The 57,671-nt window shown below is 54.7% G+C and carries 42 protein-coding genes and 2 pseudogenes (1 of these 44 running past the window's edge); 16 read left to right on the plus strand and 28 right to left on the minus strand.

The window, feature by feature from the left end:
• Positions 1 to 122: 122 nt before the first annotated feature.
• From Pla100_RS24755 to Pla100_RS32500, 7 genes are all read right to left on the minus strand, one after another.
• Positions 123 to 569: a transposase gene (locus Pla100_RS24755; protein ID WP_146581196.1), complete on the minus strand. Its 447-nt coding sequence runs from the start codon at positions 567 to 569 to the stop codon at positions 123 to 125.
• 441 nt (positions 570 to 1,010) lie between these two features.
• On the minus strand, positions 1,011 to 2,213 hold the full coding sequence (locus Pla100_RS24765; protein ID WP_146581376.1) for a DUF1559 domain-containing protein: 1,203 nt from the start codon (positions 2,211 to 2,213) through the stop codon (positions 1,011 to 1,013).
• 137 nt (positions 2,214 to 2,350) lie between these two features.
• Positions 2,351 to 2,518, minus strand: coding sequence for a hypothetical protein (locus Pla100_RS31155; RefSeq protein ID WP_197168206.1), 168 nt, complete (start codon positions 2,516 to 2,518; stop codon positions 2,351 to 2,353).
• 97 nt (positions 2,519 to 2,615) lie between these two features.
• Positions 2,616 to 3,830, minus strand: a complete 1,215-nt coding sequence (locus Pla100_RS24770; protein WP_146581201.1) for a DUF1559 domain-containing protein — start codon at positions 3,828 to 3,830, stop codon at positions 2,616 to 2,618.
• Between the two features lie 850 nt (positions 3,831 to 4,680).
• Complete coding sequence (locus Pla100_RS31160; protein WP_231603549.1) at positions 4,681 to 5,205, minus strand: integrase core domain-containing protein; 525 nt, start codon at positions 5,203 to 5,205, stop codon at positions 4,681 to 4,683.
• Positions 5,206 to 5,709: a hypothetical protein gene (locus tag Pla100_RS31165; RefSeq protein ID WP_231603551.1), complete on the minus strand. Its 504-nt coding sequence runs from the start codon at positions 5,707 to 5,709 to the stop codon at positions 5,206 to 5,208.
• Complete coding sequence (locus tag Pla100_RS32500) at positions 5,618 to 5,968, minus strand: transposase (RefSeq protein ID WP_146581203.1); 351 nt, start codon at positions 5,966 to 5,968, stop codon at positions 5,618 to 5,620. The genes Pla100_RS31165 and Pla100_RS32500 overlap by 92 nt, the downstream gene beginning before the upstream one ends.
• A 391-nt stretch (positions 5,969 to 6,359) precedes the next feature.
• Here Pla100_RS32500 and Pla100_RS24785 point away from each other — a divergent pair, with 391 nt between their 5' ends.
• Entirely contained in the window at positions 6,360 to 7,679 is a 1,320-nt protein-coding gene (locus tag Pla100_RS24785; protein ID WP_146581205.1) for a hypothetical protein, read from the plus strand.
• A 289-nt stretch (positions 7,680 to 7,968) separates the two neighbouring features.
• Here the strand turns inward: Pla100_RS24785 and Pla100_RS24790 are convergent, their stop codons facing one another.
• Both Pla100_RS24790 and Pla100_RS24795 read right to left on the minus strand, forming a co-directional pair.
• Entirely contained in the window at positions 7,969 to 9,264 is a 1,296-nt protein-coding gene (locus Pla100_RS24790; RefSeq protein WP_146581207.1) for a serine hydrolase domain-containing protein, read from the minus strand.
• 512 nt (positions 9,265 to 9,776) lie between these two features.
• A complete protein-coding gene (locus Pla100_RS24795) occupies positions 9,777 to 10,235 on the minus strand; it encodes an AAA family ATPase (protein ID WP_146581209.1) in 459 nt (152 codons plus the stop codon).
• 2,444 nt (positions 10,236 to 12,679) lie between these two features.
• Between Pla100_RS24795 and Pla100_RS24805 the strand changes: the two genes are divergently transcribed.
• The 5 genes from Pla100_RS24805 to Pla100_RS24825 all read left to right on the plus strand — a co-directional run bounded on the left by Pla100_RS24805 (position 12,680) and on the right by Pla100_RS24825 (position 15,710).
• Entirely contained in the window at positions 12,680 to 13,108 is a 429-nt protein-coding gene (locus Pla100_RS24805; protein ID WP_146581212.1) for an SMI1/KNR4 family protein, read from the plus strand.
• Positions 13,084 to 14,061: a hypothetical protein gene (locus Pla100_RS24810; RefSeq protein WP_146581214.1), complete on the plus strand. Its 978-nt coding sequence runs from the start codon at positions 13,084 to 13,086 to the stop codon at positions 14,059 to 14,061. Before Pla100_RS24805 ends, Pla100_RS24810 begins: the two co-directional genes overlap by 25 nt.
• A complete protein-coding gene (locus Pla100_RS32505) occupies positions 14,062 to 14,208 on the plus strand; it encodes a hypothetical protein (RefSeq protein ID WP_146581378.1) in 147 nt (48 codons plus the stop codon).
• On the plus strand, positions 14,205 to 14,741 hold the full coding sequence (locus tag Pla100_RS24820; protein ID WP_146581215.1) for a hypothetical protein: 537 nt from the start codon (positions 14,205 to 14,207) through the stop codon (positions 14,739 to 14,741). Before Pla100_RS32505 ends, Pla100_RS24820 begins: the two co-directional genes overlap by 4 nt.
• A 627-nt stretch (positions 14,742 to 15,368) precedes the next feature.
• Positions 15,369 to 15,710, plus strand: a complete 342-nt coding sequence (locus tag Pla100_RS24825; protein WP_146581217.1) for a hypothetical protein — start codon at positions 15,369 to 15,371, stop codon at positions 15,708 to 15,710.
• Positions 15,711 to 15,887: 177 nt separating this feature from the next.
• Here Pla100_RS24825 and Pla100_RS24830 read toward each other — a convergent pair whose 3' ends face one another.
• On the minus strand, positions 15,888 to 16,436 hold the full coding sequence (locus Pla100_RS24830) for a hypothetical protein (protein ID WP_146581224.1): 549 nt from the start codon (positions 16,434 to 16,436) through the stop codon (positions 15,888 to 15,890).
• A 1,084-nt stretch (positions 16,437 to 17,520) separates the two neighbouring features.
• Positions 17,521 to 18,768: a YkgJ family cysteine cluster protein gene (locus tag Pla100_RS24835; protein WP_146581225.1), complete on the minus strand. Its 1,248-nt coding sequence runs from the start codon at positions 18,766 to 18,768 to the stop codon at positions 17,521 to 17,523.
• 539 nt (positions 18,769 to 19,307) lie between these two features.
• Between Pla100_RS24835 and Pla100_RS24840 the strand changes: the two genes are divergently transcribed.
• The 3 genes from Pla100_RS24840 to Pla100_RS24845 all read left to right on the plus strand — a co-directional run bounded on the left by Pla100_RS24840 (position 19,308) and on the right by Pla100_RS24845 (position 23,239).
• On the plus strand, positions 19,308 to 21,701 hold the full coding sequence (locus tag Pla100_RS24840) for a serine/threonine-protein kinase (protein WP_231603554.1): 2,394 nt from the start codon (positions 19,308 to 19,310) through the stop codon (positions 21,699 to 21,701).
• Positions 21,702 to 21,793: 92 nt separating this feature from the next.
• Positions 21,794 to 21,937, plus strand: coding sequence for a hypothetical protein (locus tag Pla100_RS31175; RefSeq protein ID WP_197168212.1), 144 nt, complete (start codon positions 21,794 to 21,796; stop codon positions 21,935 to 21,937).
• A 162-nt stretch (positions 21,938 to 22,099) separates the two neighbouring features.
• Positions 22,100 to 23,239, plus strand: coding sequence for a DUF4339 domain-containing protein (locus tag Pla100_RS24845; RefSeq protein ID WP_146581229.1), 1,140 nt, complete (start codon positions 22,100 to 22,102; stop codon positions 23,237 to 23,239).
• A 247-nt stretch (positions 23,240 to 23,486) separates the two neighbouring features.
• Here Pla100_RS24845 and Pla100_RS24850 read toward each other — a convergent pair whose 3' ends face one another.
• Positions 23,487 to 26,567: an efflux RND transporter permease subunit gene (locus Pla100_RS24850; RefSeq protein ID WP_231603556.1), complete on the minus strand. Its 3,081-nt coding sequence runs from the start codon at positions 26,565 to 26,567 to the stop codon at positions 23,487 to 23,489.
• A complete protein-coding gene (locus Pla100_RS24855; protein WP_197168213.1) occupies positions 26,564 to 27,853 on the minus strand; it encodes an efflux RND transporter periplasmic adaptor subunit in 1,290 nt (429 codons plus the stop codon). The genes Pla100_RS24850 and Pla100_RS24855 overlap by 4 nt, the downstream gene beginning before the upstream one ends.
• Positions 27,854 to 27,920: 67 nt before the next feature.
• Between Pla100_RS24855 and Pla100_RS31920 the strand changes: the two genes are divergently transcribed.
• Positions 27,921 to 28,061 carry a hypothetical protein gene (locus tag Pla100_RS31920; RefSeq protein WP_231603558.1) on the plus strand — a complete coding sequence of 47 codons (141 nt, stop codon included), beginning with the start codon at positions 27,921 to 27,923 and terminating at the stop codon, positions 28,059 to 28,061.
• Position 28,062: 1 nt separating this feature from the next.
• Here the strand turns inward: Pla100_RS31920 and Pla100_RS24860 are convergent, their stop codons facing one another.
• From Pla100_RS24860 to Pla100_RS24895, 8 genes and pseudogenes are all read right to left on the minus strand, one after another.
• Positions 28,063 to 28,881 carry a TetR/AcrR family transcriptional regulator gene (locus tag Pla100_RS24860; RefSeq protein ID WP_231603560.1) on the minus strand — a complete coding sequence of 273 codons (819 nt, stop codon included), beginning with the start codon at positions 28,879 to 28,881 and terminating at the stop codon, positions 28,063 to 28,065.
• A gap of 296 nt (positions 28,882 to 29,177) precedes the next feature.
• Positions 29,178 to 29,987 carry a hypothetical protein gene (locus Pla100_RS24865; RefSeq protein ID WP_146581235.1) on the minus strand — a complete coding sequence of 270 codons (810 nt, stop codon included), beginning with the start codon at positions 29,985 to 29,987 and terminating at the stop codon, positions 29,178 to 29,180.
• Positions 29,980 to 30,522 carry a hypothetical protein gene (locus tag Pla100_RS24870; RefSeq protein ID WP_231603562.1) on the minus strand — a complete coding sequence of 181 codons (543 nt, stop codon included), beginning with the start codon at positions 30,520 to 30,522 and terminating at the stop codon, positions 29,980 to 29,982. Before Pla100_RS24870 ends, Pla100_RS24865 begins: the two co-directional genes overlap by 8 nt.
• 39 nt (positions 30,523 to 30,561) lie before the next feature.
• On the minus strand, positions 30,562 to 30,810 hold the full coding sequence (locus Pla100_RS24875; protein ID WP_146581236.1) for a hypothetical protein: 249 nt from the start codon (positions 30,808 to 30,810) through the stop codon (positions 30,562 to 30,564).
• A gap of 50 nt (positions 30,811 to 30,860) precedes the next feature.
• Entirely contained in the window at positions 30,861 to 31,088 is a 228-nt protein-coding gene (locus Pla100_RS24880; RefSeq protein WP_231603563.1) for a hypothetical protein, read from the minus strand.
• A gap of 273 nt (positions 31,089 to 31,361) precedes the next feature.
• Entirely contained in the window at positions 31,362 to 32,864 is a 1,503-nt protein-coding gene (locus Pla100_RS24885; RefSeq protein WP_146581240.1) for a sulfatase, read from the minus strand.
• 7 nt (positions 32,865 to 32,871) lie between these two features.
• The gene (locus tag Pla100_RS24890; protein WP_146581242.1) at positions 32,872 to 36,072 is read right to left on the minus strand and encodes an efflux RND transporter permease subunit; all 3,201 of its coding nucleotides are present in this window, start codon (positions 36,070 to 36,072) and stop codon (positions 32,872 to 32,874) included.
• Positions 36,069 to 37,037: pseudogene (locus Pla100_RS24895) on the minus strand (efflux RND transporter periplasmic adaptor subunit); the annotation flags it as partial. The pseudogene Pla100_RS24895 and the gene Pla100_RS24890, both read right to left, overlap by 4 nt.
• A gap of 18 nt (positions 37,038 to 37,055) precedes the next feature.
• Between Pla100_RS24895 and Pla100_RS24900 the strand changes: the two are divergent.
• Positions 37,056 to 37,508: pseudogene (locus tag Pla100_RS24900) on the plus strand (transposase); the annotation flags it as partial.
• Between the two features lie 28 nt (positions 37,509 to 37,536).
• Here Pla100_RS24900 and Pla100_RS24905 read toward each other — a convergent pair.
• Positions 37,537 to 39,015, minus strand: a complete 1,479-nt coding sequence (locus Pla100_RS24905) for a hypothetical protein (RefSeq protein ID WP_146581243.1) — start codon at positions 39,013 to 39,015, stop codon at positions 37,537 to 37,539.
• Positions 39,016 to 39,157: 142 nt separating this feature from the next.
• A complete protein-coding gene (locus tag Pla100_RS24910) occupies positions 39,158 to 40,576 on the minus strand; it encodes an outer membrane protein assembly factor BamB family protein (RefSeq protein ID WP_231603565.1) in 1,419 nt (472 codons plus the stop codon).
• Between the two features lie 180 nt (positions 40,577 to 40,756).
• Between Pla100_RS24910 and Pla100_RS24915 the strand changes: the two genes are divergently transcribed.
• A complete protein-coding gene (locus tag Pla100_RS24915) occupies positions 40,757 to 42,061 on the plus strand; it encodes a GNAT family N-acetyltransferase (RefSeq protein ID WP_146581245.1) in 1,305 nt (434 codons plus the stop codon).
• 141 nt (positions 42,062 to 42,202) lie between these two features.
• Here Pla100_RS24915 and Pla100_RS24920 read toward each other — a convergent pair whose 3' ends face one another.
• The 4 genes from Pla100_RS24920 to Pla100_RS24935 form a co-directional block, all read right to left on the minus strand.
• Positions 42,203 to 43,627 (minus strand): Gfo/Idh/MocA family protein, encoded by a 1,425-nt coding sequence (locus tag Pla100_RS24920; RefSeq protein WP_146581247.1) that lies wholly within the window; start codon positions 43,625 to 43,627, stop codon positions 42,203 to 42,205.
• Between the two features lie 49 nt (positions 43,628 to 43,676).
• Complete coding sequence (locus tag Pla100_RS24925; RefSeq protein ID WP_146581249.1) at positions 43,677 to 45,077, minus strand: glycerate kinase type-2 family protein; 1,401 nt, start codon at positions 45,075 to 45,077, stop codon at positions 43,677 to 43,679.
• The gene (locus Pla100_RS24930) at positions 45,074 to 47,116 is read right to left on the minus strand and encodes an arylsulfatase (RefSeq protein ID WP_261344825.1); all 2,043 of its coding nucleotides are present in this window, start codon (positions 47,114 to 47,116) and stop codon (positions 45,074 to 45,076) included. The genes Pla100_RS24925 and Pla100_RS24930 overlap by 4 nt, the downstream gene beginning before the upstream one ends.
• A 389-nt stretch (positions 47,117 to 47,505) precedes the next feature.
• Entirely contained in the window at positions 47,506 to 48,495 is a 990-nt protein-coding gene (locus Pla100_RS24935; protein ID WP_146581252.1) for an adenosine kinase, read from the minus strand.
• 236 nt (positions 48,496 to 48,731) lie between these two features.
• Between Pla100_RS24935 and hisS the strand changes: the two genes are divergently transcribed.
• Positions 48,732 to 50,066 (plus strand): histidine--tRNA ligase, encoded by a 1,335-nt coding sequence (gene hisS / locus Pla100_RS24940; RefSeq protein ID WP_146581388.1) that lies wholly within the window; start codon positions 48,732 to 48,734, stop codon positions 50,064 to 50,066.
• Between the two features lie 437 nt (positions 50,067 to 50,503).
• Complete coding sequence (locus Pla100_RS24945) at positions 50,504 to 50,947, plus strand: hypothetical protein (protein WP_146581254.1); 444 nt, start codon at positions 50,504 to 50,506, stop codon at positions 50,945 to 50,947.
• A gap of 191 nt (positions 50,948 to 51,138) precedes the next feature.
• On the opposite strand, the gene Pla100_RS24950 is transcribed toward Pla100_RS24945, so the two are convergent.
• Positions 51,139 to 52,827 carry an ATP-dependent DNA ligase gene (locus Pla100_RS24950; RefSeq protein ID WP_146581256.1) on the minus strand — a complete coding sequence of 563 codons (1,689 nt, stop codon included), beginning with the start codon at positions 52,825 to 52,827 and terminating at the stop codon, positions 51,139 to 51,141.
• Positions 52,828 to 53,638: 811 nt separating this feature from the next.
• Here Pla100_RS24950 and Pla100_RS24955 point away from each other — a divergent pair.
• Positions 53,639 to 56,707, plus strand: coding sequence for a type II secretion system protein GspD (locus tag Pla100_RS24955; protein ID WP_231603579.1), 3,069 nt, complete (start codon positions 53,639 to 53,641; stop codon positions 56,705 to 56,707).
• A 404-nt stretch (positions 56,708 to 57,111) separates the two neighbouring features.
• On the plus strand, positions 57,112 to 57,671 hold the 5' portion of the coding sequence (locus tag Pla100_RS24960; RefSeq protein ID WP_146581260.1) for a DNA alkylation repair protein. Its footprint extends 145 nt past the window's final position; 560 of the gene's 705 nt are visible here — the first part of the coding sequence; its start codon is at positions 57,112 to 57,114; its stop codon lies beyond the right edge, outside the window.

The following is a 57,671-nucleotide window of genomic DNA, read 5'->3' on the forward strand; positions in this document are numbered from 1 at the left end:
CAGCTTGCCACGTTTACCGGTGGCTACCTTGGCAAAGGTTTCGCGTTCTTCGTCTGTCAGCTTGATACGATAGAGCTTGCGGTTTGACATTCGACCGTCCGTGGTCTCGGGGGAAGAGGGGCTTAAAGACCTTTTTCTACCCGAAAACCAAGCTGCGACGGAATACTAGGGGTGAACTTGAATCGAGCCAGTCGGACTGCCGACTCACCGTCGTTCACGCCGACAGTTCCCGCGTGGCCGAAGCCAAGCGACTCGCAAAAACCAAACGCCCCCAGCCCGGTTGCTATACCTCCAACCATAAAGTGCTCTGTCCCTGAGATTGCTCCTGAGACCCAGCCCAGCAGTTTTCCCATCCGACCGTCCTCGCGAGGCCGAACGACTAAATGCCAATGTGTTGGCATCAGACAATAGGCAAGCAAATCGACCGGATACTTCTCAAGCCCTTGCTGTAAGGTTCGTAGAAACGCGAGATAGTCCTCTGGTTTATGGAAGAGTTCTCGGCGGTCATTTCCTCGGTTCAACGCATGATAAATCTTGCCCGCTTCATCCGCGCGTTTAGTGCGTGGCATGTTGAGATTCGATGAGTGTATTGAATTGGTTTGTTCAGACGTCCCGCAATAGAGTAGCAGGAAACTCAGTCAAAAACACCCCCTTCCCCTTTTCTGGCCCCGCGTTCTCCTGGATATTCGAAAGTCGCGTTGCCTATGCTGACGTCCAGTGTCGAACAAAGATGCCCGCCCACTCAACTACTCGGGAGGATCTCCAGCGAACTCGCTCGCCGATGCTTCGTTAATCCTCTTTTCGTTGGCTTGGTATTCCTCGATCGCTGATGGGGAAAGACCATCGGTGACTTTTCCAGCCTGCGGTCCACCGCATCCAGTTAGCGAAAAGATGCAAACCAGAAACAAGTTTAGTAAAATTAGATTTTTCAATGGAAGTCCCTTCAGGATCTATCAGGAGAAAAACGCCACTGGAACATGCGCTCCAGTGGCGAGCATGGAATATCAATCTTAGATCTCTTCGTCGATGACTTCTTCGCTAGAACGAGTGCCCAGAGCACCCCAAAGTCCGTAAGGACTGGGTGAGCCAGCGGACTGAGTGCCGGATCCACCTGAATGAACCATCCCGCCCGTTGAGCTCCCTGCTTCAATGGAGTCGGTGATGAATTTCACGGCACCGTCACCCATCAGCACGTGCGTGCCACCTTGGTGCTGACTCGATGTCGCGATGATCGCATTCAAGTCATCTCCATTGGCTCGAGTGCAAACCTCACTATTAGGCGGCAAAATCGTAGCCATGCCAGAGAAAATAGTTTTCGCATCCGCCCAGCGATATCCTCGCGCGCGTGTCTCTCGGGTTGGCGAGATCGTCACCCAAAAACGAGGACGATCGGCGGCAATTCCCGGTGCACAAAGCTTAGGATTGTCGCGAATGGCAGCCATGGTCGCATTGTTGTTCCCTGCGGTGAAGTTAGGAATGGCCCCACGAATATCTTGATCTTCGAGATAGGTTATGATCTCGCCCATCGCGATGGTGTTCGCCAATCCATCTTTACAATCTGCAAAGTTCCCCTCGTCAAACGGCTTAAAGAATCCTCGGTGCGCCCTCAAGGCTGTCGTTCCCCTGGTTCTCCCCATACCGATTATTCGGTTGTTAGGCCAAGGACCATAAGCGGTCTCATCAACTGAATCACCAATACATGCCGCGTAATTAGTTCGCCCCAACGACGGAAGACCATTGCCCGGATCACTAGGACAGCGATACGAGGGAATATTCGAGGTCCAGGGACCGTAGAGAATCTTGTCCGGGGTCGGTCCCATGGCAGGCCACGGTGGTACCGCAGGAGTATCGTCCGAATTCAGACTATTCGGATTCGAAATCTGTTCCCAAAGCGCTTGCTGCTCAATGAACGGCAAAATGCCAACTAGCATACTCAGACGAAAGTTGTTGACGGTGTCTGAGTCAGTCCACCACGCTAGATTTGTTGGCGAAAGAGTTCCTCCGCCATGCTGAGGCGTTTTATTGTATGCCGAATGGTAGTTGTGGATCCCCAAGCCAATCTGCTTAAAGTTGTTGCTGCAGCTCATTCGACGGGCTGCTTCGCGAGCCGCCTGAACGGCTGGTAGGAGCAAGCCCACCAACACGCCAATGATCGCAATCACGACGAGAAGCTCCACCAAGGTGAAGCCTCCCCTTTTCCCTGAAGTTTTCATCATAAAACCTATTCGTTTAAAAAAGTAAACCAAATTTTGATTGGAGCATAAAGCTGCGCCCCAACTACGTCATTCAGTGGCCAGCTACAAGCATTGGGCACCACGACCACATTCGCTACCCAGTATCCTCACTGCGATCAGGAAGCGTCCATCGTTTCCTGTTCCATTCTTTCATTCTCTTCTTCCAAAGCTTGAAACTCCGCCTCTGTCATGCCTTCGGTTACGACGCTCGGCTCACCCGAACCGCAGCCAATCAACAATGGGCATGCAGACAACATCACTAACGTTATCAGTAAAGTTCTCATCAGTATCCTCTAAAAGAGCGGTATGAAAGTATCTTGAACCAAAGCAACAAACGATGCAGGGCGTTCAACGCCCTGCGATGCCAATCGTTTGACAAACCTATATTTCTTCTTCGATCGTTTCCTTGGATGCGCTCGTCCCAAGAGCACCCCACAGCCCATAAGGGCTGCGACTACCCGGCGAGCGAATGCCCGTACCATCTCGATAAACATTTCCGGTCGTGGAGTCGCCTGCCTCAATCGAATCAGTCACAAACTTGACAGCACCATCACCCATCAAGACGTGGCAGCCACCTTGATGAAAACTGGACATCGTTGCCTGGGTTACCAAGTCATCAAAATTTGACCGTCCGCAGAGCTCTTCGTTTGGTGGCAGGATTGTGTGGCAAGCACTAAACATGGTCGAGGCGTCTGCCCAACGGTAACCTCGGGAACGGGTATCGCGGTCCGGAGTGGCAGACCAAAACCGGGGTCGAGCGGGATCGATATTCCCCCGACAACCCTGAGGGTTATCACGGAGATTTGTCAAAGAGACATCGTTGTTCCCGGCGTTACCCCGAACGCTTCCTCGAATGTCCTTGTTCTGCGCGTACGTGATGAATTCACCCATCGCGATCGTGTTTGACAATCCATCCAAGCAATCACGGAACGCAATGTCCGGATTAAACATTTTGAAGAAACCACGATGAGACGCGCGGTTGTGCTGAGCCACACTGCTCAACGTAGCAACGGGAGTGCCGGCGCCTGTATCAAATTCGGTAGCGTGTGCGTACATCGAACAGCCCCAAGTTGCGTCACCCAAACACGCGCCATAATTAGTTCGACCGAGTGAAGGATTCCCTTTGCCCGTATCGCTAGGGCAACGTATTGTGGGAATGTTTGTTGCCCACGGTTCGTAGTTACCACGATCGGGAGTTGGTCCCATCGCATTCCAAGTTCCACCGACCGTGCTGGGGTTGGAGATCGTTTCCCAGATGGCCTGCTGCTCAATAAAGGGCGTCAGCGGGACCAGCATACTAAGTTCGTAATTATTGTGCCCGTTCACGCTTTGCCAGCGATTGACCGCGTTACGCGGAGTTGTCGAGGTATCTCCAGCCGTGCCAGTACCATGTGTCGGTAACTGCTTGAATGCCGAATGGTAGTTGTGGATACCCAAACCGATCTGCTTGAAGTTGTTACTGCAGCTCATCCGCCGGGCTGCTTCGCGTGCTGCTTGAACAGCTGGAAGTAGCAGTCCCACCAAAACACCAATGATGGCGATCACTACAAGCAGCTCCACCAGCGTGAAGCCGCGGCTTACTTTCGAAATTTTCATTAAAAACACCTTGAGAAGAGGAGAAAACGACAAAAATCCGAACGCTCAAACACGAACGAAATATGGAGTTGGAGCAGATAACCGAAGTCCGTTTAAGCCCCGTTTGGAACATCGATTTAACTTGTTAACCATCATCGAACCTACAGTTCGCACCAGCAGACTAAGGATTGGAGTGAAATAAAACCTACAAAAGAAGGCGATCGCCCCAGTTATTCGTGAACACGTTGCCTATTGCAAGCTCGAGACCGCCACTGAAGAGCCTCGCGGAGAGAGGACTGAATTGAGTGATGAACGGGCAATTCAGGTTCGGATCAACCTAATAATATGGTATGGCATCACGGGTTCAATGGCATTTTGCGACAGAAAGGTATCGATTTGCGACACTTAGTTCTGTTAACAACACCATAAGACTGCATTGGGAGCCGTACTCCACCCCTGACCACCAAGACAATGCCTGGTCCGACTATTTCCTTGACAACTAAAACTGGAGTTCAGTCCTCTATTCTTCTACACAGCGATAAATCCACTAATCTCGCGTTATACCGGCCGTACTGTATTGGTTCAGCGTGAACTGGAGTGGACGGTGATCGAAGTTATTCAAGGTAGGTAAATTCTGGAGCGGAACATCCGATCCAGGGTGGCCGGCGTCGTGCCGGTGAAGATCCGGCATCCTGCCGGAAGGTTTTGCGCTTTCGAGTGCATCCCGAAGGGAAAGGCGGCGGTCATTGACTAACAACGACCACCGGCCCTTCGGTCTACACACCTGGCTCGGCGCTCGGGTTGCTCCTCAGCAGGGCCCTGTCCTCCCGGCAGCTTCGCTTAGTTTAATTGTCTGCTGGAACATGTTCAATCAAGCAGCTTGTTGCTGACGCCGCAAGCGACGCGATTCGCGAGCTGCTTCGAGTTTCTGATCTCGAGCGGCGAAGACATCGCGCTCCTTGCCCATTAACTTGGCTTGTGGCGTCACGTAGCCAATGGCGCTGTGAAGCCGAACTTCGTTGTAATAGTTGACGTAATCGCCCACGATGCGGCGAGCATCTTCGACTGTTTCAATGTGTTTCTCACGAATGCAATCACCCTTGATCGTGCGGTGATAACGCTCGATCTTGCCGTTGCTTTGCGGGTAGTAAGGCGATGTTTTGACATGCGTCATGCCGGCGATCCGAATGAACTCTTTGAAGTCACGCGAAATGAACTGCGGCCCATTGTCGGTGATGATCCGAGGCTTTGCGTTGGGAAACTTTTCCCGCGCCCGCTGAAGGATTACTTCGATATCGACCTCTTCCATCTTCTCGCGAATTTCCCAGTGAATGATGCTGCGAGAGCATCCATCGAGTACGCTGCACATGAAGTAAACTGTGCCGCCAATGTTCAATTAACTGACGTCCATGTGCCAGTGATCGTGGGGCTTGGAGGGCTGGCCGAAGCCGGTGCCCTTCTTTGATTTCTTGCCGCTGAATCGATCCATCACGCCGGCTTCTCGCAGAACACGATAGACGCTCAACGGACTGACGGCCACGACATCCGCATCGAGCATCATGAATGTCAGCCGCCTGTAGCCTTCCAAGGGATTGGCGTGGTGGAAGTCAAGAATCGCTTGCTTCTCCCAGTCTTCCATCCAGAAGTCACGAGGGATCGAGCCATTGTGTTCGTTGACTTTTCCGTAACGTTTTTTCCAGTCAAAATACTTGCTCTGAGAAATCCCGATCCACTTCACAATCTGCTTGGCAGGCGTCTCAGCCCGTTCGGACCAGTAGTTGGTGTAATCGACGATGGAGTCTCGCGTGTCATGGGCCAGTAACCATTGGAATTGGCATGCTCCAGTTAGGGCTCCCCAAGTTCTTTTTTTGCTGAACGTGCTCCTGGAGAAGTTCGGCAACGACTTCGTTTTTGAGCTGGATCTTGGCTTGGAGTGCCTCGATCTTCTTGTTTTTTGCATTATCAGGTTTGGATTTTCGCCCGGGCCGAGCGAACGCAGCATCCGCGTTTTCAAAGAGTTGCTTTTGCCACTGGTAAACCTGTGTCGGCTGCAGCCCCAGTTCGTCACAAAGGTCAGAGACGGGAACCTTGTCGACCAAATACCGCTTCACAACAGCGGCTTTTTCTTGAGCAGTGAATGTTCGTCGAGATCGTGTCATCGAAATGTCCTCCTTCGAAAAGCAGAATAACTCGATCAAATACAATCTCCAGATTCAGCTGAGGCAAAACAGTTCAACCAGCGAAGCGGAGCGTTCCATCGTGAGTATCCAAAGCGAGCCGATTCGCCTGGCAGCTGCAAATCAACCATCCAATCACGAACCTTTGCTCAGCTCCGCAGATTGCCCAGTGTGGCGTAATCGCCCTGGCGTCGCACCGCCCCCTGATTCGCCCGGCCGTCTTTTCGTACACTACGAACCGCCGCTATTACCGCGGACGAATCGATTCTTCTTCAGTCTCGATGCGTTTTAGCAAATGAAGTTCCCCACCCACGCTCCAAAAATAGTTTTTGGAACCGACACGCTTCTTCAGATTCATTGAGGTTCATTACCTATGGTGTCAATTCTCGCGGAAAAACTGCATGAGTACCCCCAACAAGATGTGATCGACGGAACCGGCGGAGGCGCGGATTCGATTCTCGATGAATGCCTAAACGCGAACGACGGAGTGTTGCAGCTACAGCACCGCTACGCCGGCCGGACGTTTTGTTCGCCGGGTAAACGCCTTCGTCTTGATGCCAAGTCGTACTACCCGGACTACATGAACGGGACAGGCCTCGATGAACTTTGGATGGGCTGCACAGTGCCCATTGTGACGGGGGTCATCGATACACGCACGAATAAGGCTCCGTTTCGTGAAGGTGAATCTCACGTCCTCACTCCGAGCGGGCAATTCATCTCGTTGCAGGATTTGATCGCTGCCAATCCAGAAGCCGTCATGGGTGAGAAGGTAACGGCGTTTGCGAAATCACTTTTTGGAACGCCGACTTGGCCCATCGTTTCCAAGAAGTTTGACAATCTAAACCCAATCCCGCATCACCTTCACTGGTCAAAGTGGGAAGTGTACGACATCAATTCTTACGACAATCCGGGAGTCAGTCCATCGCATTACCATACCACGGCAATGGGACTATACCCGTTTGTGACCAAGGATGAGTTTCTTGCTTGCATGAAGCGATGGGGAGAGGGCGAGTACAACGGTGTTCGACATTTGTCGCCGCATGTGATGATGCAAATTGATAATGGCTTCGTAATGCCAAACGGCGTGCTGCATTCGCCAACGGACCTTTGCACGCACGAACTGCATGTCACGATGGATGAGCACTTCCTGGCCGAAGATCTCACGCTGGACGGACGTATCGGAGCCGCGGATGCGTTTTACGCATGCAGGGAAGAGGACTATCCGAAGGATCGTCACGAAGACTGGGAGTACCTGGTCGCGAAGTTCGACTTCGAAGCCAACCGGGATCCCGATTTTGTCCAGAAGAATCGGCGTCCGGCAATCACTGCCGAAGAATTTGCAGGTGACGGTGTCGATGCCAAGTGGATTGTTTACGATGATTTTCTCGGCGATCAGAAAGCCTCGATACTACGGCTTACAGTGGAGCCTGGTGGCAAGACTCATTTGTGTCCGGAGAGTCCCACGCTGTTTCATACCAATGGCGGAAGCGGACGCGTTGGAAAACTCAAAGTGCGATATCACCAAAACATGATTCTCGGCGAGATCTATCCCGAGATCGGGTTCATCACGCAGGCCGCGCTTGCCAACGGTGGCGTTGAAATCGAGAACACAGGGTTGGAACCACTTGTGTTGACCTTCGATTTCCCGCAGAACGCACATTCCAAGACGCCCGGTGCTGGGGTCTCGAACTAGTCGCGCGATCTCGGTAACTGGAGAACGGCCTACTGCACTTCGTTGTTTTACAACAAGCATGTCGGACCAGTACGAGAAGCATACGGCGGGGGAAGCTCAAGACTTTGCTCATTCGCATTTGGATGGTTGGCTGCTCGACCGTGCGTCGTACGGTATCTTCCGTTGCCAACGAGCCCACCGCGCCGAAAATAGCAAAACCACTGGGGAAACCGCTGGTTTTCCCAGTGTTTTGCGAGGTTATGCGTCTCCTGCCGAGGGAGCGACGCCGACGAAACGTCGCTTCAATCAATCACTCCCGACGAATCGATTCGTAGACCAATGGTTTGATTTTAAACTCGGTGTGCCATTGATAAGGCATGACCTGTTCCAACGTGACGACGATCAAGTTGTCGTCGGGTGACACCCAGTAGTGAGTGCTCGCGGCGCCTCCCCAACCATACTCATTGGGAACGCCTGAGGGATTCCAATCACCGATAGAGGGCCTCACGTTAAACCCGAATCCATAACCTACGCCCATCCGTACTTCATCACCAAAGGTAACCCACCCAGACTCGGGTGCCATCTGGTTGGTCGTCATCAGTGATACCGTTTCGGGCCGCAGCAATTGGACGTCGCCCAGTTGCCCGCCGCCGATAATCATCAACAAAAATCTCATGTAGTCGCTTGACGTCGAGACGAGTCCACCTCCGCCGCTGAGCATCCGTGGCGGTTCCAGATAGTTGCGTTGTTTCGGATCGTCGTTCACCTTCAGGCTTCCATCTTTTTGTCGCTTGTAGGTTTGCGCAAAACGATCAGCTTTACTCGCTGGCACGAAGAACCCGGTATCGACCATGCCGAGCGGAACGAATATTCGTTGAGCGAAAAACTGATCCAAGGTCATTCCCGAGACGATCTCGACTACACGGCCGAGAACATCGGTTGAAATTCCGTAATGCCAGTCAATGCCCGGTTCAAACAGCAATGGAACACTGCCTAGCTTGGATTGCATTTGGGCCAACGTCTGATCATGACTCATTAAGTCCGCCTTCTCGAAAGCTTGGTCATGCAACTCATTGCCGGAACGTCCGTAGCTCAATCCTGATGTGTGCCGCAACAAATCCGCGATCAAGATCGGTTTGCTCGCGGGTCGTAACTTGTCGCCGTTGACAACCATCGGAGATTCAAGTTCCGGAATAAACTTCGAGACCGGATCACTTGGTGACAATTTACCCTCGTCGCATAGCATCATCGCGGCCGCGCTAGTGATGGCTTTGGTCATCGAAAAGATTCGCACAATCGTATCGGTCTTCATCTCGACGGAATTCTCCCGATCCGCGTGTCCGTACGCCTCGTGCAAAACGATCTTGGCGTCTCGAGCGATCATCACGATGCCGCCGACAATCGCGTTTTCCTCAATGGATTCTCGCATCGCTTTATGAATCAACGCCAGTTTCCCGTTCGACATGCCAACTTGCTCCGGGTCTGATTTGGAAAGTCTGAAGGCGGCGTTCGGTTGGTCAGCCCACAATCGCGGGGCCACCGCAATATTCAAAACGATGACGGATAGAACTGTCAGAGCAATGTTGGATCGCAAGAGTAGATTCATCCATTCAAAGTGTTTTTGAGGCTTCTGAAAATTTAATGCCAATCAGCGACGCATCATGGTCGATGAGCAAGCACAACAAACCTAGGATTTTCGCATTTATGGGCTCGCGTGGGAGATCTCGGGATCGCCATCCCAATTCGATTGTCATCTCGTGATGAATCAAACGAATTGATCGCTGCGACGACATCGGATTGATGGTCTTGAATCTCAAGCAGTTTTCCGCACGGCTTGTCTGCGGCAAGGTGTTTTAGCACTGGATAGCCGCCGAGAATAGCCAAGTCATGATGGTCAGTCACAATGCTGCGCCGGTTGACGCATTGAAGGCCGACGAATTCGGTGTTTCTATTCCTTTGGAGAAAAGTTCAGGGCAGACAGTTTTGCAATGTGCTGATTTAGTCAGCCAGTACGGTTGGAAGTGGCCGAATCGTTGCGTGCCTTCCCTGCTCAACGTCTCTGTCAAAAAGAAGGACGTGGTTGCGAATTGCGTTCAGATTCTGCGATTGCCTCCGTCTTCATTGCCCGCGCAAGGTCGATGCTTGCGATGTCATCGTGCTCGCGAATGAATCCGAACTGTCTTGCATCCATTTTATTATGCTGCTGATGACAAGCTTTTTCAGACAGGCGAACGAGAAACCCTCGCAAGCGATCGGTGCTGCCTCCTTGCCAGTCCAGTTGGTTTCGCTCGCCAGTTGTTGCTGCCAGTTCTTGAGGTAGACCATTCGCTCGTGGAGATCCGGCAAGTGGGAGTGATACTCGCGATCGAAACGGCTGGGGCGATCAACGATAGCCGCGTCGATGCGATCGGGGTGGTTTGTTGTGGCTAGAACAATCAATCCGTGGTTTTGTTCAAAACCATCAAGCTGATTCAAAAAGAATGACCGGCTCTCGTCGATGACGAGCGAGTCCAAGTCTTCCAAGACGAGCACGCAAGGTCGAAGCCCTCGGGCTCGTTCGAAAACCTGCTGCCACACTTGTTCGGGCGTGGCATGCTGATTGCTAAGACTCTACACATACAAGCTCGACACCAAAAGTTCCTTCACCAACGCACGAACAAATTTTTTCTTTCCGTTTCTGGGTGGGCCGATCAGCAAAGCACCGCGCCGCCAAGAGATCCCAAGACGCTTGTACCGATCCTCGGATTGCAAGAAAGACTTGAAGTCATCTCGTATGGTCGTTTTCAAACTGTCTGCAAGAACCACGTCGTCAACGACGCGGATTGGGTGTCAGTGTAAAGCGGCTCGCTTCGTTTCCATCGTCCACCTGAGAACACGAGGCTCGAGGCGAAAGAGCCGAAGCATTTTCAGCCAAGGTGTCGATAAACAGATCTTTATGCCTATTTCAGAGCCACTGGGGTACAGGGGGCAACGGGAATCGCTCGCAGGTGTAACACGCGGGAAAGACACTTGTTGAGTATGACCGGTTCGCGTTGAAAACCGCCGTGTGCCGTAGGGAATTGGAGCACATTGCTGATCCGTGTTGTTGGGTTGTCATCGGATCGCCCAAAACTCGGTTGTCCAAGAAGGCGGTTGCCTGGCTGGCCGATTTTGTGTGGATTGTCGTGGGCAGTGTGAGTACGGCAGTCAGCGTTCAACGCCGGTTGGCATGGGCGGTATCATCGCAATCCGATGACTGCTGCTGAGATCGTGCAAGGCATGGCGGTTGGTTGTACTTGGGCAACATCAGCCTGATCGTCTTTTCGTTGGCTGGTGCGTTGCCGAATGATTGTCGGGCTGGAACAATGCACCATTTCAGCATGTCCATCAATTGAGCCGCCGATGCGAATTGTTTCTCTTTTGCCCAGTGCCACCGAAATTGTTTGCTCGCTAGGGCTGCGTGAGCAGTTAGTTGGTGTGACCCATGAATGCGATTTTCCAGCTGGGGTGGAATCGCTGCCGAAGGTCACGCGGACCCTAATTCCACACGATGCGAGCAGCGCCGAAATCGACTCGTTGGTGCGGGAACGACTGAAGACGGAAAGGGCGTTGTATTCCCTCGACCTCAAAATGTTGCGTAAGCTTGAACCAGACCTAATTGTGACTCATGCCTTGTGCGACGTTTGCGCTGTTGCCGAGCGAGAGGTGAACGAGGCGGCGTGCTCGCTTCCGGGATCGCCACGTGTAATCAACCTAGACCTGAATCAAGCGAGCGCTTGATTGGTTTTCCGAAAAATCTGCCGTTTCCTGACCGCGCGAACGTCACCCTTTCAGCGTAGGCTGGCGATGAATTTTCGTTATGTTGGTGGGCATGGTGCTGAGAAGCAACCAAATGGGTCAGGCCTCTTTAATTGATTTACTGCAATAAAGAGGCCTGACCCATTTGGTTCTTGTCAATAAAGAGGCCTGACCCATTTGGTTCTTGTTTGACCCATTTGGTTCTTGTTGGCACCGGTTCCGAAGCATTCCCTGCCGGTACTATTATTCCTCCGACTCCGGTACGCGTTGTGCGACCGGCACATTTGGACCGCCTTTTAGGTATGAGAGCATCGTGATAAACGTCAAAGAAGTACGCAAACAATTTAAGGATTTAGTACTACTCGGGCTGAAACACGAAGGATATCGATACGAAGCAAAACGTGAAGCCATTAAACGAACTGCAACGAAGTCTACCTCCAAAACAGAATGGCGTTGTCACTTTCGTACGTTGACGGGTTCGCCGATTCGTATCGAACCGTCGTTTTCGATTCGACTACCGTCAGTTGAGGCAGTTTTCCATGAAGGGATGAATACACCTCCCGCTTACAGGGACATGACAAGCATCCTGTGGGCAAACGTATCAGAATTCCTTCCTAAAGAGAATCAGAAGATCATATTTTCTGTCGAGACAACGTCCCAGGTTGAGGAGTGCGTTCGCAGCTATCTAGACTGGTATCGGCAATTTGTTAGTCCGTATTTCGAAACGCACTCAAATACCATTGCGATAGATTCGGTTCTCAACTCCGATCCTCGGAATCCATGCAGGTTCCAGCCTTCGGTAATACATCGATGCGGATTCGGTGCAATTACTGCGTTCGCTTGTCGTGCGTACGATGATGCTGAGGCGATCGCGGCAGTCTACAGCGATACAATGAAATTGGTTGACAGAGGCTTTCATGTTGACTTCTTCGCGAAAGTGGTATCGTTGGCTCGAAAGAAACGGGATGAAGGAGCATTCGAAGAAGGCAAATAGATTTTAAATACTACAATCATCATGAAGAATGAACGTCAGCTCTTGGATGCTGTGACGAGCACGTTAACCCCATTGGGATTTCGACATGCTGAGCGGGACTTTGTCGGGACGCGCGAAAGAGGGAAGTCCGTTTTCCATCTGTCGGCCATAGGGATAGATTTATTTCCCAGGAGATGGCTCTGGAGACGGAAACGGGACGGGGATTGGTCATAACCTGAACCTGTGGATATCGTAGGATAAGCTTTACATTATGGAATTTCTACGTGCTGAAAGAGGCGTAACGGAATCAGAAATCGATGAAATTGAGATGGAGTTGGCTTTGTCTTTCCCAGAGTCTCTCCGTGAGTTGTATAAAAACCATAACGGTTCTGAGCCGGAGCCGTATGTTTACGAGAATCCTGAACTCCAGATAAGCACGGTAGTTTCGCGCATTCTGCCATTGATTTCGGAGAAAGGTGCTGGTACCGCGATAACTAGCTACAACATCTTGATTCGAGATCGGAGACTAGCTCCTCAGCATTTTTTTCCCTTCGCGGTTGACAGTGGCGGCGATTACTTCTTGATGAATACCCAAACGGGAAACGTTTTCTTTCTTCGATCGGATAATTTTCCGGAAGTTGAAGTTGTATCGCTCGGTTTGACGCTTGATTCTTTTTGGCAGGCACTAACAGACGAGTAGGCGTTCCGGGTAGAGTTCGAGCCTGCGGAACAACCCTGCCCGACTGGTGGCGAACGGGAGGCACTCCACCGGCATACGCCCCATCATCCGACGGCGAATGGCTCGATCGCCTCGTCGAAACACCACCAACAACCACGACGATCCCGATCGAGCAGATCCGATTGGGTCAGCGAGTCATCGGTGAAAACCCTGAATCCTTTGACGTCGATCCCGACTTCACCGATCCCGTCCAAGAATTTACCCGACGCATCGTAGCCACCGTCCTCAAAGAAGACGGCACTGCGGTCGACGTCGAAATGCTGCAACCGGTCAGCTTCGTCGATGCCCTCGGTTTGGTTCGCGGTTCCGAACTGCCGCTTCACCTAGCTGAACTGGACGTCAAAGGCATCGCGACGGTGACGGAAGTCACCGATTGCCCGACGATCCAGCAGGGCGAAGGCCAAGTCGTCACGGCCCGGTTCATCACCCGCCACGCCGAGAACCGCGTCCGAGTCACGCTGTCAAACGGCACCGAATTCATCGCCACCGACGTCCACCCCGTCTGGACACCCGAGAATCGTCAATGGACGCCAGCAGGTGAACAGACCGAAGGCACGTTAGTCGACACACTCGAAGAAGAAGTCACGGTTCAGAGCGTCAAGCCGCTAAGCGATGCCGCCGCCGTTTACAACATCGAAGTCAACGGCCATCATGTGTATCGGGTGGCGGATGTCAGGGTGTTCCTGCATAACACGTGTTCGCCTGTCCCAGAGTCCTGCTTCAATTTGGACGATTCGGTAAACACGGAGAAGTTCCGTGGCCAACCGGGATCAAGTCTAAATACCTATGGCGAAGTTTGCCACAAACAGGCATTTTCGGAAGAGCTGCTGGGACGTAATCCTGAGATGTTTAGCACGCGGTACCGATATCGAATTGAAGAAATGGGGCTTTCGCCAGAGGTCGATCCTAAGTGAATTGCTCATAATCCCTCACATCGAAGCTTTAGCTGGAATACCCTTGACCATCATCACTTGAACCATGGCCCAATTGCCGTGCCATTACCGCAAACCGTCCACCAGAAATGGACATCTGCCTTGCATATAGGAGAAACTGCTTTATGAAATCGAAGGAGTTTGTAGAGTCTTTGAAACGTCTGATGCCTACAGTTTATGAACTTAAGAACTATGGACTTATGGCAGATGACATTAACGATATTCAGCGTTGCTTTGTTGCCGAACCGGTTCAAGTTGCAGATTCTCTAGAATTCAAATCACCGATTCATGAATTGTTAGCTTGTTATTCGTGTAGTAGTTTAGAGATCGCTGGAGTATCTTGGAAACGAAAAATCATTGCAATGGCGAACGGAGATTGCTTTGCGTCCATGGAATTAGATCCGATTGTAGTCGAGCACCAATCAGGAAGGATACTTTTACTCAATCATGCTACAATGGAATTTGATGCGGGAACTATGGTTTGCGCAAGCGGCTCGGAAGAATTTCTTGATGCAATGATTGAAGTTGCGACAATATATCGTCAAAAGGATAGGTGGCGTGGACGTATTGATGAAGCAACGGTTCGCTGCGTGGGGAAGGCATGTGCTTCAGCGAGCGAGCAATTCTTTTCGTCGCTCCTTTTTACGGCTTGCCGAATTTAGTCAATTAGGGAAAACACTCGTATGGAATGCCTAGCAACGTATCCGTAAGCGATTGATGTTTATTGCGTGGTTCGAAGGCGCATCCCACCCCGTTCGTGCGGTCTCTTCAGGTGAAAAGTTCAAAATGAGTGACTGGACATCACCAGGGCCACCGCTTCTCCGATTGCGAAACGTTGGAGGGTTGACGATGCGATCCTCATCTCACTCAAACGTCTTCCCGTTCGCGTGAATTCGGGTCATTAGCGGGCCAAACCACCCACCCCCCGACCGCAAACCGTCGGATCAACGCTCGGCGTTTTTGGACGACGCTACGACGATCCCGATCGAGCAGTTCCGATTGGCCCAGCAATTCAAGTGGATCCAATAGATCATCGGCGAACCGCAAGTTACGGCGGAAGAATTGGCAGCCCCCAGCAAGCTTACAGAGACGGGCAAAAAGCATTGATTGACGCGGGTAAGTTTGAGGAGGCGTTTGAAATGGATATTGCGGACACACAAAGCAAGTTGGGAAGCTAATACGATCAGGCTAAATTGTCGGCCATTGATGCGCTACCGAATCAGAATGACAGGCAATATATGACGTGGGATATAAAAAAGCGAAAAAGTATTGGTCCATTAGAACTGGGAATGAACCGCCGACAGGTGGTTGATGTTCTGGGTGGCAAGTTCGATACGTTTAAACGAGTTCCCGGTTCCACCGAGACGATCTACGCATACGACGATGAATTTGTGCACCTTACATTCGGTGAGGATGGACTACTGAAGATCATCTCTATATTTCGCCCTCGATGTGTGTCGTATTGCGGGACTCAATTACTGGGACGAGCGATTCTGGATGTTTTGAGCGACCTGACTGAGAACGCGATTGAGACGCAGAAGGAAGACGGAGGATACTGGATCGAACAGGCTGGGATTTTGCTTGTCGAGATCAAGGGACTAGTAGACGGAATCGAGCTTTACGCTGAATAGAAGCTAACACTGCTCGGTTCGCCAATGGCCAGCGATAGTCGTTCTCTTGATCAATACGGATTCGGAAAAGGAATTCCGAATCCCTTTCTGAAGAGCCACGTGGAGTACTTGCGGCCGGACCCATTTTTTGGGGGAGGCACTCACTTTCAGGAGGTGGGAGCGGCTCGCGCCTGTTCCTTAGGGAGATCCCCCTTTCAACGAGGGCTCAGCCTGGTCCTCCAGGATCAACGCTATTGCATGAACGGTTCGTTCCGCTCCGCCAATCGGAGAATGCAATCGGTGGAGTGGTTTTGTTCCTTCAGGTCTCCGCAAAAGGCGTATTACGTCAGCGGTTGAGGCCGATGTGATTTTATATCGGCGACCGTACGCAATCATTGTGACCGAGTTCTCTTCTTTGACCAACTTGCCGGTAAAGGGTTTGACCGGCCGACGATCCTGGTTCCAAATTGAATCTCGCTCGTTTGTCTCAAGAAAGATCGCGGGTTGGTCAAGAATGTACGAGAACGCGGCCTGAGATTCGCCCACATGTTTTCTAAAGTCCGGCAGATTCGCGGTCGCTTCAAGCTGCTCCAACGGAACGCACGTGATGACCAGAAGTGGATCATACATGGTTGCGGTCTTGAGATCCAAATCATTCAGCCAATAAGCAGTCAGTGGCTCGCGTTGCGACTGCCCAAGGGCGAACGCGGGAAACATCAACATCGTAAGAATAGTTTTGAGTCTCACCTTGTGATTTCCTTGAATGGGCGAACGGTGCCGATTGCCCGGTCGACGCGACAACTCTTTCATTGTCATAACGCTGGTCCCGGCGAAGCGTATGCATCGGTTAGTCATCTTTAGTTGTGCTACCTGAGTGTGACAAGTTGCGGTACCGAACGAACGAGGAAACCGTCAATCTCCATCTCGAACCACAAAACAGCAGTCTCAGTACGACGGTCTCCTTTTTGCGATTCAAAAGGTGAATAATCCGGCCTGGGATGAGCCCGCCATCCCCAACCCCATGGGCGTTCTGCGAAATTCTCGACTCGATCCGTGTGACGGCCCGGCGGTTGGCGTGACGGAGCGTCCTTACATCCAGGCGAAATCAATGTGTCTTTCGCGCTCACACGCAATAGTTCATAAGTTTTCCCGGGAGCGATCGTGACTGTTTTTTGTATACGGGGCTCGATTGTTCCAGCGCCCATCATTCCATCATTCTCCATGTGACGGAATAGATGAAGAGGGATTCGGGTCCCCATTGAACCGGAAGCACATAATCGAATGCGAGTGAAGTTCGGATAGGTCTCGGGAACCACGATAGCCGCCGACGTTCCGTTCACAATCGTGATTGAAAGATCAAGGTTTTCTAAGCGATCCCTATCGTCTTCAGGATGCTGAACACCTTTTTGACGGACAAGTTCGATTCGAACGTCCAAACCGTCAGCACCGCCCGGGGCGAACAGTTGGGCTAGGGCAGTACCGGAGGCCAGACAGGCACTCGCACAAATCAGGATCAGGAGTCGAAAAAGCATAAGGATCTCACATGGGATCTTGGATTCGTTTAAGAGCCTATCCGAAAAGGGGGCTGACCTTTGGAGGCGAGTCAATTTTCGTTGCTTTTCTGGTTTCGCCGGAGAGGGTCAGACTCCTTTTCGGATAGGCTCTAAGCGTGGAGTCCCGGTCAAGCTTGAGGTTATAGAACGGGGGGATCGTTACGTCAATTTCTGCGTGGATCACTAACCGATCGGGTGTCATCGATTTGGTTAATGTCTTGAGACGTAAGCCAATTCCGTGCACCGAGGACCGCCGCCGCTGCGTGGCATCCCATTGGTTATCTCGCGTACCACACGACCAGTCGCTCTAGCTCGCCGTTGAGACTGAGCATTGACAATCTCCAACGCTGCAGGGGGCCGCTGAGCGGTTGATATCCTTGACTGCGATCCAGCGCGACGACGATGTTCAACATGTCATCGACGGTCGGCTCGCGACCGCATGATGACCAGCGGAGCATCCACATGCCGATAGGAAACAATAACGCCAACCCGCGGATACTATCGCTGACCGACCATCCAGCTCGATTGGCGATCGCATAGAGAAACGATTCTGAAGAAGTTTCAATCAAACGATTGAGCGGGATATAAATTTCAGGCCGCTTTAAACCGATCGGGTTCTCGAGTTCTTCGAACCTAGCGGCGGGGAATACGTTGTCAAATCTGGGCAGTTGCCCCGTCCCTCGACAACATCTCCATGAAGTTTGAACCAATTCGGCGCGAGCGCTCCAGGTCGCCGTTTGCCGATAAAGCGGATGCAACCGAGCACACGAGAGAGCCGCGAGCCGAAACATTACTTTTGAAATCGTAGTGGGTGACTTGCGTTCCTCGAAAAACGGTCGCGATTCTTCTGGCATCCATTCGGCAAGGGTGTGGGCGAGTTCGACAACCTTATCGTTTGAAAGCGAGCGTGTTTTCGCAGCTTCCATGTTGTGGGAAAATTGCAGGGCATGAACCAGTCGCCGGACCGGCGGATATCGCTCGTCTCGAAGCACTTCACCCACGATCTCAAGAACGGCGCGAATCGTTTTCCAGTCGCGTGACTCGCCGGACTTAAGCGCGGGCGGGTTGATCGGCTCGGCCTTTAGCCAGCCATCTTTCACCAACCGCTTGATCAGAGGCAAGTTCTGTTTCGCGTCTGTGCCGCGATCCGCAGCAGCGGACGGACAAGCACGACGATAAGTAAGCACCGCGTGTTTCTCGTGCGGGATCAGTTGCATCGGGAACACTCGGCATGTCGTTGGTTTGGCTTCGAGGCCGAACTTCGCATGGATGCGGCATCGTCCGTCCTCGTTCAAAAAGACGCATGTGCCGTCATCACGATGTGCCAAACGGAACGAACTTGCTGCGCGGCGATGCGGAACCATGAACCGCAACTTTTGGTAATCAGGTTCGTCCTGCCAATTCTGGCTCCGCAGCCGTTCCTCGTCTTCCTTGCTCAGCGGGACAATGCTCCCGCGACAACAGAATCCGCACTGGTGGCAGTCCCATTGTTCGTCGTTCTTTAGCGTGACAATCGGTAGCGACATATTTATCCGTAGCGCTGAGAAATATGGAGCTTCGCCGAAATTTCACAAAAAACGGTCGTCGAAACCGGTCACAATATAGGGTTTTGCATCCAGCCGTCAGGAGGTCTGACCGGTGGATTGTCACCAATTTCAATTAGTCGCCGTCGGTGCAAGTCAAATGCCCATCCTGCGAAACGGTTTGCAAACCCAAAATCCGTAAACCGGGTGGGTTTCGCCTCCGTTGTCCCCAATGTCAGGAGCTAATTCGTCTTGAAATCTCCGTGAGCGTGGCTGTCGTGTCGCGTGATGGAGTTCGTTTGTCGAAGACCACCGATCGTGGCAAAGTCGCTTGGAAGTCCAAGTCGCCAGCCCGACCAGTTTCCAGTCGCCTGCCGGTCAATCAAGCTGCGCTATCGGTCGTTCAACCCAATCCGGCTATGAACGGAAAGGAGTCTGGAGTTTGTGAAACAATGGACTCTCGTGAAGTTGACCATCGCTCAAATGACTCGGGCCAGCCAGGTATCAACAGTATGCCGATACCGCCCGCCGAGCGAGGAAGCGTGAATGAAACCCTCGACGGTTTCTCGGGTGAGGAGGTGGGTGAATGGGATTCACTGAATGATTCGATCGACGAGAGTAACGGAAGGAACCCCGATCAACCGCCCAAAGATATCATGCTAGGCGGATACCGGATGATTCGCGAATTAGGTCGCGGTGCCATGGGACGCGTTTTTGTCGCGGAACAGATTTCGTTGCAGCGACAGGTTGCGGTCAAGACGATTCAATCGAGCATGATGCACAACCCGCGTTCCATGGCGAGATTCACCCGCGAAGCGTACGCCGCGGCGCAACTGAATCATCCCAACGTGGTCCAGATTTTTGACATGGGATGCGAAAAGTCACTTCATTTCTTCAGCATGGAGATGGTAGACGGTGGCACCTTAAGCGCTGAGATCAAACGAGATGGCAAAATCGCGCCGGACGTCGCCTTGCGATACATCTTGCAAGCGGCGCGCGGCCTCCGGCACGCGCATGACGCCGGCATGGTGCATCGTGATATCAAACCGGACAACCTGCTCTTGAGCAAACAAGGGCTCGTTAAAGTGGCCGACTTAGGACTGGTTAAGGTCACTGATGGCGATTCCGAAGACGAGAACGCGGGTGGTGACAACCACCATCGCGCCGATGATGTCCATTTGACATCGGCCGGCGCGGCGATGGGAACCCCGATGTACATGGCTCCTGAACAGGCGGATTCGGCGTCCGAGGTGGATCATCGTGCTGATATCTACTCACTCGGATGCACGCTGTACGCGATGGTCACGGGCAATCCACCGTTCACGGGTAGTACCGTTGAGGAAGTGATCACGAAACACAAGTGCGAGGCAATCAAACGCCCAGAATTGATCTTCCGGCATATCCCCGCCGAATTAGGCGAACTCACCGAACGGATGACGGCCAAGCGTGTTGAAGATCGATTTCAATCAATGCCTGAACTAATTCAAGCGATTGAAAACTTTCTCGGAATCGGAGATCAAGAGGGTTTTTCCCCAACGGACGAGCAGATCCAGGTGATCTACAGTTCAGCCGAATCGCTCAAGCAACTACCCTTGCGACGATGGCGTGGAGTGCTCGTTCGATTGTTTTTGTTGTCATGGGCAGTCCTACCGAGCGGGGCCATCTTACTGACGTTCATGGCACCGCAAGCGGGCATCGTACTGTTCGCCTTGTCGATCGCTTGGCTTGCTTCCACCTTTGCAACGAGTTTGCTGATTGGAACGGTGCGCGGAGACTCTGTGGTTTCAAGCAAGTTACGACAACTCGCCTGGGGAAGCCGGTGGCTTGATCGAATCACGTGGCTATTGAGCGCATTGATGCTCGTTGGGATTGTGATCATTTCGGGACAGGTCTTGGTTATGACGGTGGCCGGGATCTGCGGCGTTCTGGTTGCCGGGGTCACTTACGTTCGCGTCACCCGCCCATGGATAGGTCATCGCCATCGTATCCGAGACAAAGTGGAACCCACGATCGCTCGATTGCGACTGATGGGATACGACGAACCTGTCATCCGAGATTTTGTGGCCAAGTTCTCGGGCGACCAGTGGGAGGACCTCTATGAATTGCTGTTTGGGTATAACGCCAAGATTCAACAGCGTGAGCAACTTCACCGACAAGACCGTTTCAAGAAGATGCCCAAGTTCGAAGCCTGGCGGGACGTCATTGTTCGTTGGGTCGATGCGAGATTGGATAAGATTCAGCGGCAACGCAGTCAAAAACACTTGCGAGTCGTCGAAGAAGCTTCATTGGTCGCCGAAGGCGCAAGCGCGACTCAAGCCAGGGCGATGGCGACCGCCGTATCGGAGGCCATCGTCGCCACCGCAAGACCTAGTCAACGATCGCGAGAAGAAGATCCGCTCGCGGCAAGATTGCGTCGAAAGGCGATGTACGCTCGTGCTTGCAGTGATGCCAAGAAAATGACAGCGAGCGAACGCATCGAACGCTTGGTTCGTCGCGTCGTCGATCCGATTATTGGGGCTCGCACACGCTTTCTGGTTGCGGTGGCACTATGGGGTGCGATTGTCTTGCGTCTGCACCAAAACGGTTTTGGTTTGGAAGATGGCTTTTCCAATCTTGCCAACCTATCGCTTCAATATTCACTCGAGCCACTTCGCCTTCCGTTGTTGTCCGCAGAAATCGCACAGAAACTGGGTGCTTGGACCACGGGACTAGCCGGTGTGTGGCTTCTGCTGAGCTGTTTTTTCATTTCGCGTCGCAAGTCCGCCATCGTGACGCTGATCGGTGCAGGCATCTGCGTCCTTGGCCTTCCGATCGGCATCCCTGTTCTTTCGAGCATGGTAAGCACAGAGAGCGTTGGCGTGATTGTCGGCTTAGGCGGCAGCCTCATCGCATGTTACCTGTTGCGATGGATCCCTGTTCCGTTTCTGAAAGACTAGCTCGATGGAGGAGGAATCATCAGCAGGAAGTTATGGGTTATGCATCGAACGGGCCGCTCTGGGTTTGGTCACCGAGCAAGGAAATCTACGCAGTGGACACAGCGACTCAGCAGCCCATCACGCTACGGGTCGTGAAACGGACCGGCTTGGAACACCACGAAGACGACATCCGCATGTCACCGAACGGCAAAACGCTCACGACATGGCACGGCGGCATCGGGTCTACCGGTTTCTAAAGTGACAAGTGTCTGTTTCGTACCGAACAGTAATGGACTGGAATCCTTTGATATGTTTGAGAGGTTGGCAGAAAGCAATCGCAGACTTTTTTCGTGGTTTCGAGTAAACTGTTGCGGCAATTTCCATCCCCTTAAGCACTTTACTCAACCAAGACGACGCGAGTGAATTGGTACCTTCGAGATCCGACCCGCGAGGAAGGCCCTTTTTCCGAACCGGAAATCCGCGCTAGGTTACTCTCAGGGGCTTTTTCGTCATCGGCAACCGTCAGGCAAGGGAACAGCGCGTGGCGTCCGGCCGCTGAAGTGAAAGAACTATTTGCAAAAGTCTATCAGCACGGATACTACGTCCGAATAGGTGACAAGACAGTCGGTCCGTTCGTCCGTGAGAAGATTCTGCGTTTGCATGAACAGGGCAATTTGCCAGCCAAAGCGATGCTGCGTCTGGCTTCGTCGCCTGATTGGCGTTCCGCCTCGGACACTATCGAGATTCTAACCAAACAAGAAAAGCTCCGTAGTGAGCTATCGAAGCTGAGGCTATCCGCGAAACCAGTTGAACGTTCGACTGCAAGCGTAACGAGACCAAACGGCAATCAGGCGGCTCAACCGGACCGTCGTTCGACTGCGAGGCAGTCCGAGCGGGACGGTTCATCAGCACGCGTTAATCCAATCAATCAGCGTTCACCTCCAGCGAATCGTCCGACTGCTGAGGCGGCGACGAAACCAGCTCCTATCCTGCGACCGCCCCCGACTATTGACCCTCCCGCAAGGCCCTTCACGCCTTCGGTTCTCACACCTATCTGGACCGCTTCGTCGTTTCCTGCCAATCCGCAACCGTCGCCGTACAATCCGTACCAACGTTCTACCTATCAGAACGGGTTGACCAACCCGTCGGAACGTGGCAAGTCACGCCGCAGTGACAGCGGCACATGGACACTCTTCGCCGTCGTCATTGTCGCTACGCTGCTCTATCGCCTCGGAACGCTTTTTGCCATCGGGTTGGTTCCACCCGACCTGTTGATTTGGAGCCTATGGGTGCCGGTGGTTTGTTGGTGGTTACTCTCGTTCGGCGTCTTCATCTGGGGAGTATCGATTGCATTTGGAGAATCGGCGAGTTCAGGATTGATGTATTTGTTCGTTCCTGGTTTCGCGGTCTACTATCAATTCTCACGCTGGGAATCTTGCCGACAACAATCTCTTATTTCCGCAGCGAGTTGCCTTTCTTTTTTTATATTGATCCCATGTTTGGGAATCTTTGTCCTGCCCCTTGCGATTGTTTACATCGTTCTGTTCTGTACTCGCTAGAGCGTCCGCCGACGATGCGTTGTCCTCGCTATTGTTGATTGGCGAATGGTGGCATCCGGCGTTCTGGTATTTGGTCGTTATCGCGTATCGGCTGATTGAGTGAACCTGAAAACTAAATGGGAACGATGCACTACTCGTCTGTCACAGCTAAAAGTTAGGGTAGTGGATCTTGTTAAAGATCCTGTAGCGGTCGGATCTTTAACAAGATCCACTACAGCGAACCCTAGTGTTTAGCTGTGACAGACCACTAGCTTGAACGATGGATCATCAGAAGGGTGTGCAGTGAGGGCACCAGGATCAGCGCGAGCAATGTGGCTCCGGCGACTCCGCCGGCGATCGAGACGGCCATCGGCGGCCAGAATCCGCCGCCGTCTAGTATCAGAGGCGTGAAGCCCGCCATCGTCGTCAACGTCGTTGCGACGACGTGCCGTGAGGTGTGCATGACTTCACCGACGACGGCCTCGGTGTCTCCGGCAACGGCGGACGGGTTGGCGCGAATGCCCGCTAAGACAACGATCGAATCGTTGATCGCCACCCCGATCAAACCCATCGTGCCGATGATGGCCATAAACCCGAACGGATACCCGCTCGCCGTCAACGCCGCCATGCCTAAACCGACCGACAACGCGGCCACCAACGTGATAATGCCTGCCATGCGGAACGAACTGAACGACAACACTAACGTCGCTAACATCAACACCGCCAGCACCCCGACGGTGCTGAATAGATTCCCTACAGCGTCGTCCCGCTTGGAGGCTTCCCCGCCGTAGGACATTGTATAACCGGTCGGCAGATTCTGTTGCCAATCGGAAAGCTCGGCCTCCAATCGAGACTGCACGATGCTCGGTAAGACCCCGGCCTGGAGATAAGCGGCAACTTCGTTCATTCGCATTCGATTCAGACGTGGCAATGCCGCTGCTTCGGGCGTCAAAACGGTTTGAGCGATTGCCGACAACGGCGTTAAGCGGATGCCCTCGGCGGTCGTCAATTGAATGTCAGAACTTTGAATCTTCGCGAGCTCACCACGGTCGACACCGCCCACTCGTACGATGATTGGAAGCTCTTCGTTATCTTGCAAGATGTTGCCACCTAGGCGACCTTCCAACGAGAACGCCAATTGACCAGCGATCTGGGTCGGCGAGACGCCCGCCTGCACGACACTGGCTTCATCAACGTCGAAACTAATTTGGGGTAGCACCTCCGTCATGTCCGTCCTCACCGACGTGACCTCTGGCATTCGGCTCAGTCGCAAACGAACTTCGTCACCGAGCTGTTGCAAGACATCCAGGTCGGGACCAAACAGACGGACTTCAACCGGGGCGGAAAAGGGCGGCCCTTGCTCGAGTTGCTTGACGAGCACGCGGGAAGAACGGATCTCGCGATCCAAGCGATCTTGTAGCCGATGGATCACCGGTTGCGGATCCGTCCCCGCCGGCAACTTGACGAGCCCTTGGGCGAAATTCGGAGTGCCTTTGCGAAGAGCGATGACGTTGTAATAAAACTGAGGTGCGCTTTCGCCATAAAACCAATCAATCCGCTCGGCCCCTGTTTCTCGCGTGATTCGATCGACGATCTGAGCCGCTCGGCGAGTGTGATCGAGCGAATCGGTCGGAGCCCCTTCGATCGTGATGTGAAATTGATCTCGCCCACTGGCGGGGAAGAACTGTTCATCCAGTAGCGGGAAAACGGCAAAGCCGATCAAAGGAAGTACCAGCGAGATCGCGACGCCACGCCACGGATGCAAGACACAGTGTCGGACGAGACCTTCAAACGCGAAGGCGAATCGCCGCAATCGAATCCCCGAAAATGTCGTCTTCTCTTCACGTGACGGTTTTGCCAGAACCTTGGCGGCGATCGTCGGAATGACCGTCATGGCGAGGAACAAGGATGAGAAAATGGCGAAGATCACGCTGATCGCGATCGCGCCCACGAATTCGCCAGCCGGTCCGGGCATTAGCGCGATCGGCGCGAACGCCAGCGCCGTCGTCAGCGTCGAACCCAACAACGGGATCGCCAAGTGCGAAACACTCCCGGACATGGCATTAGCCGGCGTCGCTCCGTTTCGTAAACGCCCTTTGACTTCGTCGACGGTGACGATCGCATTATCGATCAATAATCCGAGTGCAATGATCAATCCGGTGATGGACATTTGATGGATCGGAATACCGACGACTCGTAGTGCGAACAAAACCATCAGGCTTGCAAGCGGCAACGTCAAGGTCACGATCAAGGCGGATCGAAAACCCATCAAGAGCCAAATGACACCGGCGACGGCGAGGGCACCGAGGAACAAATTAGACAACAACGATTTCAAACGCGCTTGGACATATTCGCTTTGTTTGAGAACGAAATCGATTTCGATTCCGACGGGAAGCGTTGATTCGAATTCTGCGATCAAGGCTTCGGCTGCCTGCGTCCAACGGTCGATCCGATAAGCCGGACGCACCATCGCCCCCAGTACGACGGCCTCATCACCGTTGAGGTTGGCCGCTGTCGCTGGGGGATTCGGAACGCCGATCGTGATCTCCGCAATCTCACCAAGCCGAACGTCCCGTCCTTCGAAACTGGAGACCGGCACCGATTCGATTTGATCGATGGCATCGAGTTGATTGCCTACTTTAAGTAACGTTTGGCTGATCCCGTCTCGCATGACGCCCGCGGTGGCTTTGGCATCGTAGGACGCCAAGCGTTCGGCGATGTCGCCGGGGGTGATTCCCATCGCGGCAGACCTTGCCGGATCGACTTGCACCTCGATCTCTTCACCGGGATCACCGAATCGATCGATCGAATCGGTTCCCGGTAGGTTTTGCAATTCGTCCTGCAAGACGATCGCCAAGCGTCTCAAGACTCGAATGTCGGGATCATCTTGTCCGCCCCATCCCGTCCATTTCAAACCTACGATCATCGCATAGGCGCGTACTTCCAGTTCTTCAAATTCGGGGCGTATCGCGTCGGGCGGCAAGTCGGCCAGCGCATCATCTAAACGGCTGCGCACACGTGACCAAACTGTGTCGGTTTGGGTCACGTCGTCGCGAAGTTCGACCGACACGCTACTGATGCCGATGCGGCTGACCGAACGGAGTTCTTTGATCTCTTCGATATCACGTAGGCGGTTCTCGATCTTTTCGGTCACCAACGTTTCGACGCGTTTGGCATCCGCGCCCGGCATTCGCGTGTTGATCAGCGCGACCCGTCGGGCCAAGACCGGGTCTTCCATCCGCGGCAGCACCGCGAGCGAACTCAAGCCCGCCACCAGGATCAACAGGATGATCAGACTCAACAGACGCGAATCATGAAAGAACTTCTCCGCCACGCGTCCGAGGTTCACTGTAAACTCTCCGGCGCACAGACGTGTTGCGATGCGAGCGGTTGTTCGACGATTCGATCGACGGGATCAACATGCACGCGAACCGCAACGCCGGGGCCGATGCGGTGTGCGCCGTCGGTGACGACCAACTCACCCGACCGAAGCATGCCTTGGACTAACGTCAATTGGCCGGTCGTTCGTACGATTCGGACTTCACGCCGTTCAATTTCGGCTAAATCGATGCCGCGATCGGATTGCCGCACCGCCACGTAAATCGACCACAATCCACGGGAGCTTTTGACCAACGATTCCGTCGGTAACCAAAAGGGTATGTTGCCCGCACCTTCGGTGTCGGAGAAGTGGGCGGTGGTGGAGTTTGTCGCGGGGATTTGAAGTGATGCGGTTTGGCCGACCAGTACGCCGCCGATCGCCGGTGATTGATTCGTTGACGGGTCGAGTTGCACGTCGATCGCGCGTGTGCGAGTGATTTCGTCAACCTGCGGCTGCATTCGAACGATGCGAGCGGTCGCCTGGTTTTCGCCAATGACGACGGTGAGTGAATCACCGATCGACATGGTGTCGGCAACGCCGGCGGGCACGCCAAAGCGAGCCTCGATCGGATCGGTTTCAAGAATCCGCAAGACGGGTTGGCCGGGAGACAACATAGCACCTTCATCGAAATATCGATTCGCGATCACACCGTCGTACGGTGCCAGGATCTGGCTATCTCGACGGTCCACGTCCACCTGTTGGCGGGCCGCGATGGCAACCCGGCGTTGTGCTTTGGCAGCGTCGATTTGCTCAACGCGGGTACCTTCATTGAGTTCGTCAAGTTCCGCGACCGCCGCCTCGAGACGGGCCTGTAGTTCTTCGGACGCGAACCGTGCGTCATCGAGTTCTTGGGCGGTGCCCGAGTTACGAACATCGAGTTTCTGTTGACGTTCCCATCGGCTTTGCGCGGCACTGAGTTGGGCTTTGAGTTGCCGGACGCGTGCGGCCGAGGCTCGCAGGGTTTGGTAACGTGGTCCCCTTACCGCTTCGGTCACTGCTGCTTCCGCCGCGTCCACTTCGGCATCGGCGAGTTGCTCACGGACGTCGAGGTCCGAGGTATCAAGCCTAGCCAGAACGTCGCCCAAACGAACTCGGTCGCCTTCATGCACCATGATCTCGGCCAGTATTCCAGCGCGGCGAATGGCTAAGGAACTTTCTCGGCGCGGACGGATCTCGCCACGAAACGATTGGAAGAGCTGCGGAGCGGAAAGCGTACCCGCTGGCGTCACGCTCACGTCGGTGTGTGGTCTTGACACGTTTGCATCAGAATGTTCATCAGCGTTGGCCGTGGTAAGGCTGGCCGATCGCGCACGGAACTCTCGTATGCCCATGGCCGCCACAGAGATTCCCAGGACGGACAAAGCGATCATCCACAACCAACTCCGGTTCACCCTGCTGGTCTTTCTTGCGTTGTTGACACCGCTTGTGTCGCTGGTCACCGTTGTCGGACTCGTTCCTGACTGACTCATTCCGCCGACTCCTGGTCGAAGGTGGATAGCCCGGTGGTTTCACGCACCACGGCGGCATGACGAATGACTTCGGGTTGAATTCGACGGACGAAGGCGGCGTATTGTTTCGGATCATAAAGCGGACGCCAATTCGCGTCGTCGAGCAAAGCGTTGCAGTTACGACGAATCGCTTGACGTGGTTGGTGGATTCCCCCCGTTTCCTCCGAATCGGGTTGTCCGATCAAACGACCGGTTTGCTCAAGAACCAAACCACCGTAAACAAGCGACCACAAACCGAAGACCAATCGCTCAACCAAGTCGCGCCGATAGGCCGCTCGCTTGGCTTTGGGCTGATCCGGAAGTACCAGATCGCCCTCGTCGATGGCCGCTTCGATTACTCCGCCGACGCTCGCGATGCATGCGTGTTCGGATTGCTGCAACACCTCCCGACGTTTTGGCGACGTTTTTTGCCACAGTGGATCGTGGCGGGTGATTTGTTCGACTGAAAAATCATCGGGCATGGTGTCGACATAAACTTCCGCCGCGATTCCGATCGCCGCACAACGCTCACGCGAATTACGGCCCAAGCCCGCCGCGAAATGAAACAGTTGCATTCGCCGCTGAACCGAACGCGTCGCCATCGCCAATAGAACGTCTTCTTTGTTGGGGAAATGATTGTAAATCGTTCCCCGAGTGCATTTCATCGCCCGTGCGATGGCGTCCATACTGACCGCGTTGAGCCCGCCTTCGCGAACCATCGGATAGGCGCAATCGAGAATCCTTGAACCGCGAAGGCGAATCTCTCGCTGTTTAGGTGTCAGCGTCGTTTGGGGCATGTTTGAGTGCATACCCTTACTATGGCTCGCAGATAAAACTTGACAAGTTGTCAAAACTGACATTTTGTCAAAATAGTGGCCCGGGTCGCGATTTAAGCGTTTTGTCGGCTTATGTTGACCGCAGTTCCTGCTCGGCACTCGAGCGGCGTTTTGATTTTTTGGGATAACGAATTGCAACCATTAGCCGATGGGCGCTGGGCTGTTAATTCAATCGTAACCCGCTGCGTAAGCGAGGGATTGAACGCCATTCAATCCTTTGTAAGTATCCCTTGCTAACGCTTCGGGTTACGATTGAATCAACCGATTCTTGCGGTGGGGCGATTTTGCACGCCGATCGTGGCGAGACCGATGAGCGGAGCGAGCACGGAGAACAGAAGGAAGTTCGAGGTCACGCCGATCGATAGCAAGATCGCGATCGCCGACCAAGCTGCGAATCTCGACCCAATGAACTCTCCAACGAACCAATTCAACGCCCCAAAAATTTCGACCACGATCACCAATCGACTGTAGACGGTCGCGATACTTCGCAATGCTTCCCCGTCGTACCGAATCCGCATCCAATTGAAGAACCAAAAATCGCGGTCGACGAAGTAGATTTCATACAGGACTTGCCCCGACCAATACTCGGGGGTGCATTTGCCGACCAAACCGCCTAGGAACATTACCGAGAGGATGATCCGACTCAGCCGCAGAGCTTTGTCCTGCAAGTGGTTTGAGTCATCGTGCCGCAATCGTGAGGAGTACCAAGTTGCAAATGCACCACACCAAACGACCATCAAGAACGTGACATCATTGTAAGAGCCCTGATGGACCAGCATCACAGCCGACGCGAATGTTCCGATCGCGCACGCGAGTGTCCTGAAAAGGTCCCACGTCGGCCTAACATGAGCGAACAGCAAGGCGACCAAGAAACCGGCCGCGCTTGCTAGGTAAGCAATCCGCAAAACAATCGCATCTCGCATCGGCGAGGGAAAGAAATCGTGCTCGATCGGGATTTGGATATAAACCGTGTCAGCGAACCGAAAAAACGACCACTTCCAAACCAGGCCCAACAAGATCCCGATCAATGTGCACGTCAATGGACCGGAGCGACGAGCGTCATTCATCGATCAACTTCATTCGCCAGGAACGCCCGTTGTGTAGATGCAGCTCATAAGTGGATCGCAGCGATCGACTGCCGTAGGTTGATTCCAACACGAACCAACGATCCGCTTGGGATCGATTCTCCGGTTCACTGAAGTATCGATAGCGGGTGTTGGCGAAGGTGATTTCGCGGGCGGGAAAGTGATTGATCGTGCGGGATGCAATCACGCCAAAGCGATTCGATGTCGTCGTGTTCGACCCCGTCACGCCCAGCGGCGAGATCGGATCGGCGAGCGGATCGAGCAAGAACGGATCGAGCCAACCCGAATCCATCACATCCAAAGGAACGTTGCGGACTTCAACCGTGTTGCGAAAGCTATACATCGGCGGGATCGCCTGCTGCAGTGCCCACGCGGAGTAGGATGCCGTTCGCAGGTGGAATCGTCGCATCAAACAATCCGACACAAACGGAACCACTGGAGTCAACAGCATCCAAACGGCGCTTGCGATCGAGCCGATTAAGAACGCGCGGTAGCCCCAATCGGGTCGGCGATTCATCGTTCGTCCGCCACGTTGAATTTTGAAGTCGACAGCTTGTCAGGTAAACTTTTCGAGCAGCTTGGCGACCGCCGCGGGATCGTCCGCTTCTCTTAGTTCGGCGATCTTATCTTCTTTGACGCCGATTTTTTCGAGATGGCTTTCTAGACGTTTCCAAACCGTCAAGCGTTTCTTGCCTTCGCTCAAGTACAATTCCGTCACGGCTTCCTGAGCTTTTTGCAGACCGATCGAATCGCGGTTTTGGTAATAGTTGCGAATGATTCGATCTTGGTGCGGCGTGCGGTTCATCGGGAGATTCCGGCGTGTGGGGATTGAACGCGGCAAACGGGAGGCCGATCCTAACGTCGGTTTAATTTCTCTTCAGCCCGGGCTGCTTTCAAGGCCGCCGCTTCGCGAGGAAGCTTAAATTCCGGTCCGGCGGGGAAATACTGAACGTCGTCCTGCAAATAATACGGGCTGGGCAGCGTTTGTCCATTCAAATAGGTTTGGCAACCGGTCGTGATGGACAAGACACCCGCCAGGGTTAAGCACGCCACCGAAGTGGTCACGATTCGTCGACTTTTCATGGTATTGGTCATCTGCTGTGGCCCCTACGATCGGAAAAATGCCTCCCACGGTTTGGTGGCACAATCGTTATCGGCCTCACGACCGGCACATCTTCACTCGTTTTCCAGCATTTTCAACATCAGGGTAGCCGGAGTCGCAAGACTTCGGAATCCGATAGGACGACCTCTGAACTCTTGCGAGTCCAGCTACTACGATTACCCAAAGGTTTTCAAAAACCGGCATTGGGGCGAAAATCTGTCGAGTGATCGAAAAAAATCGACCGGCGTCCGCACTCACAATCTCGCGGGATTGAAGGGGGTGGTCGGCGTTTTGCCCGAGGCCCTGCCGCGTAGCATCGGTCGCAGACGCTCAATCACGGCGATCGAACGATCGTCGGGATCGACCGCGAGATTTCGAAATTCGTTCGGGTCGGCGTGGTGATCGTACAATTCGACGCCGTATCTACCTTCGCCCCATTCGGTGTAGCGGTATCGCTCGGTCCGGATGCTGCATCCCATCACCGGTTCGCTGAGGCGATCGTCGGCGGGGCGTAAGACCTGCGTGACCGCGAAGCCATCCCAATCGGCAAGTGGATCGGCGATCAAAGGTCGCAAGCTGCGGCCCTCCAATCCGACCGGTGATTCGATCCCGGCTAGATCGGTCAGCGTCGGGTAGATGTCAACGAATTCAACAACGCGGCGACACACCCCGCTTCCGTTCGCCTGGCTCTGCGCAGAGAGCAACGCGGGGGGCACTCGGATGATCAGCGGTGCGCGAGACCCCTGTTCGAATAGGGTGCGTTTTTGCCAGACACCTTGATGCTCGCCGAGATGATAGCCGTGGTCACTCCATAACACGACGATCGTCCGGTCGGCAATGTTTAGGTCATCGAGCGCGACGAGCAAGCGTCCGACTTGGGCATCGATGAACGAGACACACGCGTAGTACGCTTGAGTCGCCCGCAACAACGTGGTTTCGTCGAGATTGTAATTCGGGATCGGACAATTGTGGGCAAAGGCGGCCGTTGGAATGTCGTCACGATCCCGCTCGGGACTGTAGGGCAGTCGTAATGTCTCGACCGGATACAGATCGAAATATTTCTTTGGTGCCACGTAAGGCGTATGCGGCCGAAAGAAACCGACGCCCAAAAAGAACGGCTCGTCGCGTTTCTCTCGCATCATTTTGATTGCTTCGGTGGCAACCATCCCGTCGGTTTGTTCTTCGTCGGTCCCGTCGGCGGCCAACCAACTGAGCGACGCGCTGATCTTGCGTTCCGGTTCGGCATTGAACACCAGCGACTCGTCGGTTTTATCGCGGCCCTTTGGATTGACGGTGCGGTCCCACGACGGTGGATCATCGAAACCGTCCGTTCCGATCGAGGCGGGAACGTTGTAATGATAAATCTTGCCCGTTCGGGCGGCGAAGTAGCCGGCCTGCTTGAACGCTTGCGACAATGTGATCACGTCGGGACGTTCATCGCGAAAATACCGATCAAGGTCGTAGACTTTGATCGTGTCCGGACGCAGCCCGGTCATGATCGACGCGCGTGTCGGATTGCACAGCGGCAGTTGATTGTATGCGCGTTGAAAACAAACTCCACGATCGGCCAAACGATCGATGCAGGGAGTCTTGGCTAGCGGATCGTCGTAGCACCCGAGTGTGCAAGCCAAGTCATCGACGGCAATGAACAGCACATTGGGTTTGGTAAACGCATCGTTCTCGCGCGCGGACGCGGTGACGGGGTTGATCCCGACCGAGCAAGCGACAACTGCGATGATGCATGGAATTGATTTCATCGGAAACTTACCCGACCGTTTGCATGTCGGGAACCGACGGGGTGGGTTGCTCTTGCGATGGAGGCGTCGGTTCAGCAGGGGTTTCTCCACGAAGGGCAATCAACAATACGTAAAAAACAGGTGTCAAGAACAACCCGAACAACGTTACGCCCAACATGCCGCTGAACACGGCCGTGCCCAACACACGACGCATCTCGAACCCGGCCCCCGTGGCAACGAGCAACGGCACGACACCTAGAATGAACGAGAACGCCGTCATCAAAATCGGTCGTAATCGCAAACGGCAAGCCGACACGGCGGCTTCGAAACGATCTTTTCCGGCGTCCTGTTCGGCTTTGGCGAATTCGACGATCAAGATCGCGTTCTTGCAAGCCAATCCGATCAAGACGATGAATCCGATTTGGGTCAGCACGTTGTTGTCCATGCCTCGGAACCAAATGCCGATCATCGCAAACAGCAAGCACAAGGGCACGATCAAAATGATCGCCAGCGGCAACAACCAACTTTCGTATTGCGCCGCCAACGCCAAGAACACGAACAAGACGGCCAGTGGGAACAAGAACACGATCGTGTTGCCGGCCTGTTTTTCTTGATAAGCCAGTTCGGTCCATTCGTAACCGAAGCCGGCCGGCAGATACACACCGGCGAGTTCTTCCATCGTTGACAAAGACTGGCCGGTACTGAATCCCTGGACGGTCGAACCGTTCAAATCAGCGGCTGGAAAAAGATTATACCGAACCAATCGGTCGGGACCTGCGGTGGTTTCGACGTTCACGAGTGAACCGAGCGAAACACTGGCCCCGCGAGCGCTTCGCGTTCGCAGTTTTACGATGTCACTGGCTTCGTCACGAAACTCCGGTTCCGCTTGAGCGGTCACCCGATAGGTCCGACCGAGGAAGTTGAAATCGTTAACGTAGACTGATCCGAGATAAACTTGCAAAGCTTCGAACACGTTGTTCACCGGCACATCGAGCATTTGGGCTTTGGTCCGATCAACATCGGCGTACACTTGCGGCACGTTCATCCGCAAGTTGGTGAACACCTGCGTCACGCCGGGATCCGCGTTGGCTTTCTCGATCATCGTGTCGGTTACTTGGGCAAGCGTATCGAGGCCCGCACCGCTTCGATCTTGCACATACATTTTGAATCCGCCGCCACGCCCGATCCCACGAATCGGTGGTGGAGGGATGATCAAGATTTGGGCTTCCGTGATCGCGGCAACGTCCCGCCGCATATCCGCCACGATTTTCTGCACACTGTGTCCGCGAGCGGCCCGCTCCTTGGCATCCTCCAACGGCAAGAATGCGACGGCCGCATTCGGCTTGATCGTGAATGTTGCCCCCGACAATCCGGCGATGCCGACCGAGTGAGCGACCCCGTCGATTTTGCCGCCGATCTCTGCGACTTGCCGGGTGACCACGTCGGTCCGCGACAACGAGGCCCCATCGGGCAAGTTGATGGCAACGATCACATAGCCCTGATCTTGGTCGGGTATGAATCCGGTCGGGACGAGTCCAAAGCTCAGTCCCGTACAAACTAACAGCACTACGTACAACGCGATCGACCAACCCGCCTTGCGGACCAAACGTCCGACGATCGCTGCGTACACGTTGCTCGTGACGTCGAAGGTGCGATTGAACAAGCGGAAGAACCAACCGAACAGAAACTGGATGATTCGCCCGAACGCGTTTTTCGGTGCGTCTTTCGGTTTCAGCAAGATCGCACATAACGCGGGACTGAGCGTCAGAGAGACGAATGTGGAAATCGCCGTCGAGATCGAAATGGTTAAGGCAAACTGTTGATAGAACTGGCCACTGATGCCTGGTACGAACACGGTCGGCACGAATACGGCGATCAGCACCAACGTCGTCGCGATAAGTGCCGAACCGACTTCGTCCATGGCCTTGTGGGTCGCTTCGCGGGCGCTCATGCCTTCGGCGATCAAGCGTTCGACGTTCTCGACGACCACGATCGCGTCATCGACCACGATCCCGATCGCAAGCACCAATCCAAACAACGACAACGTATTGAGCGTTACGCCGAGAAACTGCATCACAGCGAATGTACCGATCAGCGAAATCGGGATCGCGATCACAGGAATGATTGTCGGTCGCCATCCGTGCAAGAACAGGAACACGGTCAAGACCACGAAGATTGTGGTCAAGAACAACGTTTGGATGACTTCGTTGATCGACTCCTCCACATAGTCCGTCGGATTGTAGGCGATTTCATAGCCGATGCCTGCGGGGAATTCTTGGCTCATCTCGTGCATCACGCTTTTGACTTCCTCGGCGGTATCGACCGCGTTGGTTCCCGGGCGTTGGTAGACCAAGACAGCGATCGCCGATTGACCATCGAGGTAACTCAATCGCGAATAGTCTTGCGCACCGAGTTCGACGCGAGCGACGTCGCGAAGGCGGGTGACTCGCCCATCATCGCCGCGTTTGACGATGATATCACCAAACTCGCTCTCTTCGATCAATCGTCCTTGCGTGGTGACGTTGAGTTGAAACGCACCCGTGTTGCTGGTCGGCGGTTGGCCGAGCACACCGGCGGCGACCTGCACGTTTTGGCCTCGGATCGCTTGGACGACTTCACCGGCGGTGAGATCCAAATGCGTCATTCGTTCAATGTCGAGCCAAATTCGCATGGCGTATTCGTTTCCGCCGGCGATGCGAATCTCACCGACCCCGTCCAAACGCATCAACGCATCGCGAACACGCAAGAACGCATAGTTGCTGATGTAAAGTTGATCGCGACTCTCGTCCGGAGACTTCAAGTGAACGACCATCAACATGTCGGGGATCTGTTTGGTCGTCGTCACGCCGATCTGCCGGACCGCCTCGGGCAAGCGTGATTCGGCGATCGCCACCCGATTTTGCACGAGGACTTGCGCGTCGTCCAAGTTCGTTCCGAGCTTGAACGTGACCGTCAACTGCATCGTCCCGTCGCTGCTCGAAGAGGACTCCATGTACAGCATGTTGTCGACGCCGTTCATCTCCTGTTCGATCGGCGTGGCAACCGTGTCGGCGATGACCTGCGGCGTTGCCCCCGGATACGACGCGCGAACGAGCACCGTCGGCGGGGCCACGTTGGGATATTGCGATACCGGCAAGCTGAAATAAACGATCCCACCAACCAAAACGATCAAGAAAGACAGGACCGCGGCGAAGATGGGCCGTTCAATGAAGAAGTGAGGAAATTTCATTCGCCGTGGACCTCTTCTGCCGAAAGCTGATCGGGCGCTGGCGAAATCAAATCTTCGGGCTTTCCAAGTTCATAATCATCAGGCAAGCCGTCGTCAGTCGCTTGCACTTCTTTGATCGTTTCGTCGGGCACGTTCACCTTCATCTGATCTCGGACTTGTAAGAGACCCTCGGTCACAAGCATCTCGTCCCCATTGAGTCCTTTGCGAATCACTCGCAGACCGTCGACGATCGGGCCGGTCGTGACCGCGCGACGCTGAATTTTGCGATCGACAACGATGTAAACATATTGCGAGGCTTGATCGGTCCCGATGGCAGAGTCTGGAATCAGAACGGCTTCACGCGCGGCGCTGCCGGGAATCCGAATCCGAGCGAACATGCCCGGTAACATTAATTCGTCTTTGTTGTTAAAGACACCGCGCGCCCTCATGCTTGCTGTGTCGACATCGAATCGGTTGTCGACGAAATTGATGTATCCCTTATGGGGGAATCCCTCTTCATCGATCAGTCCCAAGAAAACCGGATTCTTGGCGACGCGTGAACTTTCCCGCTCTCCTGACTTGTCCAAGCGAATGTACTTCAAAACGTCCTGCTCGCTGGCGTCGAAAACACAGTAGATCGGATTCATCGAAGTGATCGTCGTCAGCAGCGACGAGGTGGCACTTCCGCCAGTAATCAGGTTTCCTTTGGTAACATATTGACGGCTGATTAGTCCCGATATGGGGGCTTCAATGCGAGTGAAGTCAAGGTTCAGTTCGGCGGTTTCGACGCCTGCTTTGGCGAGCTCGATTTCTGCCTCGGCACTCGCGATGGCAGCGTCGGCTGAGCTGACGCCCGCCTTGACCGCTTCGATGTCCGCTTTGGCTTGTAAGTAGGCCGCCTGCCGCTCGTCGACCTCTTCCTGAGAAGCCGCGTTTCGCTCGCTAAGTGATTGTGCACGCTCGTAACGCAATTCCGCGAGATTCAAGTTCACACCGCCAATGGCATGCAACGATTCGTCGACAAGACGGACGCGAAAGCTCACACGATCGCGCAACACGTCGACTATCGGCTTGATGCCGGCTACACGATCCCCGCTGTGATGGATGCTTTGACATCGAAAAACAGGCGTTTTACGGGGCGATTGAAGACCAATCCAAAGCTCGATGCGTTGGCCGCCGAGCACATCGTTCGTCCGCCGGGGCGTCCACCGGCAGGCGGCTATGAGTACACCGTCGAGCTTGGTTCGTACCAGATCGACACTTGGCAACATGCACAGCGATTGATTTTGGTCGTTGTCGATCAACCGGACTCCAAGACCGGGCAGTTGAACTTGATGCCACGCTGGTTCTTCCTGGTCACGAACTGGCCGCAGGAATCCCGCAGTGCCGACGACTTGCTCGCTCATTATCGCAAGCGAGGTACGTTTGAAGATCGCCTGGGCGAGTTCAATGAATCGATCGGCGTTCACTTGTCTTCGCAGGCGTTCAAAGCCAACGAAGCGACGATGCTGCTTCTTTCTTCGCTTCGGTCATCACGGCCTTGGCGGTTTCGGTGGCTTCCGCCGTTTTCGCTTCGGCCGCCTTGGCGACTTCGCCGGCTTTCTTGGCGGCTTCCTCTTTCATCGCAGCCGCTTTGGCGGCGACCGAGTCGGCGGTTTCTTTCGCAACTTCGGCTACCTTGGCGGTTTCTTTCTTCGCTTCGGCCATTACCGTTTTGGCGGTTTCGGTGACTTCAGCGGTTTTCGCTTCAGCAGCCTTGGCGACTTCGCCGGCTTTCTTGGCGGCGTCGTCTTTCATCGCAGCGGCTTTCGCGGCGACCGAGTCGGCGGTCTCTTTCGCGACTTCGGCTACCTTGGCGGTTTCCTTCTTCGCTTCGATCATCACGGCCTTGGCGGTTTCGGTGGCTTCGGCCGCTTTCGCTTCGGCTGCCTTGGCGACTTCGCCGGCATTCTTGGCGGCTTCCTCTTTCATCGCAGCGGCTTTGGCTGCGACCGAGTCGGCGGTCTCTTTTGCGACTTCGGCTACCTTGGCGGTTTCCTTCTTCGCTTCGGTCATCACGGCCTTGGCGGTTTCGGTAGCGTCGGCCGCTTTCGCTTCGGCAGCCTTGGCGACTTCGCCGGCTTTCTTGGCGGCTTCCTCTTTCATTGCGGCGGCTTTGGCGGCGACCGAGTCAGCGGTCTCTTTTGCGACTTCGGCGACCTTGGCGGTTTCCTTCTTCGCTTCGATCATCACGGCCTTGGCGGTTTCGGTGGCTTCGGCCGCTTTCGCTTCGGCTGCCTTGGCGACTTCGCCGGCTTTCTTGGCGGCTTCCTCTTTCATCGCAGCGGCTTTGGCTGCGACCGAGTCGGCGGTCTCTTTTGCGACTTCGGCTACCTTGGCGGTTTCCTTCTTCGCTTCGATCATCACGGCCTTGGCGGTTTCGGTGGCTTCGGCCGCTTTCGCTTCGACTGCCTTGGCGACTTCGCCGACTTTCTTGGCGGCTTCCTCTTTCATTGCGGCGGCCGAGTCAGCGGTCTCTTTTGCGACTTCGGCTACCTTGGCGGTTTCCTTCTTCGCTTCGATCATCACGGCCTTGGCGGTTTCGGTAGCGTCGGCCGCTTTTGCGTCGGCTGCCTTGGCGACTTCGCCGGCTTTCTTGGCGGCTTCCTCTTTCATTGCGGCGGCTTTGGCGGCGACCGAGTCAGCGGTCTCTTTTGCGACTTCGGCTACCTTGGCGGTTTCTTTCTTCGCTTCGATCATCAAGGCCTTGGCGGTTTCGGTAGCTTCGGCCGCTTTCGCTTCGGCTGCCTTGGCGACGTCGCCGGCTTTCTTAGCAGCTTCGTCATTCATCGCGGCGGCTTTGGCGGCAACCGCTTCCTCCGAAACTTGTTGAGCTTTCTGATTGGTGTCCGTGCAACCCTGTGGAAGCGCCAGAAAAGATAGGGCCAGTCCAATCCGAGCGGTGCGGTAGAAAAACAAATTCATTGGAGTCTTAAAGGATTTATCGGTTGGTAGGTTGGTAGCGAGCGAGGTCTACCCGATGGTGGACTCCAGTCTACTTCAATGTGCCAATCAATGGGTTTGATCCCCAAGTTTTTTATCGTGGGAGCCAACCGAGCAACGCGGCCTAGCGCGATCGCTGGCTAATTGCTCCTACACGCTCGGCCAAGCGTTCAGTATGCAAACAATGCAATTGGTTTCCAACACGCAATATCAACCGACCGGACGCAAATGCAGGCGTCGCCCCTGCGCTACCTCCGAGATCGAATTCGCTGACCGGGCTTCGCATCGCCGATGCCTCGGTCACGTGAGCGGTGCCGTCGAGGGCGATCATCAACAGCCGGTCGCCGACGATGATCGGCGAAGCCCCGAAATTGCCGCCGAGTCGTTCATTCCAAAGTTTCTTCCCGCCGTCATTGAGATCAAAACAACTCGCCACGCCGGCGTCCGATACGGTGAATAGCAAGTGATCCTTGACGACCGATGTGGGCACGTACGGAGCCGAGCTTGTGATGCGGATAACTTCTTCAGGCTGTTGACCGGGCTGAGTCGGAATTCGAACAGCCGACAAGATGTTACCTCCTCCGCCGCTCCCACACGTTCCGATCGCCAGGTCTCCGACCTCTAAGCCGGTCACCACCAAGGGCGACGAACAAGATCGCTTGTCGAACACTTCGAGCGACCACAGCATTCGCCCACTTTGCGCGTCTAAGCTAAAGATTCCATTGCCGGTATTGGCGGCGATCAGTTGCGTCGGTGAGCCGGAATAAATCGCGGGTACTCCATAACATGGCCGGGTCGCCTTCAGCGGTGTGCTCCAAACGTCTTCGCCCGTCGTCCGATCGAATGCCATCATGCGGCTTTCACCGGCAACTTGCCAATCCTCCAATTTGTCGACTTGTTGCGAATTGAACAAAATGACCTTCGACCCCACCACCATGGGACTGGTGCCAAACCCGTGATAGCCGGTCCATGGTCCCAGGTCTCTCGACCATTGTTTTTGACCATCGGTATCATAAGCATGAAGGTAGGCTCCCTTCGCATCGCCGTAGGCAAAGAACACTCGATCACCGTCAACGACCGGTGTTGTCGACGCCGGCGAGTTACGCGCGTGACGGCGAATATCGGTTATCGGATGGGCTCGTCGCCAAAGCTCTTGGCCGGTCTTCAAGTCGACCGCCAACAGATCAACCGACTTTGCTTGTTCTTTGGTTGTCGTCGCGTCGAGCAGATAAACAACACCGCCGGCGACGACGGGGGACCCGACATCCGTGCCACCTAGTGCCATCGTCCAATCATAGTCTTGACTAGTCCATGTCGTCGGCAACGCACCCGAGGCGACCTTTCCCGATCCATCGCTGCCGTGAAACCTGGACCAATCGTCGGTCGCTTGCACGGTCGCCATGTATGCCATTGAAAGCGACAACGAGATGACCACAAGTATACAACGAGCCACCGCACCCCAGCGAGCATCGATGGTGAATGTGCTGCGGCCCATGGAATGGTCATTCAAACAGTGAAATTGACAATACGATCGGGTGGTCATCGGAAGATTCATTCAATGAGTGGGAGGGGCAAGTCGGACGGACAGTATTTCGAAACCAACGTTTTTAACGATGATTCCGATCCGTAGGGTCGTGAGCTTTCGGCGGACTTTACCCTGAGATTGTAAGCCAAAACTTGGACGTTGGTACACGGAAGCGTTTGATGTGGGCTAAGATTTCTCATGGACACGACCCCCGTAATGCTGGCTTCATCTCGTCTGGACGTCGTTGCGCATTCGGCCGAATCATTGCTGAACGACCGGGCGGACGAGTGGGATCGACTAGCCGGCGGGGTGCCATTTCGTCAATCGATGTGGCTACGTCCGCTCTGGCAACGCCTTGGTCACTCGAAGCAATCCTGTTTCCTCACGGTACGGGACGGCGACGGCCGCATCCGAGGCATCCTCCCACTCGAACGGTTCGGATCGAGAGGCTGGCAAACGATCGGCTCGGCTCCGTGTACCGATCATGTTTCGGTCTTATGCCGACAGTCCGACCGCCACATCGTCATCGAATCGCTTGCGACTTTCTTGATCACGCAAGTTCACGACAGAGAGCTAGGTTGGGACTGTTTGCATTTCGAGGGAGTGATCGGAGGTGACCCCGCCATATCGGAACTGCTCAGCGCATTGGATCGACAATGCGCATACGTTCGGATTGGTTCACGGATGAGTGTTTGGTTTCGATCAACCGACGAGACTTGGCAAGATTTCATAAGCCAATGCTCCCGCAAGCACCGTCACCGACTGCGACAATTGCTCCGGCAACTCGAATCGGTCGACGATGGCATGCGAGTTACGTTTCCTGCTGACGAAACTGAGCTTGCCAAATACGTCAACGAGCTCATTCGTCTGCATCAAGTTCATTGGCAATCCCAGGCTGAACCGGGTTCGTACGCCGCCGATGAGATGATTCACTTCATTCACGACGTCGCGTTGAATGCGTTCCGGCAAGAACGTTTGTTTCTGCCCGTGTTGATTCGAGCCGATCCGGCCACCGGGCTTGACGATGTACTGGCCGTGCAACTTCATTTAATAGGCGACGACGGACGTCTGTACTGCTATAGCACGGGCGTCAATTATGAGTACAGCGATCGTAAACCAGGTAATACGCTCAATGCGTTCGTGCTTCGCTACGCCCACGAAAACAACTTCGCCGGCATTGACTTCATGCGAGGTGATGAAGAGTACAAGAGCCGCATCCAAGCTGAACCGACACCGCTTTTGAACATTGATGTGTTCGCACCGACACGAATAGGACGGCTCAAGCTAAGTGGGCATGACATTTCGTTATGTATCAAGCAGAGTTATCGCCAACTACGCAACCGACCGTTGAACACGGTCTTTGGCATCGACGATGCATTCGACTCAAGGTTTCGATCAACGTTACCGCTACATATCGACCCGATCGAGTTAAATCACAAAGCGGAAAGTCTTTGTGATGATGCGCCGGTGATTTACCCGATCGGCGAATATGCGATCCATTAAAGGCCCGTTTCGAAAGGGCTTGAACCACCAATGCGATCCTAAGAACCTATCCGAAAAGGGGTCTGACCCTTTGGAGGCGAGTCGTTATTCATTCGTTTGAGGGTATCGCCGGAGAGGGTCAGACCCCTTTTCGGATAGGTTCTAAACCTCGTATTCGAAATCTCGAGTGACGCCTGGCATCGGGACCGGATAACGGCCTTCCGCGTCTGGCATGACCGGGGCCGGACCGTCGACACTCAGGTTGGCGACATCGGGTGCGAATTCATGCGTGCAATCTCGCATCTGTTCGATCGTAATTTCACGCCCCGTGTGTGCGGCCATACGGCCCATGCTGGTCACCAAACTTGCCTGCACCCCGCGTGGCACTTCGTTGTACGGCTTGTCGTTGATGATCGCGTCGACAAGGTCAATCCATTCCAAGCGATAAGGGCTCGTCTCGGGCTGAGGAAACGCCCATTTGACATCGCGGCGGTCTTGGTTCTGGCCATTGAAGATTTTGACTTTGCCCGGTGTGTGCCCCGACGTGCTCACGACGGCCGAACCCTTGGAACCATGGACGGTGCTGGACATGTCATTCTTGCATCCCTTCATGCAGCGACCGTCAAAGAACAATTTGGTGCCGTCGGGATAGGTGTATTCGACCGCATAGGAATCGAAGTTTTGATCGACATAGTCGTCCCGGAAATGGCGTCCGCCGAGGGCTTGCGCCTTGATCGGCCAATCATTCTTCATCCAAGACGTTTCATCGATTTGGTGAATGTAAAAATCACTAAAGCAACCACCACTCGCCCAGATGAAGCTGTGGAAGCGTTCGATCTGCCAAAGCACTTCCGATTCACCTTCGGGTTTACGGGTCGAGAACGCCGATGCGATCGGCCCGTGCATTCGATAAGCCCGCATCATGATCAGATCGCCGATCTCGCCGTCTTGAATTCGTTGGTGTAGCTCCTGACGACCTCGACAGTGTCGAACCATCAGACCGACGCCACACTTGAGGTTTTTCGCGTCGGCTTTTTCCGAAAGAGCCAACATGCGTTTAGCACTCGGCCCGTCGGCAATCACGGGTTTTTCCATGAACACGTTCAGGCCACGATCGATCGCATATTGAAAATGCACCCAGCGGAAAGCCAGGGGCGTGGCGAAGATAACAATATCACCCGGATTAAGAACATCCATCGCTTTCTTGTAAGCGTCGAATCCGGTGAATTGTCGCTCCGGTGGCACGTCGATCTTCTCGGGCGATGCTTGGTTTTCATTAACCAGTGCCTTCAAGCTGCGTTCAACATGTGACGCCTTGACGTCCGCTAACGCGACCAATTTTAAACGAGCGTTCGTGACCGCGAGCGCATCGTTGGCGGCGCCCGTTCCGCGTCCGCCGCATCCAACCAAGGCGACTTGAATCTGGTCGTCCGGTGTTTGTCCGAATACGTGAGGCACGGGCATCGCTGCCAAAGTTGCCCCGCCCGCGATGCCGGCGGATTGCAAGAACCGGCGACGTCCGGCGTCATGAGGAAGAGCGAGCGAAGCACCGGCAGTACGAATTTCAGTGGCAGGGGGACGTTTCATCGTTTGCAAACCTGGTGGGACGGTTGTGGTGGGGAACTCATAACGGGGTTTAGTTTAACCGATCGACCAGGCTGATGCGAATATCACAGACGTTCGTGCCGGTCGGGCCGGTCATTAACAACCCGCCGGCTTGTTCGAAAAAAGAGTACGCGTCGTTGCGTCGCAAAAAATCGGCCGCATTCAGACTTAAATGCCTCGCCCGACGGTGGACTTCCCCGTCGATCCACGCCCCAGCGGCATCGGTCGGCCCGTCCTCGCCGTCGGTCCCTCCGGACAAAATGACCAAGCGGTCGAAATCGATCGGTTCGCTCGTGTCGAGTTCCAATAATCGTTCGTAGGCGGCCAGGACAAGTTGTTGGTTCCGACCACCTTTTCCGCGTCTGGACGTTTCGATCAACCGCACGACCGGTTCGCCACCGGTGATGAGTGCGTCTTGATGATGCCGCGACGGATCACGACGCAGCATCTCGACGGTCATGTCGGCGAGATGGCGGCCGACCTCTTCGGCGGTGCCTTCGCTTCGTCGCGCACTTTGCATAACGTGGTTGTAGCCCAATGATTCGGCCGCGATACCCGCGGCGTCGACGGCGACGGCGTTGTTGCCGATGACAAGGTTGGTGACGTTGGACATGGCCTCCGGTGCAAGCATCTGTTGTTCCGCTTGATTCAAACATTCATACACGGCCGACGAAATCGATCGTTCCGGATCAAAACGGTTGAGGATTTCCAATGCATCGTGCGGCGTCGAATGATCCGCAACCGTGGGACCGGATGCGATCAAATCGAGTGGATCGCCGAGCACATCCGATAACACCAAGCTGATCATCGGAGCGTGACGACATGCCGCTGCCAATCGTCCGCCTTTGACCGCACTGAGATGCTTGCGGACCGTGTTGAGTTGCGTGATGTCGGCACCACCGCCGCTTAGTTGGCGAACAACTTGCAATTGGTCGGCGAGAGTTAAACCATCCGCAGGACGGACTAACAACGCACTACCGCCGCCGGAAATCAATACGACGACTAAGTCACGCGGCGTCGCTTCGGAAACCCAATGCAAGATCCGATCGGTACCCTCGATTGCAAGACTCGTCGGTTCGTTGACCCCCGCCGGCCGAGCGGCGAACAATGTTAAATCATCCGGCCATGACAGATGTTCGGGAATCCGTTCGCATCCCTGGGGAACGTTAAGATGGCCCGCAAACTGGATCAGACCGGCCGAGGCCGCGTCGGCTTGATATCGTTCGATCATTCCCACCGCCATCGCCCCAGACGCTTTGCCTGCGCCGACCAGAATAATTCGATCGATCGCTTGACGATCGACGCAGTGTTCAGCAAACCAGATCTCCGTCGGCCCGAACTGCACCGTATCGCGGATCAAGCGATCGCCACAGACCGACTCGACACCGGCACGGAAGATGATTTGAGCATGTTGCGATAATGGTCGTTTCAAGGCCAATTGAGCAGTGTCCTGTTGTCGGCACCAGTTAAACGCAATTCTTTGATCGTTGCCGAGCCGGTTCCGTCACTAACGTCGATCCGCAGTTGATGGATGCGATTTTTCGTTGGCAGTTCAACCGTAACCACTTGCCAACTACCGTCCGCTTGGACATCGAACTCGACGCGTTCACCCTTGGGCAGAATTTGCTGCGAGTTCGTCGTATAGAAAAGCTCGCCGCCGCCTCTAGTGCCGCCCCGCAATTTGAACGAGACTTGATAGGGACCGGTGGGTAATTCGACGCCTCGCAAATCCATCGCGATGCCGGGATCTTCGCCGGTGAACCGAAACTCAAGTGACGAGCCTTGGGCCTGCATCGTGGTATTCTTGCGAGCGCGAATGGTCAGGTCATCCTTCTTTGATTTGTTTTTCGGCTTTATCTTTCCGGGGCGGTACTTGCCGCTTTGCGACGGATCGGATTGTTCGAAATTGGTCCATTCAGGATGCTGATGCGGTAGATCAGCTTCGGTGACCGGAGCTGAAACGTTCGGCGGCGCGTGCAAGACGTCTTGGGTCATCACGGTCCATTTTTGAATCATCGCGTCGAGTCGCTCCGGATTCGAAGCGGCCAAGTCGTTCAGTTCGGTCCGATCCTCCGCCACGTTATACAACTCCCAAGCCGTCCCCCGGAAACTGACGGCTTTCCAGTCACCATCTCGCAACCCACGATCGTTCGAAAACAACAGATGGATCGGCAAAGAACGCTCCAAGGCTTCGTTCTCGAAGACCGGCTTAAGCGAGACGCCTGAAACAGGTCGCAGCTCGCGACCGGGCCAAGCTTGAGGAATTTTGGAATCGGTGATGTCGGCCAACGTCGGCATGACGTCAATCAGATGCGCGGGTTGATGCACGATCGTGCCGGGCTTTGTCTTTAATCCAGCCGGCCAGTGAACGATCGCGGGTGTCGAAATGCCGCCTTCGAATTGGTTTTGTTTGTAAAATCGAAACGGACTATTGCGAGCCCAAGACCAACCGGTCGAGTCGGCGAATGAAACGTTGCCGTTGGTGGGCTCCGCATCCAGGATCGGACGACCGCGATCGTAAGGACACGCCCCGTTGTCCGAGACAAACAAGAGCATCGTGTTGTCAAGTTCGCCGTGGACTTGCAAGTCGTTGACCAAACGTCCGACTTCCTGATCCACCCGGTCGATCATCGCGGCGAGGGTTGTCATCCGTTTGGCTTCGTATTCTTGCCGCCAAGGTTCCATGGAGTCCCAAGCGGCAACGTGTTCCGGGCGGGGACTCGCCTTCACCGAATCCGGCAACAATCCGATGCGTTTCTGTTTTTCCACGCGAGCTGCCCGTACGACATCCCATCCGGCATCATAGCGACCGCGATATTTCGCATAGTCTTCGGGCAACGCGTGCAGCGGTGCGTGGGGCGCGTTGAACGCAATGTACAGATACCAGGGATTTGCGGTTTGCCGGGCTTCGTTCAGGAAATCGATCGCGTAGTCAACGTTCGCCACGGTCGTGTAAAAACCGTCGTCGGGAACCTGCCACGGTTGGCCGTTGAGCCGAAAGGTTTGATCGCCTTTAAAGAAATTGCACGCGCCGCTGAGATGTCCGAAGTAACGATCGAACCCAAAATCCGTCGGCTGCTCTTTGAGATGCCACTTGCCGGTCATGGCGGTGAAGTAGCCACTATTCTTCAATACCTCTGCGGACGTCACTGCGTGGTTCAACCTGACATCTCCCGCCGCGATACAGTACTGACCCGTTAACAACGAAACTCGCGAGGAGTGACACTTCGCGGTGTTGTAGAACTGGGAAAACCGCAGACCCCGGTCGGCGAGACGGTCCAGATTCGGCGTTTCGATCTCACTACCGTAGCATCCCAAGTCGGAATACCCCATGTCATCGACCATGATGATGACGACGTTGGGCCGAGACGCGGACTTGGGACTGGAGGTGCCGGAGAATTCCGACGCTTGGCATACCGAGGCGATGCTGATCGCCCACATCCAAATACAAAAACGTGCCGTCCGGATCATGGTCATCGTGTTGCGCGCCTGATGAGAAGGTAGGGAGGAAAGACCGATTCTAGTCGCCTTGGTGAGCTCAGTTCGCTGAGCAGGCGGCGAAAGGACGGACAGCCATAGTCGCAAGACCTTGGATACAACCAAGTTACCGGATATTTCGTCGTCGCACGACTCAGGCAGTCGGACGCGTATTATTCGTGGAATTGAGACCTCAAGTCGTGGACGACCGGCGTTCAGAGCAGCGAAATCAATGGATCGGTCACCCACCGTCTCATCCGGTGGCCCCGTTAAGCAACAGGAACATTCAGATTGCGAAACTCGCGAAGAACTTCGGCTTGGACCGGCAATCGCCGAAAGTCATGGCGACTTTCGCTACGGTTGGACGGATTCAAGGTGAAGAATTACACGTTGATCAATTGTTCGATTTCTTCACGAGTAAAGGGAGTCGCCAAGCGAGCGCCGAGTTGGCCGACGACGCGGGCGGCGGCGTGGGAGGCGAGATGGCCGGCTTGTTTCCACGACAACCCGTTGGTGATGCCGTACAAGATTCCGCCGGCGTACATATCGCCAGCTCCGGTCGTGTCGACCGCTTTGACGGACACTCCCTCGATCGCGATCGCTTCGCCGCCGTGCATCAAAATCGATCCGTTGGGGCCGAGTGTCATCGCGACGTTTTCAGCGGTTTCATGAATTTTGCTGGCGCATGCGATCGGATCGGTCAGTCCGGTAAGGCTTTGGGCTTCCTCTTCGTTACAGAAAAACAAATCGACCGGACCGCGAATGAGATCCCAAATCTCTTCACGAATCATATTGACCAAAAACGGGTCTGAGGCGGTAAAGGCGATCTTAATGTTGTTCTTGACCGCATAGTCGATCGCCCGGTAGGCCGCCGCCTTGGTGTCTTCGCCTGTGAACAGATAGCCCTCGATGTAGATGTATTTCGCATCGATCACGGCGGCCTCGTCGATGTCGACCTCAGACAACCGCGACGACGCTCCGAGATTCGTCAGCATGGTGCGCTCGGCGTCGTCACTGATCAAAATGGCGCAGGTCCCCGTCGGAGTTCCGGGAAGCGGATCAACGTCGATCGTCACGCCTAGCGCCCGCAGATCTCGGAGAAAGAATTCGCCGGTTTCGTCGTCGCCGATCTTGCCCACGAACGCCGCTTTGCCGCCGAAGTCCGCGACCGCTGCGATCGTGTTGGCCGCCGAACCGCCGGCACAGCGGTGCAATTTCGGCAAGTCAAAATTGGCCAAAACTCCAGCCTGACGCTCATCATCGACGAGCGTCATCACGCCTTTTTCGAAAGCGAGCTGGCTCAAGAGGGCGTCATCGACCTGGGCTTGGATATCGACCAGAGCGTTGCCGACGGCATAAACATCGTGTGGCATGAATCAAATTTGCGGGGTGGCAAGGGGAGCGGATGAAATTGGCCCGCCGATCGTATCACAGACTCGCAAATCGCCGTAGCGGTCGACGCTCTGTCCCTTACCTTGTTCTTATCTTGTTGTCCCGTACCTTGTTGGCTCCCTTTCGGCGAACCTCGATACCGCTAAACTGATCCCCTCGAGTGACCTCCACTCGGTTCTCGCCTCTCGCCACTCGCCTCTCGCAACTTCGAATGTCATTGATCCAGCCTCGGACGCTTAAAGGTTTTCGCGATTATCTTCCCGCCGCGATGATCCCTCGGGAGCGTTTGATGGAGACGGCTCGCGAGACATTTCGATCGTTCGGCTTTGCGCCGATCGACACGCCGACCCTGGAGCACTTGGACGTCTTGACAGGCAAGGGCAGTGAGGAAACCGACCGGCAACTTTATTCATTCACCGACAACGGCGGACGGCCCGTCGGGATGCGATTCGATTTGACGGTGCCGTTGGCGCGGTTTGCGGCGCAGCATATCGGTACCCTCGGGACGCCTTTTAAACGCTATCACATCGCGCCGGTGTGGCGTGGTGAGAACCCCCAAGCGGGCAGGTACCGCGAATTCTATCAGTGCGACTTTGACACGATCGGGACCGAGTCGGTCTTGGCGGACATCGAAGCGGTCACGGTGATCGATTCGCTGTTGAAGGCGATCGGCATCGATGCGTTTACGATCAGCATCAACAACCGCGTGATTCTGTCCGGTTTGCTCGAATCGCTCGGCCTAGCCGACAAGACGACCGCGATCCTGCGGAGCCTCGATAAACTCGGAAAGATCGGATTGGAAAAAACCGCTGCCGAAATGGTCTCGGCGGCGAACATCACCGCCGATCAAGCCAATCAAGTCTTGCGATTGGCGGAACTCAAGTCGGAAACCGAGTCGGCCGGCGCAAGCGGCATTTTCGATCGCTTGCCAGAAATCGTGAACCACAACGCCACCGCGGTGGCCGGTATCGATCGTTTGCGAGAGATTTACGAAGGGGCGATCGCCTCGGGCGTCTCGCCCGACCGATTGAACATCGATGTGTCGATCGCCCGCGGACTGGATTATTACACAGGCGTGATTTTCGAAACAACGCTCGACGAACTGCCTTCGATCGGAAGCATCTGCAGCGGCGGCCGATACGACAACCTAGCCGGCCTTTATACCAAACAACATTTACCCGGCATCGGTGCCTCCTTGGGTCTGGATCGATTGCTTGCCGCACTCGAGACGCTCGATAAATTGTCGACGACAAACAAACCCTGTCCAGTAATGATTTTGTACTTCGACGCCGACCACCGCGACGACTACTTGAAATTGGCTACGAATCTACGGCGTGGAGGCATCGGCACGGAGGTATACCCGGAACCAAAAAAGTTGGGGCAACAACTCAAGTACGCCGACGCAAGCGGGTTCAAGTACGCGATCGTAGCAGGCGGCAACGAGTGGCAGCGTGGAGTGGTGCAGGTCAAAAACCTAGCGGAAAAATCCTCCGACGAAGTGGCGTATCGACATGACTCGGCAGACGCCTTGATCACGCGACTACTTGCTTAGTGCTTCGTCAAGATTTGACTTTAGGGCGTCAGCAACGTGGCTCGACGGTCCTCCGTCGAGAATCACGGTGGGGACCACCGTGCCACGTTTTAAGCCAACCCTCATTTTTAATTTTGACGGAGCACTAGGATAGCGAAACTCGCCAATAGTCCGGGTGATCACTGGGCTTTCGATTGCTTTTGTCGATGTGCGAATGCATTTTTTTGATGAGTCAGTTTGCCGCACCGGCGGTACAATAACCCGTTCGCTAGGCGGAGTGTTTGCGAACCGATTTATCAAACCCTACGCATATCAATCGGAGTGAAATGATGGTGACTTCCAACGCGATGGCTCGCAAATTGACGCGGCTTGAAGAGGCACATTGTTTCCGGGACTCGATCGAGCTTCGGCGTCAGTTTCATCGACAGGCACTTTGCGAGCAACGTTTCGATGAGCTCATGCAAGCCTCTCAAATCAATGATCGCGAACTGATTTCGGAGTTGCTCACGTTCGGATTCGACAAAGACACGATCGCGGCCTTGCCATTGTTGCCCCTGGCGGAAATCGCCTGGGCCAGCGGTGAGGTGACGGCGCAAGAGCGAATGGTCGCCACTTGTTGCATTGTCGATTCGGAATTGATCGGCAACCCGGCGGCCGTCGCGACGTTCCAAAGCTGGCTGCACCAGCGACCCGATAACGATTTGAAGCGTTTGTGGTGGCTGTATACCAATCAGTGCGCCGAACGCATGCGACTCGGCTTGCGGATCGCCATCGGAAAACGTTTGAAGACACAAGCAACCCAGATCGCCGAGGCCTCGGGCGGTTGTTTTGGAATCGGACGGATTTGCGAAGCCGAACAGCTCGTGTTGGACCAAATCTCGCAGCTCTATCGATTGAACTGAAACGCACAACACCGGAGAGTCGATCTCCCGTAGAGAAACTCGCCTTCGCTACATCAGTTATCGCCGCATTCGGTGTTTTTTTAGCATCGCGTGAACATTAAGTGGTGGCGACTTTCAGTCGCCAAACCCTGAAACGTCGACTGAAAGTCGACGCCACGTTAAGAATCCATCACTTATTGTTCACGCGATGCTTAAGGCGCGGTTGACTCTAACATCGCGACCAAGTCTTCAAGCTTGTCCGCGTCTGCGGGAGTTTTATCCTTGCGGATGCGCACGATCCGCGGAAATCGGGTCGCGATGCCGCTCTTGTGCCGCGTGCTGCGTTGCAGTCCCTCGAAGGCGAGTTCCATCACCAACTCCGGCTTGACGCTGCGAACCGGACCGAATCGTTGCGATGTATTCTCGCGAACGAATCGATCGACAATGCGAATCTCCGCGTCAGTCAAGCCGCTGTATGCTTTGGCGAATGGAACCAGTTCCCCGCCATTCCAAACAGCAAACGTATAGTCCGTGTAAAGGCTTGCTCGTTTGCCGTGTCCTCGTTGGGCGTAGATCAAGACCGCGTCGACGGTGTACGGAGCCAGTTTCCATTTCCACCAAACGCCACGAACGCGACCGACCGAATACGTCGCATCAAGACGTTTTAGCATGACGCCCTCGGCGTTTTGATCGCGACTTGTTGAGCGAACATCGGCGACGTCTGACCATGATCGTACCGGAATTGCAGGATTGAGATGCAGTCCAGGTGGTTGGTGTTGTTCGACCAGTGCAAGCAGATAGTCTCGTCGTTTTGAGAGCGGTTGTTCCCGCACGTCGACGCCGTCGTATTCCAAGCAATCGAACGCGTGGAACATGACGGGAACTTCGGCCAACAGTTTTTTGCCGACGGTCTTGCGCCCGATACGCCGCTGCAGTTCCGCAAACGGAAGCACTTCGATGCGGTCACCGTCGAAGCGGCTGGCCAAGATTTCTCCGTCGAGGACCGTTCCGTCGGGCAAAAACTCCGCCGCCCGTTCAACCTCCGGCCAACGTCCTTGCATCAATTCCTCGCCCCGCGACCAAACAAACGTTTGGCCGCTGCGGCGGATGACTTGGCCGCGAATGCCGTCCCACTTCCACTCCGCAATGTAATCGCTGACGCCGCCCAAACCAGACACGACCGGGGCAAGCATCTCGTGCTTAAATTCACTTTCTTCACCCTCGCCGTTATCACCCTGGAGTGCATGAGCCAAACAGAACGGGTAGGGCCGACTGAGCACCGCGTCGTCGGTATCCGGATCAACCAAGCGGTCGACGAAATCCGCAGATGCTTTCCAGTGCCCCATCAAACGATGAGCGATCACATCGGGGGGAAGTCCGGTGGCCTGAGCGATACCACGTGCGACCAAGCGAGCACTCACACCTAAGCGAAACGAACCCGTGATCAGCTTCATCAATATCAATCGCGAGGTGCCGTCGGTTTGCTGCCAAATCTCGCCGACGAGCAGCTGCTGCTCGGTTTCCTCCATCTTCGCCAGTGGCAAAACAAAATTTTCGATCCAAGTTGTCAGTGATCGCTCGCCGGTTTCACGCTGCTCGATATCGGATGGCGGAACGAGCAAAGAAATCGTCTCGGCCAGATCGCCAACGGCATCGTAGGATTCGTCAAAAAGCCAATCGGGTATGTCCGCCGCCTCTGCCGCCAATCGTCGCAGCGTACCTGTACGAACGAGTCGTTTGGCCCGCCGCCCGCTGAGGTAATGGGCGGCCCAGGCTGCGTCGGCTCGGCTTGATTGGGCATCGTTCAACACGGTCGAAAAATAGCCAGCGATTGCGGCAATTTTTTCGTTCGTTTTCGTCGTTTGGTCCAGGCTTTCGAATAGTTGGACGAAACGTTTCACGGATAAACCGACCTTAGGAAGAGAATTGTTAAGAAATCGCTATAGAAAAAAGCTTCGAAATCGACTTGACATCGTTTCGCCGCAGATCGTATTGCCAACCTCACTCGGAAGGTTTCCGTGTCAACTCCCTCGCTCGAACCGGCTTTGTTCCCGTCCAGAGCGTCCGGATGCCGACACTCGGAATCAGTTTAGGTGACCGTCTAGGTCAACGTTTCCATCCCGTTATCCACCTGCCCACTAGCAAACAGACCTTATTGTGACGGAACACGAAAGATTTTTTTGCCCCGTGGCGAGTTCACGCGAGAGCTTTCCGATTCATGCTTCCATTGTCTCACCGCGAAGAAGGAGAGTCGCGTTGAACCGATCGTATCACCCGCCACGGCGGAAGGGTTCGTCTACGGCCGAATCAACTCGCACGACCATTCACTCGAAGGCCGCTCAACGAATGACTTTCCTGAAATCGATTCCGGTCTGCCTGTTCGTCGGGGGCGTTTTTGGCGGAGTCAACCTGATCGCCTCGACAGCTCAGGCCCAGTTCACACTGCCTGCGAACGTCACCGCGTCAAGCCCGGCCGCCAATCCGACGGTGGGCAACCCATCAGCCGCGATGTCCATCGACGGTCTGTTGCAGCAAATCGATGCGGCGGTCTCATCAGGCGATTTCACCACCGCCGTGCAAACCTATCGAACCGCCGGAGGGTTACTCGCCTCTGGCCAAGTTCGTGATGCATCCGTCGCGACCGAACAACTTCGCCGACGCTACGAACAATTATTTGCACGCGGAATCGACGCGGCTCATTTGGCGTTGCCGATGGCTGGCAAGGTGACCGCCCCGCAAACGCAACCAACCGTTTCGCCAAACTCACCGTTGCCCGAACGTCAACAAGAAACTCGTCGCCTCGTCGCGATGGGCCGTGCCGCTTTGGATCGCGGCGATGTTCGCTCGGCGTTCACGTTGGCATCACGAGCACAAAGCCTCGGCGTTGCCCAACACGAATTCGCCCCCAACGATGCTCGGCCGTGGCAGTTGCTGCTTGATGTGCAAGCCACCGCGCGTCGCACTGGTGTCGACTTGACGCAACTGGCAACGTCCGCTCCCTATCAACCCGCCGGCCCTAGCAATCCGATCGCCCAAGCGGGCGGTGTGATGCCGATTGGACCGTCGATGATCGCACAAACAGGCGGCAATGATTCGGCCGCGCAGTACGGTGCGATCCGTCCTGTCCAGGCAACCGAATCACTCGCTTCGGACAACGAACCGGCCAGCGAAGGTGAAGCATTATTCAACGAAGGCATGCAACTGCTTTCGGCCGGCAAGAAAACCGAAGCTCGAGCCAAATTTGTCGATGCTTGGAAGTTCGAGTCGGAACTTCCGATCGATACCCGCCGCGCCCTGCAAGATAAGTTGACGTTGCTCAAGCCGTCACCCATGCCACTGGCCGGTGGACCTGCCGAAGCCGATCTGACACCGATTCAAAAAGCCGATCTGGCCGCCGCGCAGAGTGTTCAGCGTCTCTACCGCGAGGTTACCACCGAACTCGCCAAAGCCAACGAGATCAAAGAATCCGCGCCGCTCGACGCGGTCGATAACCTGGAGCGATTGGCTCGCAAAGTCGAAGGTGCCAACATCGACGAAGCTTCCCGTGCCGCACTCGTGGCCATGGTCGGCCGCGCACTGTCCGAACAAACCGCCTACGTCGAAGCCAACCGAGCGAAGATCTCGCTCGACCTGCGTAACGAAGCGATTCGTAGCGAGATGGAAAACGAAGACTTACGTGAATCTCGCATCGATGAAGAAATCGCGTCATTGGTCGAAAGCTTTAATGACCTGATGGATCAGAACCGATTCCAAGAGGCCGAAGTCATCGCCAAACAGGTCCAAGAGCTCAAACCGAACTCGACGATCGCCATGAGCATGGCTCACGCTTCACGCACCCAAGTTCGCATCCAAATGGATGAGGAAATCAAAGCGGGCAGCGAAAACGGTTTCGTTCGCGAAATGCTTGCCATCGGAGCCGCCGCGATCCCTCCGGATCCCGATCGTCCGTTCTCGTTCCAGGACCCACAGACTTGGCGTGAACTCTCCGATCGTCGCCTGGCCAGCGGCGACAATAACTCTCGATATACCATTCGCGAACAGGAGATCAAACGAAAACTTGATTCCGACGTGGAATTGAAATACCGTGATCGACCTCTCGGCGAAGTCCTTGACGATTTGTCTGCCGTGACCGGTGTTCCGATCGCGATCGACTCGCGTGCCTTGGCCACATTGCGGGTCAACCGTGATACGCCCGTCTCGAAAACCATCAATAACCGCATCTCGCTCGGCAGTGCCTTGAACTTGTTGCTCGGTGATTTGGATCTTTCGTACGTGATCGACAACGACGTGCTGAACATCACCAGCCGCGAAGCCAAACGAACGATGGTCGAAACACGCACCTATCGTGTCGCCGACTTGGTCACTCCGATCCCCAACTTTATCTCTGGATATGAGCACGGGTTGGCTGGCGCTTTGAAGTCTGCCTATCAGATGATCAATCCATCGACCGACGTTCAGCTCGTCCCCGTCTCGATGACGGATCTGGGCGGCAACATGGCCAACAACAATTCGGCCAACCAACTCGGACGCAACATGCTCGGCCAATACAACCCGATGGGCAACGGCGGCGGATTCGCCGGCGGCCTGGGATCCGCCGGAGCCCTGTCGGGCGGCCGCGGAGGTGGATCGATGGCCGACTTCGACTCGCTGATGCAATTGATTCAACAAACCATCGAACCGGATACCTGGGAAGCCCTCGGTGGTGTCGGAACGATGGCACCCTACCCACAAAACTTGTCGTTGGTCATCAGCACGACGAGCGATGTTCACGATCAGATCGTCGACCTGCTCGAATCGCTTCGCCGATTGCAGAACTTGCAGATCACGATTGAAGTTCGCTTCATCACGCTCGCCGACACGTTCTTCGAACAGATCGGCATCGATTTCGACGTGCGATTCGACGACAACGCAACCCAGATTCCACCGGACGACTCCGGGCCGGCCGTGACGATCGGCTTGGATGCCCCTGGTATCCCGACGGCTGACTTGGACATTCGCTTTGACCAAAACACCTTCGGGGCTGCTTTGCCGCCCTTCGGTGGAGACGCCGGTTCGTTGTCGACGATCGGTTTCGCGATCCTGAGTGATATCGAAGCGTTCTTCTTCTTGCAGGCCGCTCAAGGGGACAACCGCAGTAACATCATGCAAGCCCCAAAGATCACGCTGTTCGATGGACAAATCGCATCGATCAACGATACCGTTGCACGACCGTTCGTAACCAGCATCATCCCGGTTGTCGGTGACTTCGCCGTCGCCCAGCAACCGGTCATCGTGGTCCTCGACGAAGGCACTCGGTTGAACGTTCAAGGTGTCGTTAGCGATGACAAGCGATTCGTTCGTCTAACGCTGGTTCCAACCTTCAGCCAAATCGGTGAAGTCAACACGTTCACCTACGAAGGCAACCGGACGACGCGCAACAGCAGCACCCGTCAGGTCGACACCAACGGTGACGGCGTGATCAACGAGGAAGACGAAAACGAAGAAGAGGAGATCGTTCAAGGTACGACGGTTCAACAGCCGACGTTCGCCTCGACTTCGGTCAGCACCACCGTCAGCGTCCCTGACGGCGGCACGATTCTTCTGGGCGGGATCAAGCGAATGAGTGAAGGACGCAACGAACGGGGTGTTCCGTTCTTGAGCAAGATCCCTTACGTCAGCCGCCTGTTCCGAAACGTCGGCGTCGGTCGAACCTCGACCAGCCTAATGTTGATGGTGACCCCACGGATCATCATTCAAGAAGAAGAGGAAATCGCCCAAACCGGATTCGATCCAGGACGATAGTTTCGCGTTAACCATCGCGGGTGAGCGATCGATTACGATCCTCACCCGAAGCGATCGCATGACTTGTAATCCGTGACAGGCTGTTAATTTAATCGTAACCCGACGCGTCAGCGAGGGATTGAACGTCATTTAATCCTCTGTCGATATCCCTCGCTAACGCTTCGAGTTACGATGCCGACTCGATCAACACGCCTTCACCCGTCGGGTTTTAATTTGGTCGACTTGCCGCAAGCAAATTTCTACACTGCGATTCGACCGCAGTTTTCTTCTCGGGTCGACCGTAAGAAATCTTGTTAGCGATCCGATACCACATGCATCGATGGCAGGTGGATTATCAACATTTTTCTATCACCCGATTAGCGAGACGGTGGGTCTGCTAGTGATCGATCGTGGAGATTTGCTAAATGGCAATGTCAAAAAAAGAAGTCATTGCATGGCTCAAGCTCAACGCGGACGAGCGAGGAATCGCTCATTGGCAAAAGCGGCCGCAGCAACTTGACAGCTACGGAATCGGCCTCACGCGACTCAGGAAGTTCGCCAAGGAACTCGGGCGCGATCATCGACTCGCACGCACGCTATCCAAGAGCAACGTCTATGATGCCAAGATTGTCGGAATCTTGGTCGACGATCCCAAGAAGATGACGCGAGAGCAGGCCGAAGAACAAGTCGACCAGGGCTTGGCATCGGGAATGCTTGTTCATGTCTTCGCATCATGCGGAGCGCCGCTGTCGAAAACCCCGTTCGCATTCGAGATCGCTCGCGATTGGGTGGACAGCAACGATCCGATGCGGCGACGGTGTGGCTACTCCTTGCTCTATGAGCTTTCCAAGCGAAACCCCAAAGGAATGGACGACGCCTACTTGCTTGATCGAATCAAACGCATTCGCGAATCCATCCACAACGAAGAGATGTGGGTGCGGGAAGCCATGAATACGGCACTGATGGGAATCGGCAAACGAAACGC

Source organism: Neorhodopirellula pilleata (assembly GCF_007859915.1).
Classification (GTDB): Bacteria; Planctomycetota; Planctomycetia; order Pirellulales; family Pirellulaceae; genus Rhodopirellula; species Rhodopirellula pilleata.

Excerpts from the sequence above, each read along its gene's own strand:
- Pla100_RS24755 (WP_146581196.1), bottom strand. The coding sequence starts at position 569 with ATGCCACGCACTAAACGCGCGGATGAAGCGGGCAAGATTTATCATGCG.
- Pla100_RS24765 (WP_146581376.1), bottom strand. The coding sequence starts at position 2,213 with ATGAAAACTTCAGGGAAAAGGGGAGGCTTCACCTTGGTGGAGCTTCTC.
- Pla100_RS31155 (WP_197168206.1), bottom strand. The coding sequence starts at position 2,518 with ATGAGAACTTTACTGATAACGTTAGTGATGTTGTCTGCATGCCCATTG.
- Pla100_RS24770 (WP_146581201.1), bottom strand. The coding sequence starts at position 3,830 with ATGAAAATTTCGAAAGTAAGCCGCGGCTTCACGCTGGTGGAGCTGCTT.
- Pla100_RS32500 (WP_146581203.1), bottom strand. The coding sequence starts at position 5,968 with ATGACACGATCTCGACGAACATTCACTGCTCAAGAAAAAGCCGCTGTT.
- Pla100_RS24785 (WP_146581205.1), top strand. The coding sequence starts at position 6,360 with ATGGTGTCAATTCTCGCGGAAAAACTGCATGAGTACCCCCAACAAGAT.
- Pla100_RS24790 (WP_146581207.1), bottom strand. The coding sequence starts at position 9,264 with ATGAATCTACTCTTGCGATCCAACATTGCTCTGACAGTTCTATCCGTC.
- Pla100_RS24805 (WP_146581212.1), top strand. The coding sequence starts at position 12,680 with ATGGAATTTCTACGTGCTGAAAGAGGCGTAACGGAATCAGAAATCGAT.
- Pla100_RS24820 (WP_146581215.1), top strand. The coding sequence starts at position 14,205 with ATGAAATCGAAGGAGTTTGTAGAGTCTTTGAAACGTCTGATGCCTACA.
- Pla100_RS24825 (WP_146581217.1), top strand. The coding sequence starts at position 15,369 with ATGAACCGCCGACAGGTGGTTGATGTTCTGGGTGGCAAGTTCGATACG.
- Pla100_RS24835 (WP_146581225.1), bottom strand. The coding sequence starts at position 18,768 with ATGTCGCTACCGATTGTCACGCTAAAGAACGACGAACAATGGGACTGC.
- Pla100_RS31920 (WP_231603558.1), top strand. The coding sequence starts at position 27,921 with ATGCCCATGGCCGCCACAGAGATTCCCAGGACGGACAAAGCGATCATC.
- Pla100_RS24860 (WP_231603560.1), bottom strand. The coding sequence starts at position 28,881 with ATGCCCCAAACGACGCTGACACCTAAACAGCGAGAGATTCGCCTTCGC.
- Pla100_RS24865 (WP_146581235.1), bottom strand. The coding sequence starts at position 29,987 with ATGAATGACGCTCGTCGCTCCGGTCCATTGACGTGCACATTGATCGGG.
- Pla100_RS24870 (WP_231603562.1), bottom strand. The coding sequence starts at position 30,522 with ATGAATCGCCGACCCGATTGGGGCTACCGCGCGTTCTTAATCGGCTCG.
- Pla100_RS24875 (WP_146581236.1), bottom strand. The coding sequence starts at position 30,810 with ATGAACCGCACGCCGCACCAAGATCGAATCATTCGCAACTATTACCAA.
- Pla100_RS24880 (WP_231603563.1), bottom strand. The coding sequence starts at position 31,088 with ATGAAAAGTCGACGAATCGTGACCACTTCGGTGGCGTGCTTAACCCTG.
- Pla100_RS24885 (WP_146581240.1), bottom strand. The coding sequence starts at position 32,864 with ATGAAATCAATTCCATGCATCATCGCAGTTGTCGCTTGCTCGGTCGGG.
- Pla100_RS24890 (WP_146581242.1), bottom strand. The coding sequence starts at position 36,072 with ATGAAATTTCCTCACTTCTTCATTGAACGGCCCATCTTCGCCGCGGTC.
- Pla100_RS24905 (WP_146581243.1), bottom strand. The coding sequence starts at position 39,015 with ATGAATTTGTTTTTCTACCGCACCGCTCGGATTGGACTGGCCCTATCT.
- Pla100_RS24910 (WP_231603565.1), bottom strand. The coding sequence starts at position 40,576 with ATGACCACCCGATCGTATTGTCAATTTCACTGTTTGAATGACCATTCC.
- Pla100_RS24915 (WP_146581245.1), top strand. The coding sequence starts at position 40,757 with ATGGACACGACCCCCGTAATGCTGGCTTCATCTCGTCTGGACGTCGTT.
- Pla100_RS24920 (WP_146581247.1), bottom strand. The coding sequence starts at position 43,627 with ATGAAACGTCCCCCTGCCACTGAAATTCGTACTGCCGGTGCTTCGCTC.
- Pla100_RS24930 (WP_261344825.1), bottom strand. The coding sequence starts at position 47,116 with ATGATCCGGACGGCACGTTTTTGTATTTGGATGTGGGCGATCAGCATC.
- Pla100_RS24935 (WP_146581252.1), bottom strand. The coding sequence starts at position 48,495 with ATGCCACACGATGTTTATGCCGTCGGCAACGCTCTGGTCGATATCCAA.
- Pla100_RS24945 (WP_146581254.1), top strand. The coding sequence starts at position 50,504 with ATGCAAGCCTCTCAAATCAATGATCGCGAACTGATTTCGGAGTTGCTC.
- Pla100_RS24955 (WP_231603579.1), top strand. The coding sequence starts at position 53,639 with ATGGCTGGCAAGGTGACCGCCCCGCAAACGCAACCAACCGTTTCGCCA.